This window comes from Nitrincola alkalisediminis (assembly GCF_009821115.1).
Lineage (GTDB): Bacteria > Pseudomonadota > Gammaproteobacteria > Pseudomonadales > Balneatricaceae > Nitrincola > Nitrincola alkalisediminis.
In genome coordinates this window covers 1-57,671 of record NZ_VYTY01000002.1, presented here as the reverse complement: position 1 = coordinate 57,671, position 57,671 = coordinate 1, and the positions used below count along the sequence as shown (strand labels likewise).

Sequence of the window (57,671 nt, the reverse complement as noted above, 5' to 3'; positions counted from 1 at the left end):
GTCGCAATCATTCTTGGTAACCATGCCTATTGGGCGCATGTTGGTGATAGCCGTTTGTACTATTTCAAACAAAGTGTTTTTTCACAACGAACACGCGACCATTCTGTTGTGCAAATGCTGTTGGATACAGACCAAATCACCGAAGAAGAAATGGGCACTCACCCGGATCAAAACCGCCTGCTACAAAGTGTCGGTGGAGAAAACCCACCTAAGGTCTCTTTAGGTGAGACGGCACTCGAAGCCGGAGATGCACTTTTGCTGTGTTCTGACGGACTTTGGGAGAGATTTGACATACCTGAAATAACAAAAGCGATCAACTTGGAAGGAAAAGTGGGTATTGAAACATGGCCACAAAAAATGGTTGATGAAGCGGCTAAGCGTGGGGGGCCAAAAGGCGATAATATCTCACTCGCGGTCTACAAACACTATGGCAATAACAGTTCAAAGGTGCAAAATACACGAGTGTTAATCTCCGGACTCGTGTTTTTAACGCTTATGTTAGCAGTGGCAGCCTTCGCATTCTTTAAGCCTGCTGAGAAACCGATCCCAAACACAGAACCTACCCAAATAGAGGAGTTGACACGAACAGAGGAATCTATTTCTGACGATCTTAATTCCGTAGCACCTTATTCTGAAGCAGTGCCAGCTTCAAAGGTAGAGCCACCGTACACCGAAGCAAGCAATGATGATAATCAACGCGTTATTCAGGTGGAGTAGGAAGATGAATAAACCGACCTTCAACCACCGCACCTTACCGCAAGGTTATCAACTGGGTGATTATGTTATTCAAGACCTATTGGGCCAAGGTGGTTTCGGAATTGCCTACCTTGCTCAAGACATTCATTTACAGAACCAGGTGGTGATTAAAGAATACTTTCCTAGTGATTTAGCCAGTCGTGATGGACAAACAGTCAGTGCTTTGGGTACTAATGGACAAGTGGACTATGAAAAAGGCATGGCACGCTTTTTAGAAGAAGGACGCTCCCTTGCCCGCTTTAACCATCCTGCGGTGGTACGTATTCTCAAATACTTCCAACAAAACAACACGGCTTATCTAGTGATGGAGTTTATTGATGGTGAACCACTGGATAATTACCTCGAACGCAAACACACCCTGCCCCCTGAGGTAGTCGAGCACTTAGCTAAAGAGCTTCTTGATGGTCTCGAGGTGGTTCACCAACATGGGCTGATTCATCGTGATATCAAGCCCGCCAACATTATGCTACGACCCGGTGGCAAACCGGTACTGATAGACTTTGGTGCGGCAAAAGAAGAGCTGGCTGAAAAAAGCCACTCGGTGGTGGTGACAGCGGGGTATGGCTCCCCAGAGCAATACAGCTCGAAATCCAAATTGTCACCCTCCACCGACCTATACGCCGTGGGCGCGACGCTTTACAAATGCCTGACGGGACAAACCCCTGAAGAAGCAAGCGCTCGACTCTATGAAGACGAACACATCCTGCTCAACCAACTACCGATAGCCAAACAATGTCCACCAGGCCTGGTCAGCCTAATCGACCAATGCATGCAACTTAAAGACAAGGAAAGACCTCAAGGCGTCCAGCAAGCCAAGGCAATGCTTGCGCAAACAACAGAAACACCGCACCCACCAGAAGAGCCAGAGACTCAGTCCCAATCAAAAACGGAAAGCACGGAAACCCAGCCTAAAAAAACCAGTAAAGCCCCAATTCTCATCGGCATAGCTGCACTGCTGCTTCTGCTTGGCGGTGGAAGCTATGTTTACCAGCAAAATGAAGCGGAAAAACAACAGTTATTGACACAATTGGAAGGGCAACGTAAAGCTGAAGCACAGCGCATAGCCCAAGCCGAAGAGCAACGCATAGCTGAAGCACAGCGCATAGCCCAAGCCGAAGAGCAACCTCAAGTCGAAGAACATCGCCAACACGCCATCGCCCGAAGTTTGCAGGCTGCTGAAACAGCCTTGCAAGCTAATCGGCTTGCCATCCCAGAAGATGACAGTGCCTTACATCACTACCGCAGAGTATTAGAGCTTGACCCGGATAATAAACAAGCAAAACAAGGGCATGAAAAAATAGTAGAACGCTACATCGCTTTAGCACAAGAAGCGCTTCGTAACGGTGACCTTGATCGTGCAAATCTTATGTTAAGTCGCGCTGAAGACGTCATACCACAATCAGATGCTGTAAACCGCGTAAAAGCGCAAGTCGCAGAACAGCGCGCAGCTGACGCACAACGCCAAACAGCTGCATTGATTGGTGGACGTTATTTAGACAATGAAGACGGCACCATTACCGATACTAAAACCAACCTCACTTGGATGCGCTGTAGACTAGGGCAAACATGGACGGGGAGCGCCTGCTCTGGTGAAGCGAGCCGTTACAACTGGCAAACAGCGCAAGACATCGCCAAACAAACCACCTATGCCGGTAAATCTGACTGGCGCGTGCCAACCCTTGACCAACTCCACTCACTGGTATACTGCAGTTCAGGACAACATCGCGAAAGAAGATTGGATAGTAGCGGACGACCGGTTCAGCAAGGCGTTACTTTTCTAGACGGAGGTTGTGTAGGAGACTATCAGTACCCCACCTTTTTTACTGACGCGTTTCACTATACAAGGAAGGTGTCATGGAGTCCGTCTGTGTGGTCGGATTCGCGCTATGCCAACCATTCTCATAGCGCGTGGAAGGTGGACTTCTCCAATGGTAGAGCCGTCATCTACGATCGGTATATGAGCTTGCCGGTTCGTCTTGTGCGCGGCGGACAGTGACTTTGGCCGCGCAACGGATTTTGTTGAACAGCTATTGTTGGATATAAACTTAAACAGGTAACACATCAAAGGACATACTATGCCAGAAACCACACGGATTAGAATCGGGCGGCATCACGGTGATCAAGTCGATTTAATAATAGATAATGATGCAGTGAGTCGCATGCACGCCGAGGCCTGGTTTGAGCCAGCGCTAGACATGGTGGTTGTTAAGGACGCCGGCAGCGTCAATGGCACCATCCCCACAGGTGATACCCAAATAGCCGGCGACACCCTTCGCGTCGGCCAACAAGGAGGTGTAAAAGTGGGCGAAGTCGAACTTAGCTATGCTCAGCTCAAAGCCTGCATCGACGCCAAACACGCCCAACAACTCCGTATCCAACAAAAACATCTACAGCTTGAAAACAAGAAACGCAATAAAACCCGTGGCTTGGTCGCGGTGGTAATGCTGGCGATAATTGGGGTGGGTGGGTATTTTTACAGTACCATGACCTCAAATAATGAAGCCACCGTCGAAGAACTCACCCGTGCGCTAGAACAAGCCCAAGAAATAATGCGCAATCCGCCCCAGATAGATATACCAGTGAACCAAATCATGAACGGCTCATTTGTGGTGTATGCCAATGGCATCGCCACCGATACCCGCAGTGGTTTACTCTGGAGCCGCTGCTTACTTGGGCAACGTTGGGACGAACCGAACCAGACCTGTAGCGAGCAACCAGCCACCTACCAGGGTGATCGCACTCAGGCTGCGGCCACTATTGCAAATCAAGCGAATTATCTCGATCAAAACGATTGGCGTGTGCCAACACGCACCGAGCTATTAACCTTGGTACAGGGGGTTGAACCAAGCGTTTATCAATCCGTTTTTTCAAATGACCCGATGGGGTTCGTATGGTCAAGCACGGTCCATCGTGAAAACGAATCACATTGGAATGTGAATTTTGCTGATGCAAAAGTTTATTGGAACACTAATGACTACCAGCACTTTGTGAGATTGGTTAAAAGTGTTAATTAAATTGGAGAACTGAAATGACTGAAAAATATGATATAACACGCCGTATTGTCGAAAGATCCGCTCACCCAATGGATGATGTGGAAACCCATAAAATGGGAAAGAATCAAAGCACGGGTGGCAATGATAGCTATGGTTATGGCAACAAAACCGACTTTATCGATGATATTGGAGGCTATAGCCGCCCACAAGCTACTGATGCCATCACGGGTGCGGAAGCAAAACCCTATCAAGAGGATGAAAAGACCCGCGTTTTCAGACCCAACAAGACGCAAGAAACAGATACGCTTAGTAGCTCTGCCAAAACAGTCGAAGCGGCGCAATTCGATTACATGAAGGATCCGGTTGTTGGCTGGGTTGTCATCGTTGACGGACCAGGCAAAGGTGCTGCTCTCCCTTTAGGCTATGGGATGAATACCATAGGTCGTGCTAACTGCCGAATAACACTCAACTTTGGTGACATGGAAGTCTCGCGTGAACCCCACGCCAACATCACCTACGATCCAAGAGGGCGCTGCTATTATGTCAACCATGGTGGGGGTAAAAACCTGACCTATCTTAATAATGCCCCCGTGCTGCAGCCGGTGCTTCTAAATGGTGGCGAACAAATGCAGCTGGGTGCGACCACCTTGAAGTTTGTCCCATTTTGCGGGATGGATTTTGACTGGCAAGATAGTCAATAAAGATTTTTAAATTAAACGGGTCATTGTAATGTCAGTGGTTGTCCGGAATCGAAGGCGGGTACTCATAAATGAAACTTAAAAGCCAAACATCTTCAGCCCATGATGTTGTTCTGTTACCTGGCGAAAACTTGCTTGGCCGAGGCTCAGGCTGCACTCATGTGTTGTCTGATACACACGTTTCTGGTCAGCATATCCGTATTTTCCAAACGAGTGCAGGCTGGATGCTTGAGGACCTTTGCTCGACTAACGGAACATATTTAAACGGTGCCAGACTAGTGCCAGGTCAACATTACATGCTTGTGCATGGACAACAAGTAATGCTAGGAGATGCTGCAATATGTTTTGAGGTCATCGCCCACATTGACAGTGCAGCAGTTGTTGAGAATACACCGGGTACGCACAGCAGACCCGTCTTTACAGTGGGTAGGGCAGCCGATAACCATGTTGTGATTGATGCGGCGGTGGTATCGTCGCATCACTTGCAGGTGCAGCAGCTTGCAAATGGCCGTTGGCAGGCACGCGATCTGAATAGCACCAATGGCACCTATCTTATCCTTTCTGATGGGTTTAAGCCTGTTAAAGAATGGCTGTTGGATCCGGAGCAGGTGTTACTACTGGGGAATTATCGACTACCGGTAGAGCGACTTTTTGCATACATGAGTAGTCAAAGTCAGCAGCAGGCGGCACGTATTAAAGTGAGTGCTGATTCGTTAGTCGTTGGTCGTGATCCTAAGGCCGATATATCAGTTCCTCATAGCAGCGTATCATGGCACCATGCGCGCTTGCAGCGACGAGGTAATGCCTATGAGATAGAAGATTTGGGCTCAACCAATGGCACTGTTGTCAACGGCGTGCTGATTAGCAAGCCGACGTTATTAAAAGCCCAAGATGAGCTCATGTTGGGCTTGTATAGTTTTCATTTGGAAATTGATGAAAATCAGCAAAGTCAGTTAGTCAAAAATTCCACCCTAGATGGCTTAACACTTGAGGCGCGTGGAATAAGCAAAACGGTGGGCTTAGATACTCACTTGTTGGATAATATTAGCTTAACCATACACCCTGGAGAGTTGGTGGGACTAATGGGTTTATCGGGGGCGGGCAAAACGACGCTGCTGAAGGCCTTGAATGGCTATGACAAACCTACACAAGGGTCTTCTTATATCAATGGTATTGATATCTATAATAACTTTCACTTGTTTAAAACATGGATTGGCTATGTTCCGCAGGACGATATTGTACATCCAGAGCTTACTGTTTACGAAGCATTGCACTTTTATGCACGTTTAAGGTTGCCGCCAGACATGCAAGCAAGCGAGGTAGATGCTCGTATTCAAGAAACATTAAGCAAACTTGGTTTAGCCGGAGTTGAACATACGCTGATTGGTTCGCCAGATACAGAGAAGGGGATCAGTGGTGGGCAGCGCAAGCGGGTGAATTTAGCAATGGAACTCCTGGCGGATCCGAAAATTATTTTCCTAGATGAGCCAACGTCGGGTTTGTCGGCGGTGGATACGCGCATGGTCATGGAGTTATTACGTGCACTGGCCAATGAAGGCAAGACGATCATTATCACGATTCATCAGCCTAGTTTCGATAACTACAAAATCATGGATAGCCAGATTATTTTATCTTACGGTAAGCTGGCTTACTACGGGCCGACTTATCCCAATTCTATTACTTTTTTTAATGCCAACCGGCAGGATGAGGCGTTGTTGAATAATCCGGATAATGCACTGATCGGTTTGCATCAAGGGGAGGAGGATGCGGGTGAGATCAAGTTAAATCCGAGTTCTGAGCGAAATAAAAAGGGCCGACTTTGGCAAGGCGTATACCTTAAATCCAAGGAGTACCAAGAATATGTTTCAAAACGCAGTGGTAAAGTAAAGGAGTTAAAAGGTGAATCAAAACAAGGGATCTCTGCATTAAGGCAATGGTGGACGCTGAGTCAGCGCTTTTTAAGAATCAAGCTAAAAGATAAGGTCAATACTTCTATACTTTTGGCGCAGGCACCTTTGATCGGCATGATGATTGCCGTGTTGTTTTCTGAACAAGCCTATCTAGGTGATGCGGTATTGCCAGGTATGGCAACAACGCTATTGTTTGTTTTGGCGATTTCCGCGGTATGGTTTGGTAATATTAATGCTTCACGGGAAATTGTGGCAGAGCGTGCCATCTTTGAACGCGAGCGCAAGGTAGGCCTAGGTATTTTACCTTATGTTATGTCTAAATTTGGGGTGTTGGCGTTATTGTGCGCCCTGCAAAGCCTGCTCTTAGTTGGTGTTACCTGGTTATTCACACCCTTTTCGTTAAGGTTAGGCGATGGTATTTATACGATTACATTGCTGGTTTTTTTAACCTCACTGTCTGGCCTAAGTATTGGATTACTGGTTTCAACTTTGTCACGTTCACAGGCACAGGCGCTTGCTTTGGTACCTATTGTATTATTACCCATGATTATTTTTGGTGGTGGCATGATGACGGTTAAGCAAATGAGTGATAATAGCAATCCGATTGCATATACGTTGGCTCAAGTAATGCCTACTCGCTGGGCCGTCGAGGATATGACTCGGATTTACGAGACTAATAATCCAGCAGAGCAAATATGCCGTGATCTTGTGGCGCCAGATCTTTATGACACAGTAGCCTTCGATACTTGCGTGTCTTCTCGTCAATTAACTGAGCGCAATTACGGTGCAGCACAAGTTAACTCTTCGATGGTTTTATTAATGTTGTGGTTATTCACTCTGCTTCCCTTGGTGGCAGTGTGTTGGTTATTAAAGCAACGTGATAATGCTTGATCGTATGTTGCTAGTAAAAAAGTCTGTTATTTATGCTTTTATTTTTTAAAAGGTAGTAAGATTATGGAAAGCCTGTTGCAACGTTTAATTGTGTTGGTATTGCTTATCAGCTTGTCTGGGTGCACTAAGGTCGCCCAATTTGTGGCCGACGATGTAGATTACGAGTTAACCAGTGTTCAGGTCAGTGTATCAATGGATAAGCAAGGTGCGGTTAATTTATTCGACCCTAATAGTTACCCGCGTTTGAAAACAACGCTGGGTTTTGGAGTGAAATTAATTAATAACAGTGCGTTTAATTTAAAAGTAAAAGAAGTGTATTTTGACGCATATTTAGGTGATGAACATATTGGTAGTGGTAGCAGTCAAACGCCATTTGAAGTGGCTTCTTCTGGTGGTACTAATACTGTTTTTTTTGATACGCTTTTCAACCCAACACAATTTATCCGCGAGCCCTACCGTGCTTTGAACTTGCTGGAGCAACCACCTTTGCGCATCGAAGGCTATAGCTTAGTGAGTACCAAAATAGGCGAATTTAAAGTTGGCTTTTCCCTAACGTATAACGACTTGATGAGTCTGCTAAGTCAGCCGAGTGAGTTGATGATTCGAAGAGTAAACTAGTGGTTTTAGAGATATCCGTTAATAAAGAGCCGTTGTCGTGATTGCAAATATAACATTTTTGGAAAAAAACGATGGTTAAACTTGAATTCAATTACCTTACCTTGCCGCAAGGCTATCAACTGTGTAATTATGTTATTCGGGATATATTGGGGCAGGGTGGGTCTAGTATAGCTTATTTAGCACAAGATATTCAGCTGCAAAACCTAGTCGTTATTAAAGAGTATTTCCCGATTGGTATTGCAAGTCGTGATGGTCAAACCATCAATGAGACATATAACGACGTTGATGCGAAAACTGCCTATGAAAAGGGCTTGAAAGTTTTTTTAGAAGAAGGTCAAAAACTTGAAGGTCTTTACCATCCAGCGCTAGAAAGAGTTCTTAAATGCTTCCAACTCAACAATACCGCCTACCAAGTGGTAAGCTATATCGAAGGTGAGACGCTTGATAAATACCTAAAACGTGAATTCACCCTTAGCCCACAAGTTACATTGCACTTTGCCGCCGAACTGCTTGATGGTCTTGAGGTCTTGCATCAATACGGTCTGATTCATCGCGGCATCAGACCGGCCAACATCATTATCAGCCACAAAGGCAAACCAGTACTTTTGGACATTGGAGTTGCTAAAACAGCCCTTCAGAATTTAGATCAAGATCCAGAAAGAGCATTGAATAACGATGGCTACACGCCTCCAGAAGAGTTATTCTGTAAGCCTAGCTTCTCGCCAGCTACTGATTTTTATGCGCTTGGTTCAACCCTTTACAAATGCGTGACAGCAGTAACTCCTGAGCATGCTCACTTTAGGTTTCATGATGATGAACACATTCCTATAAATCAGTTATCGATTGCCAAACAATGTCCACGGGGCCTGGTTAGGCTAATTGATCAGTGCATGCAACTCAATCAAAAAAAACGCCCCCAAAGTGCTAATGAAGCAAAATTTTTGCTTAAGGAAGGCGGTACTTTTAAGTATGTAAAGAAATGCATTAGTGTATTAAAGAAGGCATTAAGCAGAAACGAGATGATGAAATCATGACAACTAAACATAGTACCAATTTTTCGGTAGATCCTGTTGTGGGATGGGTCGTTATTGTGAAGGGTCTAGTCTATGGTACTGCATTTTCTTTGGTTAATGGGGCGAATACGATAGGAAGGTCGGATTGCAGAATAAATTTGAATTTTGGTGCGTGATATATTAAAGGTTAGTTTTTAGGGAATAATAGGAAAAATCATGAGTAAACCCACCTTCAACCACCGCACCTTACCCCAAGGTTATCAACTGGGTGATTATGTTATTCAAGACTTGTTGGGGCAGGGTGGTTTTGGGATTGCTTACCTTGCACAAGACAGTCAGCTGCAAAATCTAGTCGTCATTAAAGAATACTTCCCCAATGAACTCGCCAGTCGAGATGGACAAACCGTTAGTGCCTTGGGTACCAATGGCCAAATCGACTACGAAAAAGGCATGGCACGCTTTTTAGAAGAAGGCCGTGCTTTGGCTCGATTCAATCATCCTGCGGTGGTGCGTATTCTCAAATACTTCCAACAAAACAACACGGCCTATCTAGTGATGGAATTTATTGACGGCGAACCGCTGGATAGCTATCTCAAACGCAAACACACCCTGACCCCTGAGGTAGTCGAGCACCTCGCCAAAGAACTGCTAGACGGCCTTGCCGTAGTTCACCAGCACGGCCTGATCCACCGCGACATCAAACCCGCCAACATCATGCTACGACCCGGTGGCAAACCGGTACTGATAGACTTTGGTGCGGCAAAAGAAGAGCTGGCTGAAAAAAGCCACTCGGTGGTGGTGACACCGGGTTACGGTGCATTAGAGCAATACAGCTCCAAAGCAAAACTTGCACCGGCCACTGACCTTTATGCTGTGGGTGCAACGCTTTACAAATGCCTGACTGCGCAGACGCCTGAAGAGGCTACTGCTAGGGTGATAGACGACACCCACATTCCCGTCAACCAACTACCTATAGCTCAGCAATGCCCACCCGGGTTGGTGGCACTTATCGACCAGTGCATGCAACTCAAAGAAAAAGAGCGACCTCAAAGTGCGGAGCAAGCCAAAGGATTGCTCAGTGATGTGATCGTAAAAGATCCTTTACCATTAATAACCACCGATACCATAGAGGCTTCAGATACAACAAAAAGAAAAAGCACGAAAAAAGCTTCTTTGCTAGTCAGTGTTCTGTTGGGTGGGGTTGTGATGGCATTTGGTGGATATTTCTTTATTCAATCTACATCAATGTCTGTGCCAGTTGAAGTGTCACAACCAGTTGATTCAAAGCAAACATTAGCTGAGGAAGTTGTTCTGATCGGCGGGCGCTACAAAGACAACAAAGACGGCACAGTCACAGATATAGAGACAAATCTTACTTGGATGCGATGTAGTCTTGGACAAACTTGGACAGGTAGTTTCTGTAGTGGAGCACCAACATACTATAATTGGCGGCATGCTCTTGATGACAGTAAGCAAACTCATTTCGCATCCAAAAATGATTGGCGGCTACCTACTGTTTATGAACTTCATGCTATTGTGAACTGTACCTCAGAACAACAGAAAGATTTATTAATAGACGAGTCTGGTTATACAGCTAAGCTCGGAGATGTATTTTTAGATGGAGGTTGTGAAGGAGAATTCAATAGTCCCACAATCGTGATTCAAGCTTTTCCAAACACCTTCACCTCTTCTGCATGGACTAGCTCTGAAACAAAAGGTCAATTGGGTTTTGGATCCTGGGGTATAAATTTCGAGGATGGTGGGGCTGAACCGTTTGACCGTCGGTATAGTCATTCTGTTCGTCTTGTTCGAGATGAGTTGTAATTATTTCTGTAAAGATGAGCTTTTATTAAATTTTCAAAAAAGGATGGTCCATTGAATAAACCCACCTTCAACCACCTTACTTTACCTCAAGGTTATCAACTGGGTGACTATATTATTCTAGACCTGTTGGGCCAAGGCGGTTTCGGAATTGCCTATCTTGCTCAAGATATTCATTTACAGAACCAAGTGGTGATTAAAGAATACTTTCCTAGTGATTTAGCCAGTCGTGATGGACAAACCGTTAGTGCTTTAGGCACCAATGGCCAAATCGACTACGAAAAAGGCATGGCACGCTTTTTAGAAGAAGGCCGTGCTTTGGCTCGATTCAATCATCCTGCGGTGGTGCGTATTCTCAAATACTTCCAACAAAACAACACCGCCTATCTGGTGATGGAATTTATTGACGGCGAACCGCTGGATAGCTATCTCAAACGCAAACACACCCTGACCCCTGAGGTAGTCGAGCACTTAGCTAAAGAGCTTCTCGATGGTCTCGAGGTGGTTCACCAGCACGGCCTGATCCACCGCGACATCAAACCCGCCAACATTATGCTACGACCCGGTGGCAAACCGGTACTGATAGACTTTGGTGCCGCGAAAGAAGAGCTGGCTGAAAAAAGCCATTCTGTTGTTGTTACTCCAGGTTATGGTGCGTTAGAGCAATACAGCTCCAAAGCTAAACTTGCACCGGCCACTGACCTTTATGCTTTCGGTGCAACGCTTTACAAATGCCTAACAGCGCAAACGCCTGAAGAGTCCAGTGCCCGAGTGTTAGACGACACCCACATCCCTGTCAATCAACTACCTATAGCTCAGCAATGCTCACCTGGCTTGGTTGCACTCATCGACCAGTGTATGCATCTGAAAGGAATAGACCGTCCCCAAAATGCGCAGCTAGCCAAAGTCTTGCTAACTGAAACTGGATCTGAAAATCGAACACCACCACAACCACTCAAGAATGACTCAGCGGTCCTAGACGCCATGATCGAAATGGCTGGTAGTGACGGAATTATCACACAACAAGAAATCAACTTAATCATTACTAAAGCACAAACACTTGGTGTGGATGTTGTTGTGATTAGAAATATTATTGATAGATTAGCAGGTGCAAAAGGATGGAGGATAGAACCAGAAAATAGTAATCCAAAACAAACTAAAACTGATGCAGAGAAAAACGAATCATCAAAAAATGCCCAATCAAAGCCTAAAGCAAAAGCAGCAAGACCAGTAGAAAATATCAGCGCTCCTCTGATTAGCAATCGCTACCATGACCATAATGATGGCACGGTGACCGACACCCATACGGGTCTAATGTGGATGCGTTACAGCATTGGTCAGGAATGGTATGGGCAAATCTGCACTGGTGAAGCCATTGAGCACAACTGGACAGCCGCTACTCTTATTCCCAAAGGCGGTTTCTTTAGACGATTTAGCTTTGCCGATTACAGCGATTGGCGTCTGCCCAGCATTCAGGAGTTGCATACACTGGTTTATTGTTCCTCGGGCCAACAGCGGGGATTTCACTTGGATTCTAACGGGCGGCTGTTAGAAGTCCACGACATAATTCAAAATGGCCGTTGCGAAGGTGACTATCAAACACCTACAATTAACCCATTGGCCTTCCCTGCTACTCCTGCGAGTTGGTTTTGGTCCTCGTCGCCTATCTCCGACAGCAATTATCGTGCTTGGGGTGTAAGGTCAAGTGCGTGGGGTGTCAGTTTCTGCAGTGGCCATGTCAGCAACCTTAACAAGAGCGATAAATGTTTTGTCCGTTTGGTACGAACCGCGCATAGAAATTAACTTTTTGTTTATCTGTTAACGTTTTCTTCATACAAAAGTTAATGCATTAAATAGGATAGAAGATGGGTAAATTTTCCTTCAACCACCGCACCTTACCGCAAGGTTATCAACTGGGTGATTATGTTATTCAAGACCTATTGGGCCAGGGTGGTTTCGGAATTGCCTACCTTGCTCAAGACATTCATTTACAGAACCAGGTGGTGATTAAAGAATACTTTCCTAGTGATTTAGCCAGTCGTGATGGACAAACCGTTAGTGCTTTAGGCACCAATGGCCAAATCGACTACGAAAGAGGCATGGCACGCTTTTTAGAAGAAGGCCGTGCTTTGGCTCGATTCAATCACCCTGCGGTAGTGCGTATTCTCAAATACTTCCAACAAAACAACACGGCTTATCTAGTGATGGAGTTTATTGATGGTGAACCGCTGGATAGCTACCTCAAACGCAAACACACCCTGACCCCTGAGGTAGTCGAACACTTAGCTAAAGAGCTTCTCGATGGTCTCGAGGTGGTTCACCAGCACGGCCTGATCCACCGCGACATCAAACCCGCCAACATCATGCTACGACCCGGTGGCAAACCGGTACTGATTGACTTTGGTGCGGCAAAAGAAGAGCTGGCTGAAAAAAGCCACTCGGTGGTGGTGACACCGGGTTACGGTGCATTAGAGCAATACAGCTCCAAAGCTAAACTTGCACCAGCCACCGACCTTTATGCTGTGGGTGCAACGCTTTACAAATGCCTGACTGCGCAAACGCCTGAAGAGGCGACTGCTAGGGTGATAGACGACACCCACATCCCCGTCAATCAACTACCTATAGCTCAGCAATGCCCACCCGGGTTGGTGGCACTTATCGACCAGTGCATGCAACTCAAAGAAAAAGAGCGTCCTCAAAGTGCTCAAGAAGCCAAGTCTATGCTTGTCGAAATACCAGAACACCCATTACGACAGCCTCCAGAACCCAAGCTAGAATCAAATGAAAAGGCCCTCAAAAGTAACAAAACCAGCAAAGCCCCAATAATCGGTATAGTCGTAATCGCACTGATACTTGGTGGTGGGTATGTTTACCAACAACATCATGCCGAAAAGCAATCGTTATTAACTCAGCCTAAAGCGCCAGAAGACATTATTGAGCCACAAAACCAAGCACAACCAGATACTTTGCTTGGTGGACGTTATTTAGATAATCAAGATGGCACCATTACTGACACTATAACCAACCTCACTTGGATGCGCTGTAGTCTTGGACAAACTTGGACAGGTGAGACGTGTCTAGGAGACGCGTTAGAGCTTAATTGGTCGCAAGCTAGTAGTCTTGGCGAACAAACCACGCTTGCTGGTTATGATGATTGGCGTTTACCAAACCTAGATGAGCTTTATACGCTCGTTTATTGTTCCTCTAATTCGCGGCGTGAGAACCAATTAGACTTATTAGGGCGAGCTGTTCGAGAAGGAAACTATCAAAACTGGTTAGATGGGCGTTGCGATGGTGTTTTTCAAAGCCCAACTATTTATCTTCAAGCATTTCTAGAGGCATTACCTTCGGAGTATTGGACGGGTTCAGCATATCCGGATAGTGCAGATAGTCTATGGATTGTAGACTTTAGTGATGGTAGCACTAGTACAGACTATTGGAGAAATAATTTAAGGGTCCGCTTGGTGCGAAGTTTATAAATTAGTAACTGGAAGGTTTGCAGTAGAGGACAGTTTTAAAATTACAATGACTATAAATTTATTAGGGAACAGCAATATGCAATTGCACCCTAAAGAACTCCCGCCCTGCCAGCCGCAACTGCGGCATGCTCGGCGACTGGCATAGCAACAACAGCTTCTGTCTCGCTTACAGCCTCTGCTCTTTGAGGAACCCAAATGTTTTTGCTTCTTTAAAGGTAAGCGCTCATTTTAAGACGTCATTGACATAACAATAATAGTCACGAGCAATGCCTAACATCACCAGCCAGCTCAACATTTAGGACTTTTTCCTATATACACTCAAGTCACTAGGCGATAAAGTTATTACATAATGGTCATACAATTAACCTTCGACTGGATATGATGCAGTGATTGCAATTGATAGTATTGCCCAATTATTGCGCCTACTGCTCAGCCATTTGCTCATCCTTCTCTGGCACCTGCAATTGTCTCTGGCCTTTGCTGGTGCTTTAGGTTGGTCAATTTGGCTTAGCACGCTTTTACCCTTGGCAGTTTTTATCACCCTAGCGAGTTGGGTGAGCTTTCATTTTTATTACCCACCACGAAAGCTTCTAGCCGTACATCTAGTGAGTTTTGTCGGCGGCTTGCTGGCTTTACTCCTACACCCTGTGTTGACTTCTGTCGCTTTCTTGTTGACTCTTGTAACCGTGGTTTATCCCTGTAAGCAGTGTATTCGCTTGAAGCTGCCCGCATTTTTTGATGAGTTCAGGTTGTGAGATCGCGTCTTGAACTATTGCTAGAACTGGATCGTCCGCAGGACTTGATTCAGGAAGCGCGTCATGAAATTGCACGTGGTGGTGCTGTGACCCCAAATCTGTATTGGTTGGTTGGGTTGATGGAGGCGGGCCAGTGGCAAGAGGCTCAGGAAAAAGCTAAGGCATTTCAAGCCGACCTAACTGGATACGCGGACTTCTGGCTGTTGAAAGGCCAGATCTCTTTGATGCTGGATCAACCTCAGGAAGCCTTGCAGGCGTTTAGTGAAGGATTGAAGCAAGAGCCTGCCAACTCTAGCCTGCTGGCTTGGAAAGGCTTGATTCAGGGCTTTCAGGGCGATTTACGCTCCAGTCAGGCTTGTTTTGAAACCCTGCTTACCCAAGAGCCTTTGCATACTCAGGGTATGACCTTTATGGCGCTGGTGTATGGGAATGTCTGTTGTCGATCTGATCTTGCGCGCAAATTGTTGATGCGTTGTTTGCAGATTAACCCGCAGGATCAACGGGCTTTGGCGCTCTTGGCTGAGTTTGAACCTCTACCCTGGATCAAGCGCAAGCGGTTACGACAAGCACTGGGGCTCAATCCTTTTGACCATGATGCGCGTCAATCACTCAGTCTATTAGAGCGCAGCTTGCCCATTCATGTGACTCTGGCAGTGGGGCACATCTTGCTGGCTCAACTGCTGCACGCTTTGGCGCTGCATTCAGACATCTGGGTGTTTTTATTGTTAATCACCGCCTGCCTGCAAGCCAGCGCTCTTTTTTATCTGAATAAACACATGCCGGGTGTCTTGCTGCTGTTTTTGTTGCCGTTGATTTTCTTTCCATGGCAGGTGCTTAATCTGATCAATTTTCTGGTGGCTGCAGGTGTGGGCTTGTTTTTGATTGCGCCTTGCTATGGTGTGTATCGCCTCTTCCTCTTGTTCTTCACAGATAAGGACTAAAACCATGAGTTATGATAATCCGGATGCTGTGCCTAACCAAGTGACTGAATATCAACTGACACGGTTTGAACCGGCAAATTTAAAATACCGCATCACCTTTGAGCAGGTCGGTGGGCTGGATGAACTCAAACGCCAAGCGCGCTTGAAGATTATTGAGCCGTTTCGTAACCCAGAGCTGTTTAAGAAGTTCAAGAAACAAGCAGGTGGAGGACTGCTGCTCTACGGACCACCCGGTTGCGGCAAGACTTGGTTTGCCCGTGCCTTGGCAGGGGAATGTCAAGCAGCTTTTTTTAATGTAGCTATCAGCGATATTCTTGATATGTGGATGGGCAACAGTGAAAAAAACCTGCAAGCCCTGTTCGCTACTGCCCGCGCCCATAAACCGGCGGTGATTTTTATTGATGAGATGGATGCTCTTGGACGTAAACGCGAGTTGTTGCGCCACTCCAGCGGCATGAGCAATATGATCAACCAGTTTCTGGCTGAAATGGACGGCATCGACACGAATAACGAAAACCTGCTGGTGATAGGGGCCACCAATGCCCCCTGGGATGTCGACAGTGCTTTTCGTCGCCCCGGTCGTTTTGATCGTACCTTGCTCGTGCCCCCGCCCGATTTATCTGCCCGCAGCAGCATTCTGCAACAGCGGCTGGAAGAGTTGCCCATTGCATCACTGAATTATGCCGAACTGGCCGAGGCTACAACGGGTTTTTCTGGTGCCGATCTGAAAGGGTTGGTTGACCAAGCATCAGAAACGGTGCTAGAAGCCATTTTAGAAAGCGGCAAGGATGAAAAAATCACCCAGGCTCTGCTATTAGAGTTGGCAAAAAGTATCCAGCCCAGCACCCTGGAATGGCTGGACCTAGCACGCAATGTCGTGGAATACGCCAATCAGGGTGGGCAGTATCAGGAATTAGCCGACTTTCTTGAAACCCAGTCCGGAGGCAAAAAACGCCGTATGGGTTTCTTTTAGGTCGAGCCTATATCTCTGGTTAACCACAATACGCTTTCTGCCACGCCGCTCAGTGGGATCGGTTAATCCGGTATCTGGATGATGGTGCTTATCCGATTGATAACAACCGAGCAGAAAATGCCATCCGTCCCTTCACTGTAACCAATGGGATGGACTCCTCCTCACCTAATCGGCATCGATGTGCCAAAATGGTGAGTAGACAACAAACCATCTAACGATGAGGAGAAGCCCATATGACTATTATCCGTGTTGGTGTTGATATTGCAAAGTCTGTTTTCCATGTTCATGGTGCTGACCGTCAAGGTAAAACCTGCTGGCAAGGAAAATATTCACGCAGTAAATGGCTTGATGCGATCAGCAAGAAAGTGCCCGCTAATGCTGAAATCGGTATGGAGGCCTGTGCTTCCTCTCATCACTGGGCGCGAGAACTCCAAAAGCGTGGTTACCGAGTTCGTTTGATTGCCGCGCAGTTCGTTAAACCCTATGTCAAAAGCAACAAGAATGACCGTGTTGACGCTGAAGCTATCTGCGAAGCCATGAGTCGACCTAACATGCGTTTTGTCACACCAAAATCGGTTGAACAACAGGATATCCAAGCGATGCATCGAGTTCGTGAAGAACTGATTGCTCAACGTACAGCCAAGGCTAACCAGATTCGAGGTTTAGTCGGTGAATACGGCATCATCGCGCCCGTTGGCATTCACCAGTTAAGGCATAATTTGCCCTGCTGGTTAGAAGATACTGAGAATGGTCTCACTTATCCTTTCCGGCTTTTGTTAAGTGACCTTGCAGAAGACCTTCGTTATCTTGATGACCGTATTCAAAAGCTGGATGAGCAGATCCTTGAAAGCGTCCAACATGACCCTGTTGCCAAGCATTTAATGACGTTACGTGGTGTAGGCCCCTTAATTGCCAGTGCTTTGATCGCAGCACTAGGTGATGGAAAAGCATTTAAAAAAGGACGCGATTTCGCGGCTTCTCTAGGGCTTACGCCCAAACAACACAGTACAGGTGGCAAGGATCGACTGCTAGGCATAAGTAAACGCGGGGATAGTTATTTACGCAAACTGCTAGTTCACGGTGCCAGAGCTGTAATGCGTCACATGACCAACAAGGATGATGGGCTGAGTCGCTGGTTAAAAGGACTAGTATCTAGGAAGCATCACAATGTAGCCGTGGTTGCATTAGCCAACAAAACAGCCCGTATGGCTTGGGCCTTGGTTTACAACAATGTAGATTACAACGAAAGCTTGGCAGCTGCATGAGCATTCAATTGAGTAGATAGATACGTCGAACGATAAGTTAATTAGAAGTTAAATCTCACCACGATTGCGTGGCACTTTGATTGATGGCGAACAGGTCGAACCGGCATTGAAAAAACCCTAGAATGAACCGGTGGTTTGAGCCCGAGTAACCGATTGGGAGTCAGTGCGCGGATAGCCCATTAGGGTCTGATGCCTCATAGCGGCATCATTCATGAGACCGGATACACGTAGGCAGTCGTACCTTAGCTTCGATCAAACAAAGTGCTTGCAAAAGAGGAGGAGTCCATACACGTTCATTTTAATACGTTCTGCCCCTCACACTCATCGCGCGATAATCTAGTCTCCTATTTATTCAGGAGAGCATCATATGAAACGCTATACCCGTCATACCCCAGAGCAATGGCAGATCTTTATCGATCAGTGGCGTAACAGCGGTCTCTCCGCTGCACGTTTTTGCGAAGAGCAAGGCTTAGGCTATGCCAGCTTTTGCGATTGGCGCAAGCGACTTATCAATGAACGTCCAGTCCGCTCCCAATCCCAGCGCTCAGAAGAGGCTGCATTTATTGACCTTGGCACCTTGTCAGGCGGTCATGCAAGTAGCGGCTGGTCAATAGTGCTCAGTCTAGGCGAGGGTGTCGAGCTTCGCCTGAGTCGTCCCTGATGTTTGCGCCCGGCAACCTTGCTCGGATCTGGCTTTGCACTCAACCGACTGACATGCGCAAGTCATTTCAAGGATTGAGTGCATTGGTGAAGAATCAGCTTCACCACAACCCGCTGAGTGGCCAGTACTTTGTCTTCGTCAATCGACGCAAAACCCAGATGAAGGTGCTTTATTTTGAACCGTCGGGCTACTGCTTATGGAGTAAACGGCTTGAACAGGGACAATTCCGCGTGAACGCTTCAGCCACTGGACAGCGCCCTCTGAGCTGGACCGATCTGCAATTGATTTTAGATGGCATTGAAGTGCAAAAAATCCGTCAATACAAGCGCTATCAACATCCGATTTAAGGTGGGGTCTGGTATAATCCACACCCATGAATCTTCCACCAAAACAAACAGAAATAGCCTGTTCCAAGAGCGACTTAACCGTCGCAGAACTCGCGCGCCTGAACGCTGAGAACAGTGTTCTACGTGATGAAAACGAGGCACTGAAACGACGAGTGGCCTGGTTTGAAAAGCAGTTATTTGGTGAGAAATCGGAGAAGCGTCCGGTTGATAATCCACATCAACCTAGCCTGCTGGGCGAAGTGCAACCCATTACAGAGCCCGAGGGGGAACAGGTCTCTATTACCTATCAACGAGGTAAAGCCCCTAAACAACGTCCAGACGATTGCATCAATGATAGTGGCCTGCGCTTTAATGATCAGGTACCGATTAAAGTGATCTCACTGTCAACGCCAGAACTTGAAGGACCTGATGCAGATCAGTTCGAGGTGATTGGCACCAAAAGTACCTTCCGTTTGGCGCAGCGTCCGTCCAGTTATGTAGTGTTGCAATATGATCGCCCAATTATTAAACGCAAGGGGGCCAAACAACCCTTGCCAAGTCAAGTTCCGTTCAATGTATTGGATCGGAGTTTTGCCGATGTCAGTTTGCTAGTCGGTCTGCTGGTCGATAAATTCCTATACCACTTACCGTTGTATCGCCAACATCAACGCATGGGCCACTCCGGCATCACGATGAGCCGCACCACCTTGACCACGCTAACTCAGCGTCCTATCGAACTATTACGCCCCATCGTTGAGGCTCAGTTGGCAAATATACTGCGCAGCAAAGTGTTAGCCATGGACGAAACGCCGATCAAGGCAGGCAAGGCGACAAAAGGTAAACTCAAGCAAAGCTGGTTCTGGCCACTCTATGGTGATCAAGATGAGGTCGTGTTTACCTTCTCGTCCAGTCGAGGACGACAACATATCGAAAACATACTGAAACATCAGTTCAATGGCACGCTCATTAGTGATGGCTATTCTGCTTATGCTTCATATGCAGCAAAGAATGAGGGAGTCATCCAGGCTCAGTGTTGGGTACACAGTCGGCGACAGTTTATTGAAGCAGAACAAGAAGAGCCTGCGGCTGTAAGTCAGGCGCTGGATTATATTGCACTGCTGTACCAAGTCGAAGAAGAGATCCGAGCACAGAAATTGAGTGGTGAGAAAAAACAGTTATACCGACTTGAGCACAGCAAGCCGCAGGTGGATGCATTCTATGAGTGGTGCGAGCAACAGTTGCTTCGCAACGATTTAACGCCGAAGAGTCCATTGTTGCGAGCAGTTCATTATGTGCTAAAACGAAAGACAGCATTACGGGTGTTTTTAGAAGATCCAGACGTACCCTTGGATACCAATCACCTGGAGCGAACTCTGCGTCCAATCCCGATGGGTCGAAAGGCGTGGCTATTCTGCTGGACTGAACTGGGTGCTGAACATGTGGGTATTATCCAGAGCCTGATCAGTACCTGTAAACTGCATGATATCGATCCTTATACCTATCTGACAGACGTGCTGTTGCGGGTTAATGAGCATCCGGCGAGCCGAGTGTTGGAGTTAACGCCAAGAGTTTGGAAAGAGCAGTTTGCAGATCAGCCGTTGCGGTCGGATCTTTCTCGAGAGATGAAGCCCCAGTAAGGTTGATGGTTCCGCTGCATCCCTGCAGCACTCGTCCTATCCTGAAGGAAGACAGAGGCTCTCGCCTTGAGAGTTGCGGCTATCCATTGCCCCTCTGTCTGATATAACTTTATCGCCTAGTGACTTGAGTGTATATAGGAAAAAGTCCTAAATATTGAGCTGGCTGGTGATGTTAGGCATTGCTCGGGACTATTATTGTTATGTCAATGACGTCTTAGAATGATCGCTTACCCTTCACTGTGGGCCGCAAAAAGAACTGGCTATTTGCCAACAGCCAGGCGGGCGCCAAAGCCAGTGCTAACCTGTACAGTTTAATCGAGACAGCCAAGGCCAATGGTCTGAACCCGTATGAGTATTTAAAAGTGGTCTTCAAAGAACTGCCCAACGCGCAGAGTGTGGATGCTATCGAGAAACTGTTGCCTTGGAACGCTAGCTTAAATCCTGAGTTGATGTAACTGGGTGGTTGGATTGGCGCTTACTATTAAGTGATGGGTATTTATCACCTTGCCAACACTCGTAAAGAGTCTGTCGACTGATGCCTGCAAGCCAGCAAATCTCTGCTAACGATTGATTTAATTGCTTGCTGCGTTCACGAATGTATGTTTCAAGTTTTAAATTCATATGAATGGCGCAAATATTTTAGGGTTGTCTTGAAATTCTGACAGATATCATAGTCGTATGTAATAAGATTAAAGTAGATATCTAATTTGTTTATCCAAAGCGCAGCGCATAAGTATGAGTTAAAGGTATGAAAAAGAAACGACTACTGACTATAGTTCTTATGGCTTTTCTTAGCGCAACAGCGGTTAACGCTGATAGTTTTTTTGATAAGCCACTCCCCATTTGCTCGAACATCCAAAGTTATTTAGCGTATGAGATTTCCTTAGCTGTTAAGTCACGCTGCGATAATGTAGGCGTTTCAATGACGATAAAAGATCTTCATCAGACATTCAATTCTATGTTGACTAGTGATGATGTATCACCGGAAGAATGCAATCAGGGGTGTCTTCTGCTTGGAGCCACGAAGGGTATGAGCATGAGTGATTGTGTCAAGAATGTTCACGTTGCACCTTTTGTGCAAGGCATGATGGATAGTGGTGTATATAGCCAGGATAACTGTAATCATATGCGATCACGTCTTAACTAACTCATGCGATAACAGTGTTGTCTTTTAAATGGCTTTTGGTAGTGATTATTTTGTTATCGGCGTGTGCTAGCTACCCGCTTGATGAGTGAAATTGAGTGGTAGAGCTTATAGTCTGAACAGCAGTTGCAAGCGCGGCAGCAACAGGCTTAGCGGGATAAAGCTGCTGATGTGCGCTGGTCAGCAAGAGGCCCCTGAACGGCTGGCAGAATCGGCCAGGCAAACGGCTGAAATGGTAGTAAAGCGTAGTAATGCAGCTTATTGTGAGCGTTTGCAGTGTGTTCTTCAGCCTGCTGAGGCTTGGTTGAATCACAAGTGGCGGGCAATTGAGCCTCAGGCACTCGATCTGGTTTCAGGTATAGAACTGCTTTTAGTGCTCAGGCTGTCGAGCCAAGGCGGGGTTCGTTATAGCAGCAAAGCCTATGTTCGCTTCAATGGTTAGGAGCTGACTCTGTCTAATATTCCGAGTCACAATATGCCACAGGGCGTTGTGCTCACATACTCGGCAATTTTGTAGATTACCGCCGTGGTATTCAGCAGAACTTTCAGGTTGATCAGGTCTTGAGGGGGCATTTGCGATGCGAGCTTGTTTTATCTAGAAGAAACGAGAGTCACGTGCGACTGGCCTGAATTAACATTCTTTGAAACAAGTAAAAGTTCTTACTCTTTTCAATGAAAACGTATTTGTGCTGATTCCACCTTGTATATAGAGCGCCTAATGTAAAAGGATACACCATGAAAAAATCACAACATGAGTTGGGTTTGTTCTAATGGACAATCTCGGATAAGGTGCCATTTGTGTACCCATGTTCAAAAGGGAGTCAAAAATGAAAGTATGGGTTTCTTCGGAAAAAGCCAATGCAAAATATAGGTGGCGGAACGTCAGTTCGATCGCATTTGGAACGTTCTTGCTAGCTTCGATTCAATCCGCTTTGGCCGCTGAAACGACGGCTACGGCACAACGCTTGCTGTCTGAGGGCGATCACCAGGCAGCCATCGAAGCTTTGATGTCGGCCTATCAGTCGGGTCAGATCGACAATCAGTCGCTGTTCCTGTTGGGCATGGCGCACAAGTCGGCACAACGCTACCAAGAGTCGGCCAGGTATTTCTCCGAACTGCTTGAAAAAGACCCCGGCGCAACGCGGGTGAAGCTGGAACTGGCCGAGGTTCATTACCGCATGGGCCAGTTGTCGCGGGCAAAGCAGTTGCTGAATGAAGCGAAGGCGAGCAATCCGCCTGCGAGAGTGGGTGAAAACATTGATGTCTTTCTGGCCTTTATCGAAAGTGGAACCCCCAGGTTATGGTCAGGCTATGCCATGGTCGGATTGCTGCACGATACCAACGTCAATCAAGGCCCTCGTATTGATAACGTGTTGATGTATGATTTACCGTTTACGCTAGACAAGGATGCAAGGGAAAATACAGACTGGGCGAGCGTCTTGAAAGCTGGCGTGAATTTCAATCGTGCCATCAACGACAGTCTGGCGCTCCAAGCGGGCCTGAACCTGCATTACACCGACTACCAGAAACTCAACCGCTTCGATGCGCTCAGTCTGTCGTTCAGCGCCGGCCCAAGCTGGAAGGTAAGTGGCTGGTCGTTTTCGCTGCCCTATGTTTTCAACGTGGTCAAAATCGGCCATGACGACGATTGGTACTCGATCAGCAACGGTCTTGCTCCCCAGTTCGGCTACCAGGTCAGCCCCCAGCTATTCGTTCAAGGCAGCCTCGCCTGGCAAGATAAACGCTACAAGGGCAATAGCCCGCGTAATGGCGATACGCTCACCTTCAGCCCGAGCCTGCGCTATTCAATTGACAACAGCAGTTACGTCAATTTCGGCGGATATGTCGGGAAAGAAGACTCAGGCATCGTAACGAGCCGCAATGATTCACATGGATTGAATATCGGTTATTACAAGGCATTCAATAAGCAATGGAGCCTTTATGCCTCACCCGCCTGGAGTCGTACTGATTACAAAGGGATTGAAGCCGCATACGGTAAAAGCAGAAAAGACGAACGTCTCGATTTCACTACAAACCTGAACTATCTGATTGAGCCGTGGAAAGCGAATTTGACGCTGTCGCACACCTATACCGACAATCGGTCGAGTATTGAGATGTATCGGAATAAGCGGCATCAAGTAATGCTTTCTGTTTCCAAGAATTTCTAACAATCAAAGGGAATTAGACTATGAAATCCGTTCGCAATTTCAAGAAAAAAACAATTGTATTGTCTATTATGCTCGGTATTGCGTTTTGTGGTAACGCATATGGTGGTAGTGGTGTTGAGGCTGGGATCAATGTTGCATTAAACGGCATTAAAGGCTATCAACAGTATGGCGATGAAGAAAAATTAAAATCAGCCATTTCGGGAGTCGCTTCTATCGCAAGTTCGATTGAACTTAGCGCCAACTTTGTCACTGTTTCAGCCGAGAAAATTAAGACATTGACTGAGAGTTTGGCGGGTGGTACCCAGCTTAATCTTTTTGAACATACTCGCCATGGAGCTACGTTAGAGTTGGCTGATAAAGTGGGGCGTTATGCGAATGCCTTGTCTGTTGCGACTAGTGCTGCTAGCGCTAGTGTTGATATTCACGACTTTGCAAAGTCAGAAAAGACTCTTGTTGATTCAATGACTCTATTCAAAAATCTATCTGTCACAGCTACTTCACATGTGCCGCTGTTAGGTACTGGGGTTGTGATTGTGGATATGTCAACGGATGCTTTGGTTGCTCAAATTAATTCTTTATTCGATGCCGGAAGAGAGGCGAGCGTATCGGAAGCGAATTACTATCGAACCTTGCATGAACTTGCTTATGCAAAAATTGATGCCGCAATCATCCAAAGTATTAGCAATGGAATAGATGTTGATAATGATAAGATAGTCGAAATTCAAAAAATGGTTGGCAATGAAATAGCAAATATTCTAGATGGCATTAAACCTAAAAATAGATTTTTCGATGGTGATGTTGCTGTTAATAACTATAATAGGTTGAGGGAGTTGAGTGATAGATTAATAAGAGCTGAGTTCTCCGATGGTTTTTTAAATGGAAGGGTTAAGCGATTCACGGCAACGATCAATGAAATAAGAATCGCCGAGAAAGAATTTGTTGCTGCCATGAACAGTTTGATGTCAGATATTGACTTAATTGCCGAGTTGGATCAACCATTGCAGTCCTTAAGAAATTCCCTGCATGAAAGAGAAAAACTGCACTCAATTGATCATAGTAAATTCAGTGAAAAAGCCATCAGTGACGCCATCAGCAACAAGACGGTTGATGTAACAAGAACCATCGAAACCACCCGAAAACTCGAACTGGATCGCCAGCTGGCCCGTTTCGATGTGGACATCTTCTTCCTTGCTGACAACACAGGCAGCATGGGGGGGTTGGTTGGTAGCGCCAAAACAAATGCACAGGCTATTCTGGATGCCTTGCGCACCGATGCGCGGTTTTCCAAGGTCAACGCGCAGTTTGGGGTCGGCATGTTCTTGGGCGATCCAAGTGAATGGGGCGAAACTGCAACGTCCGCCTACCAGCTGCTACAGCCGATTACCAACAACGATGCCCAGATTACGACGGCAATCAATCAGTGGTATGCATCTGGTGGTGGAGATTGGGAAGAGGCCAATTTCTACGCGATTCATCAGGTCATCACCCAGGGCGCGGCTGTGCCACGCGACGCTACGTTGAAAAGTAATCAAGTAACTGGCTGGCGCCCTGGGGCCGCCAAAGTGATCGTTGTGTTTGGTGATGCCCCCTCGTGGCAGAATAGCGTCAACGAGAAAGAGCTGAAAGACTTGGTCCGTACAACTGGCGCGCGCATTGTGTTTATCGATACCAGCCAGATCAATGTCGGTCAGCAGTCGAACGTATTCGCAGCATCCAGCGGTAGGCAAATGCAGGATGCCGCTCTGGAAATTGCTGATGCATCTGGTGGCTCATACATGCATCTTTCAGATGTCTCCAAGATCAAGGAGGCTGTGCTTGACTCGGTATATGACGCGATTGCAGATAATAATTGGGGCGGTGGCATGCTGGCACGAATTGATGCCGGAACAACCTGGCGCTCTCGTACGCCAAGCAGCGTAACGGCGGAAAGCACCGATGGTGGAAAGACCTTGGTCTTTACCTTGCGTTACCCAAATCAGCCGAATGCAACCTTCTCGGTAGACACTTCGGTTGCTGGCAAGGTTTATGGACATGAGTACTATCAGGGCGCGATCACCGGTGCCACCAACATTTTCAGCAAGAACATGAATACCGATTCGGTGTTTCATATCAATGCGGCACAAGACTTTTTCCGTTTTGTTTTGCGAGGTGAATCTGGGGTTGTCGAAGGCTATTTCGGCGAACGCCTCAGTGCGACAACCAAACTGCCGACCTCTGGCGTTTCTACTTACGATCTGCGGCATCGTGTCATTTCTCCCTATGACAATAATGCTTACGCTGCCGGAGGTATGAAACTTTTCGTAAACTGGACGTCTGGAAAGGTGTATGGCTTTGAAAGTAACGCCTCCCTGGCTGGCGGCACAGGCACCGCGCTGTTTATTGGTGATATTGACAGAAGTGGTCTTGAGATCGATGGGCAGTACGTATTCAAGACCCGTCGCCTGACGACAGCCGAAAACAGCAGCATTCCCCGCTACATCCGCGATGCCATGCGCGAAACCACTTCGCTTCAGTTCTACGGCAGCGCCTATCCCAACGGGCTTGGCGGGACTTTTGGTTCGACGTTTTATAACGAGGCCGGCTCCCCCACGCTGAGTTCGATGTTGATGAGCGGCTACGTCAACGAGAAAACCGTGACAAAACCCTATTCCCCGGCAAACAACGAGGTATGGAGTGGCTATGCCGTTGGTTTGGTGGCCAATCGCAGCACGGGTGCGGTTGCTGTCGCTTACAACACGAATCCCAATGATGTGCAGATGACCTTGCGACCTGTCTCAGCAACTGCCAAGGCAGACATCACGGTGCGCGATGGTGGGACGGCGTACAACTTCGGTAGCGATTGGTCGGATACCAGCGTTTATATCAACAAGGATGCGTTTGCTGCGATCAAGGAAATTAATGGCGTTCCCTCCTACGCCGCCACGACCATGACCGAGGACGATGGCTACAACTACCTGTCTTGGGGCGTGTGGAGCACCGAGCTGGTTGCCACACCCAATACGTCGGTCATGGATGGCTCGCACTGGATTGCAGGCACCTTGACGCCAACAACTTCCATGCCGGTAACAGGCTCCGCGACCTATACGGGTCAGATTCGTGGTACCGCACATGAGGGCGGTGCATTGCATGCGCTCAATGGAAGCACCAACCTGACCGCGAACTTCGGTACCGGCAATATTTCTGGACAACTGAATGTTCAATATGCCAATACGGGAGCCGCATATGCCACCTCCAATCTGAGCGGCGTGACGATCAGCGGAAACCAGTTCGGCGGAAGCTTGAGCGGATCGAATAACGCTGGGGCAATTCAGGGTGGATTCTTTGGGCCTGCTGCTCAGGAGGTTGGGGGTAACTGGGCGATAGAGAAGACTTCAGGTTCGAAAGCTGCGGGGGTGTTTTCTGGCAAGAGATAAGCTAAACCCAATGCTAAAAAAGTAATTCTACGGGCACTTGTTCGGCTGGCTACCCATTTTTAACACTTTTATGCAATATGCAGGAAAGGTGATTTGTTCACTTTCTGGGTATGCCGAAATCTCCGACTTAGAGACCCTTAAGAGTAAGACGCCGCTGATCGACTCAGCGGCGTCAGGTTAGTCAGCCGAACACATCGTGATGTTCAGGTTCTTTTTTGCTCTACTCGCAAACCTTTGCCATCAAGCTGGCTGAAGGCAACTACCATATTCAAGTTATCAAACCGATCGATGACAATTATGAATTTCGTGGCGAACAGGCTGGGGTGTCTGTGTATGATTTTACTGAACCTGTGCTCGCGTAGAGCAGTCATTACAGGGGTGAACAAGTGCGCCACACAGATAGCAGATGTTTATATAGCGGCTTGATCCATCAGAGGACGCTCACGCATTTGATATGTATAAAGCTCTAAGCCAATTTGCGCCCGATTCACCCCCCTATTTTTTGTCTAGATCACCAAAATACGGTATTGTTAGCAAACTTATATCAACGGACTCAAGATAGTAACTATTGTTATGATTATCACTCCAAAAATTCGCGGATTCATCTGTACAACAACGCATCCAGTTGGTTGTGAAGCCAACGTAAAAGAGCAAATTGCCTACACTCTAGCGAAGGGAAAAATCGATGGCCCCAAGCGTGTTTTAGTGCTTGGCGCCTCTAGCGGCTATGGCCTTTCCTCACGTATCGCCGCAGCCTTTGGTAGTGATGCGGCGACGATCGGTGTCTTCTTCGAAAAGCCTGCAACTGAAAAAAAACCGGGCACAGCCGGTTGGCACAATGCTGCCGCATTCGAGCGTTTGGCACATGAAGCTGGTCTGTATGCCAAGAGTATCAATGGCGACGCCTTCTCCAATGAAGCAAGAGCAAAAGTCATTGAACTGATCAAAGCGGATTTAGGGCAAATCGATCTAGTAGTGTACTCCCTGGCATCGCCTGTGCGTAAACTACCGGATACTGGTGAAGTGATACGCTCAGTATTAAAGCCTATCGGTGAGCCGTATCGTTCGACAGCCATTGATACCAACAAAGACATCATCACTGAAGCCGAGATAGGGCCAGCGACTCAGGAAGAAGTCGATGCGACGGTTAAAGTGATGGGGGGAGAAGATTGGGCACTTTGGATCGATGCTCTGTCTGCAGCGGGTGTTCTTGCACCTGAATGCAAAACCGTCGCCTACAGCTACATAGGCACAGACATCACTTGGCCAATCTACTGGCACGGTGCGTTAGGGAAGGCCAAACAACATTTAGACGACACAGCAAAACGTCTGAACGCGCAGTTATCCGCGACAGGTGGTCAGGCCAATGTAGCGGTTTTGAAATCGGTCGTGACCCAAGCAAGCTCCGCTATCCCCGTCATGCCATTGTATTTATCCATGGTATTTAAAGTGATGAAAGAGCAAGGTTTACACGAAGGTTGCATGGAGCAGGTGTATCGTTTGTTCAGTACCGGACTTTATAGTGACCAAGCAGAGATCGACTCCGAGGGTCGTTACCGTATGGATGATTGGGAATTGCGCGACGACGTGCAAGAGGCCTGCCGCAAACTCTGGCCACAAGTGACGAGCGAAAACCTGTTCGAACTGACCGACTATGCTTACTACAAAACAGAGTTCCTGAAGCTGTTTGGTTTCGGCATTGATGGAGTGGACTACGAGCAGGATGTGAATCCTTTGGAAGAGTTTGATGTGATTTCATTAGACGCATAAGGATTAACTTCGATGACCTATCAGGGTGTAAAAAATTTCAGTCACGCACAAGCGGATAAAATCGGTGTGCTGATCACCAATCTTGGCACACCGGATGAACCGACCACACCGGCGTTACGTCGCTATTTGAAAGAGTTTCTCTCTGATCCACGGGTTGTTGAAGTCCCTCGCCCCATTTGGTGGTTTATTCTGAATGGGGTTATCCTTAATATTCGTCCAAAGCGCTCGGCTGCCGCCTATCGTGAGGTTTGGACGGATGAAGGTTCACCTTTGCTAACCCATACGCAAGCTCAAACACAGGCTCTGCGTGCGGCTATCCAGAAAGAGTATGGTGATCGTGTCGTGGTTGAGTTTGCGATGCGCTACGGGAATCCCTCCATTGCGTCTGTTTTAGAAAAACTCCAAGCCGCTGGGGTTAGGCAACTCATTGTTTTGCCGCTGTATCCTCAATATTCAGGGGCGACCAGCGCTTCTACCTTTGATGCGATTTCGGCTGATTTCCGAAAGCGTCGCTGGTTGCCTGATCTGCATTTTATCAGTCACTACCCTGACTTTGGGCCTTATATTCATGCCGTTGCTGAGAAGATACGGGCTTTCCAATCGGAAAAGGGTATTCCTGATAAACTTATTTTCTCGTACCACGGTATTCCAAAGCGTTATTTGCTACAGGGCGATCCATACCACTGCGAGTGCTATAAAACATCACGTTTAATCGCAGAGTATCTAGGATTAACTAAGGATCAGTATTTGACAACCTTCCAGTCGCGATTTGGACGTGAAGAGTGGTTAAAACCCTATACAGATGAAACGCTTAAGGCCTTGCCTTCACAAGGTGTCAAGTCAATACAAGTGGTGTGTCCGGGGTTTTCTGCGGACTGCCTAGAGACCATCGAAGAAATAGGTCAAGAAAACCGTGAGTATTTTATGGAAAGTGGCGGTGAAAAATACGATTATATTCCAGCATTGAATGCAGACTCAGATCACATCTCAATGATGCATGCTTTAATTGAGCCTCAGCTTTCTCATTGGTTGAGTCAGCCTGAGCGTAATGCGTCGGCAACTCAAGCCTATGCAAACGCTTTAGGTGCGGATCAATAATTGAATTTGTGGGTCTTAATGAGAGTAGGGCATAATTGCCATACACGCCTACGGGCATAGATTATTTTACCCAAGGCGATGCCGGGGAGGTCATGATGAGCAAAACAAAACCCCATCCAAAATTTATGGAAGCCATGCGTAAGTTGAAAACCATGTCTGAGGAGGAGCGTTTGTCTGAAGAGAATAAGGAGCTGTTCGAACAGGCAATGAAGTACGCCCCTCTGGATATTCAGCCTGCCCTCATTGCTATCCAGAAAAAATATGAGCAAACCTATCACTAAACTGACTGAAATTACGATTCTGCGCCATGCAACGGCTCAGGATCGTAATTTGCCAATTGACGATAGGCGTCGCGAATTAGTTGATAAAGGCTTTAATCAATTAGAGCGTGTCGTGGCATTTTGTCGACGTAATGACTTAACACCCGCGCGCTTGTTGAGCAGCCCTTATCCTCGCGCTTTTCAAACGGCTTCCTATCTATATCAACATTTACTGCACTGCCCGAAACCACAAATACTCGAATCCCTATCGCTTATGACACCGACTGCAAGTTTACTTGATGATTTGATGGGGATGGATGACAAGGCTGTTTGGCTTGTGGGTCATGAGCCTGACATAGGATTGCTCATTGCTTCGTTAACCCATATCCCCGTCGATCACTTGGACATTAAAAAAGCATCCTTAACACGGTTGTTATGGGACAAACAGCAGGGCACTGCGCAATTGCTCTGGTCCTTGCCCTGTGCTCTGATGAAATAAAAAATGCCCCCAAACGTCGCTGAACGGTTGGGGGCATTTCCTTTGGTGTTCTAACCCATCTTACATGTTGGGATACGAAGGTCCACCACCACCCTCAGGGGTGACCCAAGTAATGTTTTGTGCTGGGTCTTTAATGTCGCACGTCTTGCAATGCACGCAGTTTGAAAAGTTAATTTGAAAGCGAGGTCCATTGCTCTCTTCAATCACTTCATACACACCCGCTGGGCAATAGCGTTGAGCGGGCTCAGCGTATTTGGGCAGGTTTTCCCGAATTGGTAGATCGGGATCAGTCAAGCGCAGATGGCAAGGCTGGTCTTCCTCGTGAATAGCGTTGGATAAAAACACGGATGACAGCTTGTCAAAGGAAAGCTTTCCGTCCGGCTTAGGGTATTCAATTTTTTTGCATTCACTGGCCAGTCGTAACATTTCATGGTCTTTATGCAGATCATGCAGAGTGACGGGGATTTTTCCACCAAAAATGTTCTGATCAATGAAGTTAAACGTGCCACCAAGGAAGGTGCCAAATTTATGCATGGCTGGGCCAAAATTACGTCCGCGATAGAGCTCATCGTATAGCCATGAATCTTTATAGGCTTGCTCAAATGCAGTCAGGTCTTGTCCGCCTTCATCTCCAGCAAACAAGGCTTTGGCGATGGTTTCGGCTGCCAACATGCCGGATTTCATGCCTGTATGTATGCCTTTGATTTTAGAGAAGTTTAAGGTGCCAGCATTGCATCCAAGTACAAATGCACCCGGCAGTGTCATTTTAGGCAAGCAGTTAAAGCCGCCCTTGGTAATTGCACGAGCACCGTACGAAACGCGTTTGCCACCTTCCAAATATTGTTTTAGAACGGGGTGGTGCTTCATCCGTTGAAACTCATCGAAGGGGCTGAGCCAAGGGTTGGAATAGTTGAGGTCGACAATCAAGCCAACTTCGACTTGGTTGTTTTCATCGTGATATAGGAAGAAACCACCGCTGGCACCATCGCTAAGCGGCCAACCAGAGCCATGCACGACCAATCCGGGCTTGCTTTTCGCAGGATCAATGTCCCAAAGTTCTTTGATGCCAATGGCATAATGTTGGGGGTCTTTACCTTCGTCAAGCTTGAATTTTGCTAGAAGTTGCTTGCCAAGATGTCCGCGAACGCCTTCGGTAAATAGGGTGTATTTTGCATGCAGTTCCATACCGGGCGTGTAGCTGTCTTTGGGTTCACCATTGGAGCCTACACCCATATCTCCTGTTGCTATCCCTTTAACACTGCCATTTTCATGGTACAGAATTTCGGATGCAGGGAAGCCAGGGAAAACCTCAACACCGAGAGCTTCAGCTTGTTCTGCGAGCCAGCGTGTGACATTGGCCAAACTGACAATATAATTGCCTTCATTGTGCATGGGTTTTGGAACCGCAAAGCCAGGTAATTTTACACCTTGAGTTTCACTGGTGAGTAAATACACTTGGTCTTCTGTTGCTGCGGTAACCAGTGGGGCACCACGCTCTTTCCAATCCGGAAAAAGTTCGTTCAGGGCACGGGGCTCCATCACGGCCCCAGAAAGGATATGAGCACCCACTTCAGAGCCTTTCTCTACGACGCAAACGGTCAGCTCTTGCTCCTTTGCTTGAGCCTCTTGCATTAAGCGACAGGCGGCGGAAAGTCCGGTGACGCCTGCTCCGACGATGACGACGTCAAACTCCATCGATTCACGTTCCACAGTTCAGCTCCTCAGTAATAAATTCATCGACTTGTTATTGTAAACACACAGAGTGTTAAAAAAAGAGAACACTTTCAACAAATCTTATCGATTCTGTGCGTTTTTTTGTCACCCATAGTATAAGTGAAAACCCTAATTTGGTAAATTATAGTATACACAGATCTCAGGCTGGTCATAAAACACCATTCTGTTATGATTCGATAAGATTCCGACCTACGTAACTGAAGGAAGACATACATGAAAGTACTGGTAACGGTCAAGCGAGTGATCGATTACAACGTTAAAGTCAGAGTGAATGCTGATCAGACTGACGTTGATTTGAAGAATGTAAAAATGGCAGTCAATCCTTTCTGTGAGATTGCGGTTGAGCAGGCGGTTCGCTTGAAAGAAGCAGGCAAAGCATCGGAAATCATCGTGGTATCAATGGGGCCAAAGGCCGCTCAAGAACAGCTGCGTACAGCACTGGCGATGGGCGCTGATCGTGCCATTCATATCGAATCAGATGATGCCCTAGAGTCACTGACTGTCGCAAAAATTCTTGCAAAAATAGTCGCTGACGAAGCACCGGGCTTGGTATTGATGGGCAAACAATCAATCGATACTGACAACAATCAAACTGGCCAAATGTTGGCTGCGTTAACCGGATTGGCACAGGGTACGTTCGTATCGGGTGTCGAAGTGGGCGAAAACGAAGTTCAAGTGGTGCGCGAAATCGACGGTGGTCTTCAGACCTTGGCCTTGAAACTACCAGCTGTGTTGACGGTCGATCTGCGTTTGAACGAGCCACGCTATGCCTCTTTGCCAAACATCATGAAAGCTAAGAAAAAACCTTTGGATGTGAAAACACCGGCTGATTACGGTGTTGAAGTCAAGGCAAATACTCGCCTATTAAAAGTGACGCCTCCACCTGAGCGCCAAGCCGGTATTAAAGTCGCAAGTGTGGCAGAGTTAGTTGATAAATTGAAAAATGAAGCGAAGGTGATCTAATGGCGATTTTATTGATAGCAGAGCATGATAATTCAGTCTTAAAGCCTGCCACGTTGCATGCCTTAACGGCCGCTCAAGAAATCGGCGGTGAAATCGATCTATTAGTTGTAGGTGCAGGCTGTGCAGCGGCTGCGGATCACGCATCAAAGGTTGCGGGTATCCGTAAAGTTCTACTGGCGGATCACTCAGTATACGATCATGAAATTGCTGAGAATGTCGCCTCATTGGTGGTTGATGTGGCGCATGAATACGATTATCTGATTGCTCCTGCCGTCAGCAATGCGAAGAACTTTATGCCACGTGTGGCGGCGTTGTTAGATGTAGGGCAAATTTCGGATGTCATTAAGGTGGAGTCCGCCGATACATTCCAGCGTCCAATATACGCAGGCAATGCAATCGCCACTGTTCAATCGTTAGATCCGGTCAAGGTATTGACGATTCGTGCAACAGGTTTTGATGCAGCACCGGCAGACGGTGGCAGTGCGAGCATTCAAATTCTGAGTCAGCTTATGGATTCAGGTGTTAGCCGCTTGGTGTCTGAGGAAATGGCCGTTTCTGATCGTCCCGAATTGACCTCTGCTCGAGTGATCATCTCTGGTGGTCGTGGAATGGGCGATAAAGCACATTTCGATATGCTCGATAAAGTTGCAGATAAGTTGGGCGCAGCCGTGGGCGCAACGCGTGCGGCGGTTGATGCTGGCTTTGTCCCGAACGATATGCAAATCGGACAAACGGGTAAAATCGTAGCACCTGAGTTGTACATTGGTGTGGGCTTGTCTGGGGCAATTCAGCATTTGGCCGGTATGAAGGACTCTAAGGTCATTGTTGCAATCAACAAAGACGAAGACGCTCCAATTTTCCAAGTGGCTGATTATGGATTGGTGGCTGATTTGTTTGAAGCCGTTCCTGAGTTAGAAAAAGCGCTCTAATCTTTATTTAGCGCTAATGCAGATCATGCCTCAAATTAAAGAGGCATGATCCAGTACTCCTACCTGTTATTTAACGCACTCACTAGATGTTTTCAGTGTTCTTTTGCGCCAAAACGCCTTTTCGACCTCTACTAAACACAGTACACATGCGCCATAGGCTAGCATGAGTAGCCACTGGTTGAGGCTTAATGGAGCACTTTGGAATAGGGTGTTCATGAGTGGAGTGTAGATGAACAGCAATTGCGAGATGAGCATGGCGCTGATCCCGCCCCAAATCCAGAGATTTGACGACATGGGGGTTGTGAAAATACTCTGTGTCATAGAGCGACAATTCAGAAGGAAGAAGCTCTGCACGATGACAAAGAGCGTCACGGCCAAGGTTCTAGACTCCTCGATTGATGCTCCCATGGACTGTGACCATTTGAATAAACCAAACGCACCAATTAACAACAGGGTGCTGACCGAGAATATTCGATAGATAATTTCGATGGACAAAAGAGGCGCATCTGGAGAGCGTGGTATGCGCTGCATAATGCCCGGTTCTTTCGGTTCAAAGGCCAGCATTAAGCCTAAAAAAACGGCGGTTGTCATGTTCAGCCAAAGGGCTTGAACGGGAAGAACCGGAAGGGTCACACCAAATAGAATGGCGACCATGATCACCAAGCCTTGGCCAAGATTGGTGGGTAAAATCCAGGTAATAAATTTCAATAGGTTGTCAAAGACGTTGCGACCTTCTTCGACGGCAGCTTCAATTGATGAAAAGTTATCATCCGTCAGCACCATATCGGACGCTTCTTTTGACACCTCAGTGCCACTGATTCCCATGGCTATCCCAATGTCGGCCTGCTTAAGCGCAGGGGCGTCATTCACACCATCGCCGGTCATGGCGACAACATGCCCCTTCGCTTGCAAAGCGGTGACCAGTTTGAGTTTTTGCTCAGGTGCAACACGTGCAAAAACAGAAACCGTTTCAGCGCATTCGAGCAATTTGTGATCGCTCATTTCGGATAATTCTTTTCCTGTCAGTACCACCTGTCCATTGGAATTTGAATCACGAATGATCCCAATTTTGGTCGCAATGGCTTTGGCCGTCAGGGCATGATCGCCTGTGATCATTTTGACGTTAATGCCAGCTTTGTGACACGTGGCGACGGCATGAATGGCCTCTTGTCGTGGAGGATCGATCATGGCTTGGAGACCCAGAAATATCAACGCTTGATTGGGCTCACGTTGATTGAACGCATCTAAAGAGGTTTCATCCTTAGGCAGCTCTTCCATGGCAAATGCCAGGACTCTCAACCCTGCTGCAGCAAAGGAGTTGATATGGTCAGTGATGATTTCCGTATTTAAGGGCTGTAATTGCCCATCGGCATCCATCATGGTCTTACAGCGAGCCATCACCTGTTCAACCGAACCTTTTAAGTAGAGGCGATTGCATTCTTGATCTTCATGCAGGGTGGCCATGTATTGCCGATCGGACTCAAAGGGAATGGTGTCAATTCTAGGAAAGGCGTTTTCACAGGTCTTTAGATCCAAGCCTGCTTTGAATGCACAGGCAATCAGAGATCCTTCAGTAGGGTCGCCTTGAACGGTCCAGCGTTTCTCCTTTTCAATCAATTTCGAGTCGTTACTGACTAAGCCTGCTCTGAGGCAGTGGGTGAGAGCAAGGTTATCACTGAGCTGAAAAGCGGTCCCGTCCAGAGTGGATAGCTCGCCTTGAGGTTGGTAGCCCGTTCCGCTAACAGTGTAATCACCACCGCCACTGAAGATCTTTTGAACGGTCATTTGGTTTTCGGTCAAGGTGCCCGTTTTATCGGAGCAAATGACTGTTGTCGAGCCCAGCGTTTCAACGGCAGAAAGAGTACGAATAATGGCATTACGTTTTGCCATGCGTTGCACACCAATCGCCAGTGTGATCGTCACGACTGCGGGTAAGCCTTCAGGGATGGCGGCGACGGCCAAGGCAACAGCCGCCATAAAGGTTTCACTGGCTTCTAGACCATAGAGAAGGCCAACACCAAAGGTTACACCTGCCAGCGCTAGGATGACCCAGAGCAAGAGTTTACTGAACTGATGTATTTTTCGCGTCAAGGGCGTATCGATGCTAGTCGCTTGCGCAATCATATCGGCAATTTTGCCGGTTTCCGTATGGTCTCCCGTTGCTGTGATAACACCTTTACCTCCGCCGTAGGTAACCAGTGTACCTGCGAAAGCCATATTTTCACGGTCAGCTAAAACGGTCTCTTTGCCTAGGGTTGTTCTGGATTTAGTCGCAGAGACGGATTCACCGGTTAACGTGGATTCATCAATTTGCAAATCTCGACAATCAAAAATCCGCATGTCGGCTGGAACCTTGTCTCCCGAAGCTAAAAACACGATATCACCCGGAACAACATCCGAAGCGGGTATCGTCTGTTTTTCTCCGTCGCGTAAAACCGTTGCTGTTGACGATAACATGCCTTTTAAGGAGTTGATCGCTTCTTCTGCTTTTGACTCTTGGACAAAGCCGATGGCCGCATTGATCAAGACCACCCCAAAAATGACACCGGAGTCGACATACTCCCCCAAAAACAAGGTGACGGCTGTCGCAAACAGAAGGATATAGATTAACGGATTGTGGAACTGCAGCAGTAAGCGTTTTAGAGGTGAAATAGACGCTTGCCCTGAAATAGTGTTGGGTCCGAAGAGTCTTAACCTTTCTTGTACTTCGTTGTGTGATAGGCCGCTTAACCTGTCACTATTGATGGTATTAAACACATCCTCTTCGGTTAGGTGATGCCATAGATCGCTTTGTAGGTGTTTCATGTGGTGACTCCCAGAACGCCAGAATTACCCCCAGTCTATCATGGAAAACACCTATAAAAACGTTCAAAAATATCAAAAAAAAGCCACTGCTAAGAAAGCAGTAGCCCTGGCAACGATGAGTTTTGATGATTAAAATAGAAGAGCAAAAAACGTTTATTGTGAAGACCTGCATGCCTCCGGGTGGGTTTGGATGAACTGAACCAGCGTATGTTGTCGAACAACCATTTTTCCAAGATCGCCACATTGCTTGGCAATTTCAATGTCATCCATAATAAAACGTCTGATTTCGGTCTCCTCATGACGCTCAACTAAGTACTGACCTAATGCGACTGCAATCATAGGCTCAATATGCTCATGTTCCGCAATTGCATCGATTTCGTCATCCGTCAAGTCGCTCATGGCTAGACATTCACTGTACGTTAACATGGCTGTGTACCTCCAACATTTTATTTTAATAACGGAAAGCCAATAACCTTCCTTAAGCATAGAAAAAAAATCCTAAAGTGCGAGTGAATTTTCTGGATGTTATTTCAACAAAATTCAGAGAATCTTCCATTTATCTCATGCTGCAGGTGCACATCATTCCTTTGCTCACCAGATAAATCTGCCAAGTCGTAAATAGGTATTCCTTGACGTTTTTAGACTGATGTCCGTCGCTTCCATAGGGTCATCGTAAAGTCCGTAGGGCTATTCTGCATATCAATAAAAGCCTAATAAGCCTGTTAATTCGGAGTAAGCTCATGACAGCGGCAGAACTGCACCAAGATGCTATCGTTATCGATGGATTAATTATCGCCAAGTGGAACCGAGAACTGTTTGAAGACATGCGCAAAGGTGGATTGACTGCTGCAAGTTGTACAGTATCCGTCTGGGAAGGGTTTCAGGCAACAGTCAATAACATTGCTGAAACCAATAAGCTCCTGCGTGAAAATAATGATTTGGTGATTCCCGTCAGAACCACCGCCGATATTCATGCGGCTAAAGCGGCGGGTAAAACGGGAATTATCATGAGTTTTCAAAATGCGCATGCCTTTGAAGACCAATTAGGTTATGTCGAGATCTTCAAAAACCTCGGCGTCGGCATTGTACAAATGTGCTACAACACGCAGAACCTGGTTGGAACAGGGTGTTATGAGCGAGATGGCGGCTTATCGGGTTTTGGTCATGAGGTGGTCGCCGAGATGAATCGCGTGGGCATTATGTGTGATCTGTCTCATGTCGGCTCTAAAACCTCGGAGGAAGTCATTCTTGCTTCTAAAAAGCCTGTTTGCTACTCCCATTGCCTCCCTTCAGGACTCAAAGAGCATCCTCGAAATAAATCAGATGAAGAGCTTAAGTTCATCGCGGATCACGGTGGTTTTGTTGGCGTCACCATGTTCGCACCCTTCCTTAAAAAAGGCATCGATTCAACCATTGATGACTACGCAGAAGCCATTGAGTATGTGATGAACATCGTCGGTGAAGATGCAATTGGAATTGGAACAGATTTCACACAAGGCCATGACCAAACATTTTTTGAATGGCTGACTCACGATAAAGGCTACGCACGTCGCCTCACTCGCTTTGGAAAAATTGTAAATCCTTTGGGTATTCGCACCATTGGTGAGTTTCCTAACCTGACTGAAACCTTGCTTAAGCGCGGAATGACTGAAGCTCAGGTGCGTAAGATCATGGGAGAAAACTGGGTACGAGTCTTAAAGGATGTCTGGGGCGCTTAAGACCCGATCATTAACTCTTTTATAACTATTTTGAATGACAGGTGAAACCGTGGCAAAAGTAGCTCCCGCACTTCCAATTGAAGTTGACTCAGAAACAGGCGTTTGGACAAGTGATGCCTTGCCCATGCTGTACGTTCCTAGACATTTTTTTATTAATAATCATCAGGCCATTGAAGAAGAGCTAGGCCCAGAGCGCTATGCTGAAATTTTGTACAAGGCTGGCTATAAAAGTGCATGGCACTGGTGTGAAAAAGAAGCACAGTTGCATGGCTTACAGGGCGTAGATGTGTTCGAGCATTATATGAAGCGTTTGTCGCAACGAGGCTGGGGCTTGTTTATTACAGAGGAAATGGATCTCGAAGGCGGACGTTGTAAGGTTCGGCTTGAGCATTCTGCTTTTGTTTATCACTACGGGAAAGTGAATCGCAAAATTGAGTATATGTTCACAGGTTGGTTTGCGGGTGCGATGGATCAGATTCTAGCCTCAACGGGCTCCGCTTTGCGGACAGAGGCAGAGCAGACTCAAAGTGCTGCAGAAGACGGCCATGACGTTGGCTATTTTATTACACGTCCGCTTGCACAGTCGGTTTGAAGAGTAGGAGTTAGTGATGTCTCAATTCGATGCAATGTTTCAACCGATTCAGATAGGTAAGCTGACAATACGCAACCGTGTGGTCAGTACAGCGCATGCGGAAGTCTATGCAACCGATGGCGGTATGACAACGGATCGGTATGTTAAGTACTATGAAGAAAAAGCGAAAGGTGGGTGTGGACTTTGTATTTGTGGTGGCTCCTCCGTGGTTTCCATAGATAGCCCTCAAGCTTGGTGGAGTTCGGTAAATCTATCAACCGACCGTATTATTCCGCATTTTCAAAACCTAGCGGATGCCGTGCATAAACACGGTGGCAAAATTATGATCCAAATTACCCATATGGGACGTCGTTCCCGTTGGGATGGTTATCATTGGTCGACCCTTTTATCGCCATCCGGTATTCGAGAGCCTGTGCATCGCTCCACCTGTAAAACAATCGAAGATGAAGAGATTACCCGAATTATTGGCGATTATGCTCAAGCGGCTCGACGTGCTAAAGACGGCGGGTTAGACGGTGTTGAACTCTCCGCCGTTCACCAGCACTTAATCGATCAGTTTTGGAGTCCGCGCGTGAATAAGCGGACGGACCAGTGGGGAGGAAGCTTTGAAAACCGCATGCGTTTTGGTTTAGAAGTTTTAAAAGCGGTGCGTGCCGAAGTGGGTGATGATTTCGTTGTGGGGATGCGAATTTGCGGTGATGAATTTCATCCAGATGGCTTAACGCATGATGACATGAAACAGATCGCCGCCTACTACGATGCAACGGGCATGGTCGATTTTTTTGGTGTGATCGGCTCAGGGTGCGATACACATAACACCCTTGCCAATGTGATTCCTAATATGTCGTACCCTCCTGAGCCATTTTTGCATTTGGCTGCAGGCATTAAAGAGGTTGTGAAGGCGCCAGTTATCCATGCGCAGAACATCAAAGATCCTAACCAAGCGCAACGGATACTTGAGGGCGGTTATGTCGATATGGTGGGCATGACACGCGCGCACATTGCAGACCCTCATATCATTGCAAAAATCAAAATGGGACAAGTCGATCAAATTCGTCAATGTGTTGGTGCTAACTATTGTATTGACCGTCAGTACCAAGGACTTGATGTGCTGTGTATTCAAAATGCGGCGACGTCGCGTGAGTACATGGGCTTGCCACATATTATTGAAAAAACGCAAGGCGCTTTACGTAAAGTCGTGATCGTCGGCGGTGGTCCTGCAGGTATGGAAGCAGCGAGAGTTGCAGCTGAACGCGGTCATCAGGTCATCTTGTTTGAAGCGAAAGATCAGCTGGGTGGTCAAATCAGCACCGCAGCTAAAGCGCCACAGCGTGATCAAATGGCGGGTATCACGCGTTGGTATCAATTGGAATTGGCTCGATTAAACGTCGATGTGCGTTTAGAGACCTACGCCAATGAAGACGCCATCAAAGATCTAAACCCTGATATCGTCGTGTTAGCGGTCGGTGGTCGTCCATTCTTAGAGCAAGTGCCTGAGTGGGGCGCAGACGAAGGATTAGTGGTCAGTAGTTGGGATGTTCTTGATGGCAAGGTAGCACCTGGTAAGAACGTGCTGGTCTACGACACCATTTGTGAGTTCAGTGGAATGTCCGTTGCAGACTATTTGTCTGAAAAAGGCGCCAAGGTTGAGCTTGTTACCGATGATGTTAAGCCAGGAGCCGCCGTGGGAGGCACGACGTTCCCAACCTATTACCGCAGTCTTTATGCAAAAGAAGTGATCATGACATCGGATTTGGCACTGCATAAGGTGTATCGCGAAGGTGATCAGTTGGTGGCCGTTTTAGAAAATGAATACACAGGCCAAATGGAAGAACGTGTAGTCGATCAGGTTGTCGTCGAAAACGGTGTTCGACCCGATGAAGCGCTTTACTATGCACTTAAGCATCAGTCCCTTAACAAAGGTCAGATAGATGTCGATGCGCTGTACGCGATCAAACCTCAGCCTTGCTTAAGCGAGTCAACTCAAGGAGCGGCGTTCATCCTGTTCCGAATTGGTGACTGCACAGCGCCTCGTAATACGCATGCAGCAATATACGATGCGTTGCGTTTATGTAAAGACTTTTAAGTTAGGGGAAGGTCTATGTTGACGAGTCTGATGCCTTGGCTGTTGGCCGTGGCTATTCTTCTGGCTGTAGTAGGTGCTTTGCGGCGTGCACGCCTGTGGTTGAGAGGGCGCGCTTCAAACGTGAACGTTTGGGCTGGCATACGTGCGATGCCCAAACGCTACCTGGTCGATTTGCATCATGTGGTTGAACGTGACCGTTATATTTCCAATACACACGTAGCCACGGCAGGTGGCTTTGTTTTGGCATCGGTATTGGCCATCTTTCTTTATGGTTTTGCCTGGGAAAGTAAACTCTTGGCGTGGCTGCTATTGGCCGCGTCAGGCGCTATGTTGATTGGGGCCGTGCGCGTTGCTAAACGTCGTCAATCACCACCGGAGCGCTTATCAAAAGGTGCATGGATGCGCTTACCGAAAAGCTTAATGGTGTTTGCCGTCAGCTTTTTGATCTTGAGCTTACCCGCGGCAGGCCTTTTACCCGAAGGGTTTGGCGGTGTGGTTTTAGCGGCGCTTTTAACGGCGGGTATTGTCTGGGGGCTTGCTGAAATGTTTATTGGCATGACCTGGGGTGGGCCAATGAAGCATGCTTTTGCTGGCGCATTGCACCTTGCCTTTCATCGTCGCCCTGAACGTTTTGGCGGTGGTCGCTCCACGGGACTGAAAGCGCTAAATTTTGACGATACTCAAGCGCCTTTGGGGGTTGAGAAACCGACTGATTTTACTTGGAATCAGTTGCTTGGATTTGATGCCTGCGTGCAATGTGGTCGTTGCGAAGCCGTGTGCCCAGCTTTTGCAGCTGGACAGCCATTAAACCCTAAAAAACTGATTCAAGATATGGTCGTAGGTCTGGCCGGTGGCAGTGATGCCAGTTACAGCGGTTCTCCTTATCCCGGCAAACCGCTGGGCGAACATAAAGGTGGCCCTTTTCAAGCCATCGTTGCACGAGAAGGAAAAGGATTGCTGGATCCGGAGACGCTCTGGGCCTGTACGACCTGTCGTGCCTGTGTTGAAGAGTGCCCTATGATGATTGAGCATGTGGATGCCATTGTCGATATGCGTCGTCACTTAACACTGGAGCGTGGGCAAACCCCTAACAAGGGGGCTGAAGTTCTGGAGAACTTAATTGCGACAGACAACCCAGGTGGATTTAATCCAGGTAGCCGCATGAATTGGGCCGCCGATCTTAATCTACCGACATTAGCAAATGTTAAGCGGACAGATGTGTTGCTTTGGTTAGGCGACGGTGCATTTGATATGCGCAATCAACGGACGCTTCGAGCCTTTGTTAAGGTTCTTCGGTCGGCAGGTGTGCAGTTTGCGGTGCTGGGCAATGAAGAGCGTGACTCGGGAGATGTTGCTAGACGTTTAGGCGATGAGGCTACCTTTCAACATTTAGCCAAGCAAAACATTCATACATTGCAGAAATACTCATTTCGAAGCATTGTCACCTGTGATCCTCATAGCTTTCATGTATTGAAAAATGAGTACCCCGAACTGGGTGGCGAGTATGTGGTTTATCACCATACAACCTTTATGGAGCGTTTGTATCGAGATAAACAATTGTCTTTAAAAGATTGGGTGGGTGGACGTGTGACCTATCATGACCCCTGTTATCTGGGACGTTACAACGGAGTGTATGATGCGCCTCGTCAGCTATTGGATGCATTAGGCATTGATCGGGTTGAAATGACGCGTTCAGGATTTAGATCACGCTGCTGTGGTGGCGGTGGCGGTGCACCGATTACCGATATTCCAGGTAAACAACGAATTCCTGATATGCGTATGGACGATATTAAAGCATCAGGCGCAAGTGTTGTTGCAGTAGGGTGTCCACAATGTACAGCCATGCTGGAAGGTGTTGTTGAGCCACGACCACAAGTATTGGATATTGCAGAATTAGTCGCCCAATCCTTAATCGAAGAGGAGACGCGTGCATGAACGATATTAAGCGGCGAGATCCTCGAGCTGAGTGGATTCTGAGAAATCGTTTGCATCCTGAACATTCAACCTATGCGCTAACACAGGCTACGGGTAGGCTGAGTGAGTGGATAGGCCCGACGGGTGTCAAACGTAAAAATCCTCACCTGGTTGGTTTCATTGGGCCTGCTGGCGTGCGCCGAATTGATCGAAGTGGAGCACAGTCAAACCAGCAGAACACTGTAAAGGCGAAGGTTGACATCGATGCAAGACGTCTCATCCAGATTGATGGACCTAGCGCGTACATCGTCGTTGTTCCGGAGCTACCGGGAGGACGTTTTTCTGCTCAAGACAAAGACTTGTTTGGCTTGGCGCAACAACTGGCCGCTAAACAGTCTGAAGCCACAGCTGTACTGGGTGTCATTTTGAGCCCGCTCAAAGATACAGAGTTGGGTGACGTGGGTATGGATCGTGTGTATTTTGCAGATGAGTCTCAGTGCAGCGAGTATGATCCAGAAACACACCTGCAGCAATTAACCGCCATTGAACGTGAATTTAATCCACTCTATTGGTTATTCCCGGAACATACCTCAATGAGTGCGGACTTAGGTCGACGTTTGTCTGTCAAATTGAAGGTCAGAGCAACAAGCCATTTATGGCAGTTGGATCTTGATACGTTAATGGCGACTTGTCGAGCATCGGGAGGGGCAAGTGATCTGTATCGCCCCGTGAGTCGAGTGATCATGGCATTGGCCGAGTGTGCTGAACCTGTGTCGGATACTCGTCACGAAGCCAGGGTTATTGACTCATCCATCAATGCAGCTGATGTTATTAAGCGTATTCGTAACCTCGGCGCTGTTTCGGTCGATCCTGCTAAGGTCGCTTTGTCAGAGGCAGAGTTTATTCTGTCTGGAGGCAAGGGGATTACTAATTGGGATGCTTTCCATCAGTTGGCCAGATCTTTAGGTGCAACAGAGGGGGCATCGCGTGTTGCCGTTGATGATGGCCACATGCCGCGTGATCGTCAGGTAGGCGCGACTGGAACTTGGGTGACGGCGAGGGTTTATCTCGCAATAGGAATCTCTGGAGCTATTCAGCATTTACAGGGTATCCAAGCCTGCGACAAAGTGATTGCAATTAACACAGACCCAGGTTGTGACATGATTAAGCGCGCTGATCTTGCGGTGATCCTGGACTCGTCCGAACTTATACAATCCATGCTGGATCAGCTACAGCAGTCTCAAGTGGAGGTGCAACATGTCGCGTAATCTGGCTAAGTTGCCATCAAATGATGAGGTCTCTGTAACCGTATTGGTTTCGGTCGGGCAACACCCCGTGACAGGACGACTTCGACGAGCGGATCAAGACGCACGTGCGTTGGAAATGGCAATGGGGTTGTCGGACGCCGAGCCTAGAGTCATCTATGCCGGTCCCCTTAATGATTCAATAGAACCGGCCTTGCGTGGCTATTTAGGGATGGGCGTCTCGGAGCTGAAAGTGTTACGGCAATCGGAACAAAATGACATCGTTCCGGCTCTGTCAGCATTTTTGAATGCCACTCCCTCTTCAGTTATCTTATGTGGTAGTCGTGCTGAGTTGGGCGAAAGCTCTGGGTTGGTGCCGTATCAGTTAGCAGATGCCTTGGGTTATACGCTCGTTGCCAATGTTGCCGTCATTGAAAAGGTGGCGGCATCTCAAGCCGTTGTACTGCAGGCGTTGCCGAGAGGACAGCGTCGACGGATTGAGGTGGCATTGCCGGCGATTTTAGCCGTGGATTCTGCTTCACCTGTGGCGCGTCAATCGGCGTATGCCAAAGCTACGCGTGGCTTTATTAACTGCGTTGTGAGCGATACGGAGGAGAAGGATGCAACGAATGAATGGCATTATGCACCTGCTCGTAAACGTCCTAAGCGTTTGAAAATCATCAAAGCCACATCAGCACGTGACCGTTTCAAAGCAGCTGCGGCAAAAGCTGAAGGGGCAGGAGGTCAAGTACTCACATCTGTCACTGCCGAGGAGGGCGCTGCAGCCATATTAAAAGTACTAAAAGAAGAGGGGGTATTAAAGACTTGAGTTGACAGGAGGTGGGTTGTTTCTTAAGCCTTGACGCTGAATGGAAAGAATCCACTGTCCCTGTGACTTTACGTTTTGGTGTTATGTTGGAATACACGTAGAATTTGCAAAAAAAACCGGAGAATTTGACAAGACCTGGGGAGTGTTAGCAGTCTAAAGTGAAAAGACATAAAAAGAGGCCTGCTTTTAAAACAAGTAAGGCTGGTCTAAACTCAAAATGCTTTTGTTAGTCACAATAACAAAATCAGTGTTATTTCGAATAACGCAGTGCCCCATAACAACAATCACAAGGTAGCAAATATGAGCAAACCCAATATGAATAGACGTAATCTTCTGAAAGCCGCCGCCGCAGGTGCAGTTGCTGCTCCGTTGGCCATGACCTCTACTTCTGCATTAGCGACAACCAACCTGCGCATGCAAACCTACTGGGGTCGTGAGGCATCTGATGTTTTTAGCTCCTTTGGTGAAGATGTTCGCACTGCATCGAAAGGCTCCTTGCGTGTTCGCCATTTTACAGGCAGTTCTTTAGTGCCTGATGCTGAGATGTTTCAAGCGGTAAGCCGTGGCACCATCGACATGTGCCAAGGTTATGCGGGCTACTGGCCAGGCCAGTTGGATATTGCCGGTATTGAATCTGGTTTACCGGGTGCTTGGACGAACCACGATGAGGCCCAGTACGTTTACCGTACCAAAGGTCTGATCGATTTAGTACGTGAAGCCTACGCTGAACACAACGTTCACTACTTAGGGCCTATCATGGGCGGCCCATTCGATCTGTTAACTAAACAACCTGTTAACAGCCTTGATGATCTCAAAAATATGCGTATTCGCGCAACACCTGCAATTGCACGTATCCTTCAGCAGTTTGATATTCCGACCGTTTTCTTGCCAGGTTCAGAGCTTTACGTTGGTTTGAGCACCGGTACTATTGATGGTGTGATCTACGCTGGTACCAATGAATACGTCGGTATGAAGCTGTTTGAAGTTGCCAATCACTACACCTCTATTGGCATGGTGTACCCAGGCTACTGTGATCAGATTCTGGTCAATATGGATGTGTGGAAGAAAATGACCGATGAAGAGCGCAAAGTGATTGAACTGGCGTACGAAAAACATTCGGCTCATATGCACACTTGGATGGTCAGTGGTTCAATTGATGCAGGGGCCACTGGTCACTTTGTTATGAACAGTCTTCCTCCTGAGGACTCAGCACGTCTGCGTAAAGCCGCTGAAGTGATCTGGGAAGATGAAGCCGCTAAATCTGATCGCAATAAGAAGGCGATCGATATTCTTAAAGAAGCTGCGAAAGCAACAGGACGTGCCTGATGCTTTCAGTCTGTCACTTAGTTAGCTGGGTTGATAGACTCTCTGAAATCGTGGGCAAGGCCGTCTCTTGGATGTGCCTTGCTTTGATTTTGGTGCTGCTCTATGAAATTATTGCCCGTTATTTCTTCGTTAGTCCCACTTCATGGGCACATGAACTGAGTACAATGTTGTACGGTACGTTTTGTGTTCTGGCTGGCACCTATACCCATCGTTATCAGGGCCACGTTCGAAGTGAGGCGTTGTACAACCTATTTTCGCGTCGAGGTCGTGCGATTCTGGATGTTATTACAGGTTTGGTGGTTTTATTCGTTTTAGTTGTTTTCTTTTTCGCATCTGTTGATTTTGCCTACGAATCTTGGCAAAACAAAGAATTGTCCTCCAAAAGTACATGGGCTCCACCCATTTATCCATTTAAAACAGTGCTTCCAGTTGCCGTAGGTCTTATTGCTCTGCAGAGCTTGGCACATTTGATTCGTGACATTTGTGTGGCCTTAAATTTACCTTGTAACGCCTGTGTCGAGTCATGAAGTTGAGTGTATTAGCAGAGAAGGGTGTATTACGAACACCCTCTGACAATTTAGAAGGGTACTCTCCGTGTCAGATATAGATCCTTTAATAATAACCCTTGGCATGTTTGGCGCAATGTTCGTCATGCTCATGTTGGGGACGCCCTTGTCTTGGGCATTGCTAACCGTTGGTATGGGGTTTGCGTATTTTCTTTGGGGTGCTGGTGCATTGGATCTGCTCACGATCAGTGCTTTTTCCTCAATGGATAATTTTATTCTCGTCGCTTTACCCATGTTTATTTTCATGGGGCTAATGCTAGAGCGTTCAGGTATTACCGATGACTTATTCGAAATGATGAATAAACTCATGGGGGCTCAGCCAGGTGGGTTGGGTGTCGGGACGATTATACTCTGTGCGCTGATTGCGGCCATGGCGGGTGTTTCCGGCGCTGCGACCGTGAGTCTAGGCGTGATTGCACTACCCGCCATGCTTAAACGCGGCTACAGTAAAAAATTAGCGACGGGCACTATCATGGCCGGGGGCGCACTCGGCTTTTTGATCCCCCCGAGTGTCTTGATGATTCTCTATGCCTTTTTGGCAAAAGAATCGATCGGTAAGCTTTTTGCGGCGGGCTTAATGCCGGGTCTGATGCTGGCGGGTCTTTATATCCTCTATATTTTGATCATTAGTCGGGTCAATCCAAAAATTGCACCGCCGCTTGCTGTTAAAGAACAGGTGGATTGGAAGGGTAAGCTGGTTTCATTAAAAGCGCTGATTCTTCCGGGGTCACTCATTGTCGCTGTTTTACTCTGTATCATCTTGGGGTTAACCTCGCCGACTGAGGCGTCTGCGATCGGTGCTGCCGGCGCCATTATTTGTGCGGCAGTTTACCGTACGCTAACGTGGAAAATGTTAAAAGATGTCTTAATGGATACGACCAAATTAATGGGGATGTTAATTTGGATCACCTTGACAGCGCTCTTCTTCAGTAAGGTTTACATTGGATTAGGTGCTGGTTTCTTGCTGCAAGACTTGATCGACGATTACGAATTAGCACCGATGATGGTTATTTTGGCAATGCTGGCCTGCTATTTTGTGCTGGGCATGTTCTTAGATGACTTTGCCATCGTATTTATCACGGTTCCTTTGTTTGTGCCGATTGTTGAGTTCTTAGGTTTCGATCCTGTGTGGTTTGCAATCCTGTTCATCGTGAGCATGCAAACGGCCTATTTAACGCCTCCCTTTGGGTATAATCTATTTTATATGCGATCGGTGGCACCACCATCTGTGACGATTTACGATCTTTACCTTGCGGTTATTCCGTTCATTTTGTTGCAAATGTTAGGCTTGGCATTGATCCTGTACTTCCCACAAATTGCGCTTTGGCTGCCGAATTTAATTTACAGTTAGCTCAATTGACATAGTGTTAACTCAAACGCCCCTTATTGGGGCGTTTTTGTTTTTTACAGAAGTGGCGTATTCTTAGGTTCTAGATTAGATGAGGCTTACAGTGGCAATCTTGGTGGTGAGATGTCGGCTTTACCCTATTTTTCGGCGGTGAGGGGGCATATTGTTAGGTAAGATGGAAAATGTTGGGTCCGTTAGAGATAAAGAACGTAAAGATGCGTCTACAAAATAAAGTTGCCCTAATCACGGGTGCTGCACGTGGCATTGGCGAGTCCATTGCCAAAGCCTATGCGGCAGAAGGGGCGTTTGTGTACGTCACAGATATCGACCTGATCAATGGCCCAATCGTTGCTCAAGCGATTGGTTCATCGGCTTCGTTCGTCTTCTTGGATGTTCGAAATGAAAAAGCCTGGAGTGACATCACAGACTCCATTATTGAGACGAACGGCAGGTTGGATATCGTCGTCAATAATGCGGGCATTACTGGGTTTGAGGAAAGCTTTGAAGCTCATGATCCCGAGCATGCGACGTTGGAAGCCTGGCGTTCTGTTCACGAAACAAATCTCGACGGCGTGTTTTTGGGGTGTAAGTATGCTATTCAGGCGATGCGTGTCACTGGGAGCGGCTCGATAATTAATATATCCTCCCGCTCAGGTCTCGTTGGCATCCCTGCTGCAGCCGCGTATGCGTCTAGTAAGGCCGCTGTGCGCAACCACACCAAAAGCGTTGCCCTTTATTGTGCTGAACAAGGCATGAAAGTTCGCTGCAACTCTATTCATCCAGCCGCCATACTCACACCTATGTGGGAGCCAATGCTTGGCTCTGGGCCTGATCGAGAGGCAAACATGGCGATGTTTGTACAGGATACGCCGCTCAGACGATTCGGAACACCCGAAGAGGTTGCAGCCGTTGCTGTTATGCTTGCTTCGGATGAGTCAAGCTATATTACCGGAACAGAGATTAACATTGATGGTGGGATTCTTGCCGGCTCCGCGGGCGTGCCCTCAGAAAAAAAATAAGCTTTCTAAGTGGTTAGCTAAAAAGTCACCTACATTTAGCGGTGCTCCACCATCACCACCTGATTCCGACCTTGATGCTTCGCTTGGTAAAGGGCTTTATCGAGCGTTGCATAGACATCCGTAAAGTTGCTCACCTCTGCAGCAGGCCATACACCCGCTCCGATTGAGAGCGTTAAAAAGCCATGCTCGGTGCCTTGATTCTCTATTTTCAGTGCGAGCAAACCTACACAGAAATCCTGTAGGTGGGCTTCAAAATTCTCAGTAGTTGTGTCATTAGTGATAATCAAAAACTCTTCTCCACCTAAGCGAAACACGAAATCGTCACCACGATTAAAATACTGAGTGGCTAAATCGGCCACTCGTCTTAGTATGTCATCACCAAATTCATGGCCATAGTTATCATTGATGAGCTTGAAGTGATCAAGGTCGAATAAGGCCAGAGCGATATGGTGGTTTTTGCGCTGAATTCGTCTAATTTCGGCTGGAAATATTTGTGTCAGATAACGACGATTATGAAGTTTGGTTAGTTCATCTTTGATGGAGAGCTCTTCAATCCGTTTTTTATCGGTAATATTTACGCGGGTGACTAAAATTTGATGAATATCGCCAAACAGGTTTTTTTGAGGAGAAAGAGTTAATTCAACCCAATAGACAAAACCGTGCTTCGTTTTGCCTTCCACTTCGCCCGTCCAAGATAGCCCAGATACAACTTGAGTTAGGATTGACTGAATATCCCGTGGCATTTTTTCGGGGTTGGCGGCATCAGTGAAGCTCATTCTTTTTAGCTCTTTTTCAGAGTAGCCGGTTAATTCTCGATAGCGTTTGCTCACCCACAGAGTGTTATAGGTTTTTGGGTCAATGGCACTGGCATAAGAGAGATCATTCACTTGATAAATGTACTTTTGTAAGCGTTTTTTCTGGAAGCGGTAGATCAGCACCCAAACCAACATCAAAAACAGAAGGACAGATACAATTAAAGTGATATAAAAAATCTGACGTCTATCTAAGCGGGTGAGCATCTCTAAGCTGATCCAGTTAGTGTAGATTTGCCCTTTTTCTTCAGGTGTTAGGTTGTTCAAGGTTTTTTGCATAATACTGAGCAGAAGAGGGTTGTCTTTATGAACCGCAACTGCCAGTTCAAAACGCTGATTAGACTGCCCCACCACTTGTAACCCAGTAATGCCAAGGTTTTGCTGAGTGTAGTTGATAACGGCTAAATTTCCGGAGTAGACAACGGCCTGGCCATTAATGACTGCTTTCAAGCCTTCCGTTACATCATCAACAAGAACAAGCTCAACCTCGGGATGGTTGTTGCGCAAATATTCGTGTGACCAGTAGTCGCGAACCACAGCGACGCGTTTTCCGGCCAATTCACTATAATCGTTAATGAAAAGGGTGGATTGATTGCCCACCAATACCATAGGGAAGCTTAGATAAGAGGTGGTGAAGTTCAGGTAGGTTTTTCGTTCAGGGGTGGGTGTTACCGCGGTCAACATGTCTAACTCTCTCGACTGCATCATGCTGACGACGTCTGACCATTTTGTATCCACCACTGGCTGAAATGTCACGCCGAGACGTTCCTCAAATAATTTGAAATAGTCCGCGACGATGCCCTTAAATTCGCCTTGCTGATCGACAAACTCAAAAGGAGCCCAGTTAATGTCGTTGCCAATTTTTATGATTGGGTTTTGAATAAGATAAAGCTTTTCTGCCTGGGTAAGGGCGTTGGCATCTGGCCTGCTTGCGATTAGATCTTCAGGATTAAAGCGTTGTAGCTCTTTTGCGGTGATCAATCCGACATCGCGGGATTCAGCGGCAGTGGCCATTAATCTTGCTGGATCTAAGCTGCCAATCGGAATCTCACCTGTTCTGACATACTTAGTGGTGGCACGTGCTTCAAACAGTAATGCCTGTCGACTCTTGATGACAGGATAGTTTGCTAAAATATAGTCGACAATTTCCGCTTGATGAGTGACTGCGTACTGCCAACCCGCGATAGTAGCTTGGCGAAACTGGTCGACAATTTCTGGGTTTTCGGTAGCAAACTCTTGTGAAACAATTACTAAATCTTCGGCACTGTTGATGCCAAAGTCCCCGGGTTTTACTAAGAAATAACGCTCCTCCAGTTCATTGAGTTGAAAGGGTTCATTGGTTTCGTAGGCGCCATAGAGGTCAACTCGGCCCTGTATAAAGTCCTCTAGGTTACCTGTTGGTGGGTAGGTTTGTGTCGGTTCTTCTATTTCGGGCTCGGCGCGGTTTAATAATGCAAGAATTTGTAAGTTGTTGTAATGAGATACACTTTTTCCGCTGAGCTGACTTAGTTCTGTGATGGGCTCTTGAGATAGTAGTACCATGGGAGAGTACTGAAAGGATGTCATGACCGCTTTAATCGGATGCCCTTTGATAAAATCAGCAATTACACTAGAGTATGAGGTTCCAAAGGTTGCGCGTCCGCTCACAACTTCTTCACGAATATTAATGCCCGGCTGCCAAGGCTTAATGGTCACATCCAGTCCAGCATCTCGGTAATAGCCTTTAGCGATGGCTGCGTAAAATCCGGCAAATTGAAACTGATGATGCCAATTGATTTGCACCGTAACAGGCGTTAGTGATTCCGATGTGTTGGCAAACGCTGCTTTGCCTAGCAACAGAGGGCTAAAAAAGACAATTAAATAAATGCAAATAGATGTAAGTTTCATGTTGTGTCACTGGTTGGTCTTTTTATGCATCAATGAATGCCTAAGAGGAAGCCTAGAGATATCAGTATATCTGATTCTTTTTGTCAGGTCTTTGTTGGGCGTTTAAGTGTTGTTTTGGGTGATAGCCCTAGCGTTCAGTATAGAGTGTAGGTTTATAAATAGGTTTAATGAAGTGATTAATAAACATACTATACGGTATGGTGTGTTTTAAATTAGTGGGGTGCTTCTGGTGGTTGCAGGGCGTTCAGTGAGCCTCGTGTGGAAAAGTTATTATACGCGCAAACACTAGGTTGCCAGCAGCTAGGTAAACGGCTTAGCATTGAAGAGTGGAAAGCAATTGATAGTTGGTTCATGCGTTGGTTAAGCCATGAATAAAACACAAATTTGCCTAGAGGGAGCTAATTTATTGAGACTAGAGTATGAATGAGCAAGTGTATTATCAACGATCCTTAGTGGTAGATGTATATCCTCATCTCAAGATGGCACTTGAATTGATTGATGTCTCTATGCCAAAAGTGGCGGTGGATGTTGGCTGCGGCGCTGGGCGAGATGCTTTATTCCTGGCTGAGAGTGGCTTTAGGGTACATGCGTTTGACAAAAGTGATGCGGCTATTTCTCGCGTGGAAGAAGTCTGTTCCAGGCACCTCAATCAAACGCTATTTGCTCAGGTCAGCTGCTTTGATCGATTTGAGTATCCAAAATCGTCTTTGGTAAGTGCGTGTTCCAGCCTGTTCTTTTGTCCGCCGGACCAGTTTGAGCGTGCTTGGCAGAACATTACGGAATCACTTTTATCTGGTGGTGTTTTTTGCGGTCATTTTATGGGGCCGAATGATTCTTGGGCAAAAATGGAACGCGGTGATCTGACCGTTCACACCCGTACTGAGGTGGAAGCGCTTTTTTATCCAAACTTCAAAATCATCGATGTCTATGAGCATGACTCAGAGGGGATGACATTGATTGGCAAGAAAAAACACTGGCACACCTACTCTGTCGTTGCTCAAAAAATAAGATAAGGGTATGGGGTGACTCATCTTAGTGTCATCTGTATGAATCCAGACGCAAAGTGTTTCGGTGTCAGGTTGTCTTTTGATGATGGTGTTAGTTTATGATCGGCTGTGAATGCGTTAATAACGAAATAGTACAAGGATCTCAATGTCGAATACTCGCTTAGTTGTGCTTACTTTACTGGCAATGATTGCGTTCGCAGGAAATTCTCTACTGAATCGTCTTGCTCTAAACGATACCAATATTGATGCCGCTAGCTTTACCACCCTGCGGTTGGTTTCCGGTGCGATGATGCTGTGGCTTGTTGTGCAAATTGTACATCGCAAGCATTCGAACCGTATTGGCAAAGGCAATTGGTTGTCGGCAACCGCCTTGGTGGTTTACGCGGCTGGGTTTTCGTTTGCTTATATCAGTCTTTCGGCCGCGATGGGGGCTCTGATTCTTTTTGGTGCGGTGCAGGCAACGATGATCACTCATGGTCTTTGGCTGGGTGAACGGCTAAGAGGATTACAAGTTATCGGGCTTTTACTTGCGTTGGGTGGCTTAGTGGGTTTGTTTTTACCGGGTATTTCTAAACCGCCTCTATTGGGCTCACTGTTGATGTTACTCGCTGGAGTCGCTTGGGGCGTGTATTCCTTGCGCGGTAAGGGGGAGGGCGATGCGACTCGAGTCACGGCAGGGAATTTTCTGCGTGCGGTTCCTATTGCTTTGGTATTAAATTTGCTGATGTTCCAGCATTTTTCGTTCGATAGTGCTGGGTTTTGGTATGCAGTCGCGTCGGGCGCTTTGGCGTCTGGACTCGGCTACGCCATTTGGTACACAGCCTTGCCTGCCTTGAAATCAACGACGGCAGCCACTGTTCAATTGAGTGTTCCAGTAATTGCAGCCGTAGGGGGGATTCTTCTACTGAATGAGGACTTAAGCCTGCGCTTAGTTGTCGCCTCAGTGGCGATACTTGGTGGTATTGCGCTGGTGATTTTAGAGAAAAAAGCAGCTTCAAGTAAATAAAGAGAAGAGTGTAAGTAAAGGGTAAAATACAAATACCAGTGCAGGCCTATACTGTTGACGCTCAGGGAACTGTGCGAGGGGTCGGGTAACCAGCACTCCTCTCGCGACCGTTGCAATCGACGTTGGCAAAAATTTAGCCCATGATTTAGACGCTAATCACTTATCTTCTTATAAAAATACTTACGACAAGTGCTTTCATCCAAGCGTTTAAGGACAAAGACTAAAACGCCAATCACAGCCACTGTAAATACAATGCGTCCCCAAAAATAGTCATAAAGTCCGCACCAATCAACAGAATCAGTAGCGCGTTTTCAATCAAGCTATGAAGTAGGTTGAGCAACATCATGGCGACGAAAATATCCCGTGGGGAGATGTGTCCTCGTTTTGCTTCATTAATAAGTAAACCACCAATGCGAATTATCAGTGTCATCACAATCCCAACATCTGCTTGTTTAGCAACGGCTACTTCGATGGAAAGTGAATGAGCAAGCAACATCAAAGTGCCAAGAATCGAGACTTGAGCAACGGTTAAATTCGTGTCAATACTCATAAATATCACGAGTCCAGCGTACATATTGGTGACAAGCGTGGTTGCCCACACCAAGCCCATTTCACTAGGCAAGCCGACCAGTGACATGACAGGACTTAGCCATTGGCTCAGTAGCTCGATGCCACCAAGATTTTCAAGAACCTTGATCACGATGATCATCGGAATCCTGTATTCAGCATTGAAGGTCAGACGTTAGTAATGGTCATTCAGTTTATGATTGCCGCGTCGGTGCCATGGATGACTCATTCACTATAATTTTACTGCATGCTTTTCCGTATCCCAAGGTGTACTTCAGCGCGGGATAAACCCGCGAGGAGCTGATGGCAAAGCTAAGGGTGATAAGTCCTTTTTGGCCCCATAAGGCCAGTATCTCTTCGCGCAGATCATCGGCTTCAGGGTTGTGGGCCAGCACCCGCTCTGTAAACTGCACGACCATCGCGATATGCTCTGGCAGCTTGGCTAGGTCTCTATCAATAATGGCGCGCACAATATCTGGGTTTAGGTTGGCTTCCAAAGCCATATTGACCACTAACTGGGTGCAAGGGCCGCAATCATCCCAGATAATTGCACGTATTCGAGCGGCGAACAGTGGCCCTAGTGGCACATGTCCTGAATGAGATGACAGGATTTGAAACCCCATGAACTTTAAAAATGCCCTTAAATCTGCTTGAAGAATATCCTGCATATAACAAACGTCATAGTCGTAGCGTTTCTTCATGGACAGCAGGATTTTGTTGAATAGATATCGAATCATGTGAACTCCTCATTTTTTGCATCAGTTTTGTTTAGTAACAGCTCTTTGATCTAACAATTCAATCTTAATAGGGGGCAGGATCAAGGCTGTGATGACAAGGCAATGTCTTGTGCCTTTGCCTGCTCCTGTGCCTGTGCCTGTGCCTGCGCCTTGACTGGTTTGAACAGGAGCAAGAAGCTCAGCAGAAAGATCATGGAACAGCTGTAAAGCATCCCTGTAAAGCTGCCATCATCCAGAAGACTTGACGCCAGCAGTGGACCTGTCGCCAGGCCGACAAAGGAGACGACGGCTGCAATCGTTGAAAGCCTTCCACTGCTATCCATTTCAGCGGTGACGGCAAACAGGTATGATTGGACGGCTGGCCATGAAAAAAACAATAAGGACATGGCCGCAATATAGGCAGAGGTAATATGTGAAAAGTTGAACAGGATCGCAGCCAGGGTCGACATAACGATACCTGTAATAATCATATAGATGCGACTGACACGTTTACCGCTGATCACCGGGATCATCGCTCCCAGTAACCCTAACATGCCGGTGATAGCGATGTAGGTACTCACATTTTCAGACGTAAGATTGGCGCCCAAACCGATGAGCCCTACGTAAGCATAAATGGCACTGGCAGCGGTTAGATAGGACAGGATCGCCAACAGCAACAGCAGTGGTTTGCCAAATAGCTTAGCCAAGGGCATGGATTGGCTGATTGATTTGCTGTCCAGCGGAAGAGCGGGAAGAAAGGGCATCAGAGCTAGGCTAATCAAGATTAAACCTGCCATGACGTAAAACACCGCATATGCGTTCAGCATCTCTTCGAGCGTGGGTAGCCCATACATGACGATAGAGCCAATACTGAACTGTATAAACAGCAAGGTTCCAAATGCACGGTCCGGATTGTTTAATCTGGCCAGTACTGAGAAGCCAGTCCCGACACATAACCCGCCCAGTATTCCAGCCAGAAAGCGCCAGCCAAGCATGATACTGTAGTTCTCAACCCATAAGGTGCTGATATCCGTCAGCGCTAGCAGGGTAAACGAGATAAACATGACGGTTTGCCACTGAATCCGTCGCACCAGAAAAATGGCAACAGTACTGCCCAAGAGGGCACCATACCCATTCAGCGCCACAATTTGCCCAGCTTCGGCTTCATTGAAACCGATACCGCCAGCCAGTGCATTCACAACCCCGGGTAAGAAATTGATATAGGAAAGACCCGCCATTGCAATAAATGCCAGGAAAAGATAGGAGAGGGGATTGCTTACAGGTAGTTTTCTTGAAATAGAGCGATTCAACATACTTCCTCACTTGGATATCTGTGTTCTAAGCTTGGAATCGTATTGCTCTGAAAAATCAAAAAAAATAGGCTGATTGAACTGGTCTAATAGAACTGGACACTTTAATTAGCGACAATATCAGTCAGCTATTGAGGTGTCATTATGAGTCAGAAACGAACCTACAAACAGTACTCAACTGAGTTTAAAGAAGAAGCTGTATCT

Annotated in this window: 47 protein-coding genes and 2 pseudogenes (1 of these 49 running past the window's edge); 42 read left to right on the top strand and 7 right to left on the bottom strand. The window is 47.1% G+C overall.

Features of this window, described 5'->3' with window-relative positions:
* The 28 genes and pseudogenes from F5971_RS03505 to F5971_RS03370 all read left to right on the top strand — a co-directional run.
* Positions 1-717, top strand: partial view of a PP2C family protein-serine/threonine phosphatase gene (locus F5971_RS03505; RefSeq protein ID WP_223116250.1) — the 3' portion only. 354 nt of this gene lie to the left of the window's left edge; only the last 717 of its 1,071 coding nucleotides appear in the window; its start codon lies off the left edge, out of view; the stop codon is at positions 715-717.
* 4 nt (positions 718-721) lie between these two features.
* Entirely contained in the window at positions 722-2,752 is a 2,031-nt protein-coding gene (locus tag F5971_RS03500; RefSeq protein WP_193494083.1) for a protein kinase domain-containing protein, read from the top strand.
* Between the two features lie 79 nt (positions 2,753-2,831).
* Complete coding sequence (locus tag F5971_RS03495) at positions 2,832-3,770, top strand: Lcl domain-containing protein (RefSeq protein WP_051514673.1); 939 nt, start codon at positions 2,832-2,834, stop codon at positions 3,768-3,770.
* A 14-nt stretch (positions 3,771-3,784) separates the two neighbouring features.
* Entirely contained in the window at positions 3,785-4,450 is a 666-nt protein-coding gene (locus tag F5971_RS18370; RefSeq protein ID WP_223116249.1) for an FHA domain-containing protein, read from the top strand.
* Positions 4,451-4,518: 68 nt separating this feature from the next.
* On the top strand, positions 4,519-7,248 hold the full coding sequence (locus F5971_RS03485) for an FHA domain-containing protein (RefSeq protein ID WP_193494081.1): 2,730 nt from the start codon (positions 4,519-4,521) through the stop codon (positions 7,246-7,248).
* A gap of 63 nt (positions 7,249-7,311) precedes the next feature.
* Positions 7,312-7,866 (top strand): hypothetical protein, encoded by a 555-nt coding sequence (locus F5971_RS03480; protein WP_036514690.1) that lies wholly within the window; start codon positions 7,312-7,314, stop codon positions 7,864-7,866.
* 71 nt (positions 7,867-7,937) lie between these two features.
* Positions 7,938-8,900 carry a serine/threonine protein kinase gene (locus tag F5971_RS03475; protein ID WP_036514693.1) on the top strand — a complete coding sequence of 321 codons (963 nt, stop codon included), beginning with the start codon at positions 7,938-7,940 and terminating at the stop codon, positions 8,898-8,900.
* Between the two features lie 195 nt (positions 8,901-9,095).
* A complete protein-coding gene (locus tag F5971_RS03470; RefSeq protein WP_051514674.1) occupies positions 9,096-10,703 on the top strand; it encodes a protein kinase domain-containing protein in 1,608 nt (535 codons plus the stop codon).
* A 51-nt stretch (positions 10,704-10,754) separates the two neighbouring features.
* Positions 10,755-12,503 carry a protein kinase domain-containing protein gene (locus F5971_RS03465; RefSeq protein WP_051514675.1) on the top strand — a complete coding sequence of 583 codons (1,749 nt, stop codon included), beginning with the start codon at positions 10,755-10,757 and terminating at the stop codon, positions 12,501-12,503.
* 62 nt (positions 12,504-12,565) lie between these two features.
* Positions 12,566-14,179 carry a protein kinase domain-containing protein gene (locus F5971_RS03460; RefSeq protein ID WP_051514676.1) on the top strand — a complete coding sequence of 538 codons (1,614 nt, stop codon included), beginning with the start codon at positions 12,566-12,568 and terminating at the stop codon, positions 14,177-14,179.
* A 386-nt stretch (positions 14,180-14,565) separates the two neighbouring features.
* Entirely contained in the window at positions 14,566-14,934 is a 369-nt protein-coding gene (locus F5971_RS03455) for a hypothetical protein (protein WP_036514696.1), read from the top strand.
* Positions 14,931-15,875, top strand: coding sequence for a tetratricopeptide repeat protein (locus tag F5971_RS03450; RefSeq protein WP_036514699.1), 945 nt, complete (start codon positions 14,931-14,933; stop codon positions 15,873-15,875). Before F5971_RS03455 ends, F5971_RS03450 begins: the two co-directional genes overlap by 4 nt.
* 4 nt (positions 15,876-15,879) lie before the next feature.
* Positions 15,880-16,848 carry an ATP-binding protein gene (locus tag F5971_RS03445; protein ID WP_051514677.1) on the top strand — a complete coding sequence of 323 codons (969 nt, stop codon included), beginning with the start codon at positions 15,880-15,882 and terminating at the stop codon, positions 16,846-16,848.
* A gap of 50 nt (positions 16,849-16,898) precedes the next feature.
* A pseudogene (locus tag F5971_RS03440) lies at positions 16,899-16,988 on the top strand (IS66 family transposase); the annotation flags it as partial.
* Positions 16,989-17,081: 93 nt separating this feature from the next.
* On the top strand, positions 17,082-18,113 hold the full coding sequence (locus tag F5971_RS03435; protein ID WP_193494079.1) for an IS110 family RNA-guided transposase: 1,032 nt from the start codon (positions 17,082-17,084) through the stop codon (positions 18,111-18,113).
* Between the two features lie 367 nt (positions 18,114-18,480).
* A complete protein-coding gene (tnpA, locus tag F5971_RS03430) occupies positions 18,481-18,774 on the top strand; it encodes an IS66 family insertion sequence element accessory protein TnpA (RefSeq protein WP_036514959.1) in 294 nt (97 codons plus the stop codon).
* A complete protein-coding gene (tnpB, locus tag F5971_RS03425) occupies positions 18,774-19,121 on the top strand; it encodes an IS66 family insertion sequence element accessory protein TnpB (protein ID WP_036514962.1) in 348 nt (115 codons plus the stop codon). The genes tnpA and tnpB overlap by 1 nt, the downstream gene beginning before the upstream one ends.
* 26 nt (positions 19,122-19,147) lie before the next feature.
* Complete coding sequence (gene tnpC, locus F5971_RS03420; protein ID WP_223116248.1) at positions 19,148-20,737, top strand: IS66 family transposase; 1,590 nt, start codon at positions 19,148-19,150, stop codon at positions 20,735-20,737.
* Between the two features lie 230 nt (positions 20,738-20,967).
* Positions 20,968-21,192, top strand: a pseudogene (locus tag F5971_RS03415) (transposase domain-containing protein); the annotation flags it as partial.
* 293 nt (positions 21,193-21,485) lie between these two features.
* Complete coding sequence (locus F5971_RS03410) at positions 21,486-21,884, top strand: hypothetical protein (protein WP_036509663.1); 399 nt, start codon at positions 21,486-21,488, stop codon at positions 21,882-21,884.
* 166 nt (positions 21,885-22,050) lie between these two features.
* The gene (locus tag F5971_RS03405) at positions 22,051-22,323 is read left to right on the top strand and encodes a hypothetical protein (protein WP_036509665.1); all 273 of its coding nucleotides are present in this window, start codon (positions 22,051-22,053) and stop codon (positions 22,321-22,323) included.
* Between the two features lie 385 nt (positions 22,324-22,708).
* Positions 22,709-24,049, top strand: coding sequence for a porin family protein (locus tag F5971_RS03400; protein WP_036509667.1), 1,341 nt, complete (start codon positions 22,709-22,711; stop codon positions 24,047-24,049).
* 20 nt (positions 24,050-24,069) lie between these two features.
* Positions 24,070-27,462: a transferrin-binding protein-like solute binding protein gene (locus tag F5971_RS03395; RefSeq protein ID WP_036509669.1), complete on the top strand. Its 3,393-nt coding sequence runs from the start codon at positions 24,070-24,072 to the stop codon at positions 27,460-27,462.
* Between the two features lie 215 nt (positions 27,463-27,677).
* Positions 27,678-27,824 (top strand): hypothetical protein, encoded by a 147-nt coding sequence (locus F5971_RS03390; protein WP_157682262.1) that lies wholly within the window; start codon positions 27,678-27,680, stop codon positions 27,822-27,824.
* A 211-nt stretch (positions 27,825-28,035) separates the two neighbouring features.
* The gene (gene fabV, locus F5971_RS03385; RefSeq protein ID WP_036509671.1) at positions 28,036-29,232 is read left to right on the top strand and encodes an enoyl-ACP reductase FabV; all 1,197 of its coding nucleotides are present in this window, start codon (positions 28,036-28,038) and stop codon (positions 29,230-29,232) included.
* A gap of 12 nt (positions 29,233-29,244) precedes the next feature.
* On the top strand, positions 29,245-30,330 hold the full coding sequence (gene hemH, locus F5971_RS03380) for a ferrochelatase (protein WP_036509673.1): 1,086 nt from the start codon (positions 29,245-29,247) through the stop codon (positions 30,328-30,330).
* Between the two features lie 95 nt (positions 30,331-30,425).
* Positions 30,426-30,611: a hypothetical protein gene (locus F5971_RS03375; protein ID WP_036509864.1), complete on the top strand. Its 186-nt coding sequence runs from the start codon at positions 30,426-30,428 to the stop codon at positions 30,609-30,611.
* Positions 30,592-31,089 carry a SixA phosphatase family protein gene (locus tag F5971_RS03370; protein WP_051514320.1) on the top strand — a complete coding sequence of 166 codons (498 nt, stop codon included), beginning with the start codon at positions 30,592-30,594 and terminating at the stop codon, positions 31,087-31,089. The genes F5971_RS03375 and F5971_RS03370 overlap by 20 nt, the downstream gene beginning before the upstream one ends.
* 60 nt (positions 31,090-31,149) lie before the next feature.
* Here the strand turns inward: F5971_RS03370 and F5971_RS03365 are convergent, their stop codons facing one another.
* Positions 31,150-32,784, bottom strand: coding sequence for an electron transfer flavoprotein-ubiquinone oxidoreductase (locus F5971_RS03365; RefSeq protein WP_081763777.1), 1,635 nt, complete (start codon positions 32,782-32,784; stop codon positions 31,150-31,152).
* Positions 32,785-33,036: 252 nt separating this feature from the next.
* Here F5971_RS03365 and F5971_RS03360 point away from each other — a divergent pair, with 252 nt between their 5' ends.
* Positions 33,037-33,786 carry an electron transfer flavoprotein subunit beta/FixA family protein gene (locus tag F5971_RS03360; RefSeq protein WP_036509677.1) on the top strand — a complete coding sequence of 250 codons (750 nt, stop codon included), beginning with the start codon at positions 33,037-33,039 and terminating at the stop codon, positions 33,784-33,786.
* Positions 33,786-34,715, top strand: a complete 930-nt coding sequence (locus tag F5971_RS03355) for an electron transfer flavoprotein subunit alpha/FixB family protein (RefSeq protein ID WP_193494077.1) — start codon at positions 33,786-33,788, stop codon at positions 34,713-34,715. The genes F5971_RS03360 and F5971_RS03355 overlap by 1 nt, the downstream gene beginning before the upstream one ends.
* Positions 34,716-34,781: 66 nt before the next feature.
* Here the strand turns inward: F5971_RS03355 and F5971_RS03350 are convergent, their stop codons facing one another.
* Both F5971_RS03350 and F5971_RS03345 read right to left on the bottom strand, forming a co-directional pair.
* Positions 34,782-37,520 carry a cation-transporting P-type ATPase gene (locus F5971_RS03350; RefSeq protein ID WP_036509679.1) on the bottom strand — a complete coding sequence of 913 codons (2,739 nt, stop codon included), beginning with the start codon at positions 37,518-37,520 and terminating at the stop codon, positions 34,782-34,784.
* 153 nt (positions 37,521-37,673) lie between these two features.
* Complete coding sequence (locus F5971_RS03345) at positions 37,674-37,946, bottom strand: hypothetical protein (protein ID WP_036509681.1); 273 nt, start codon at positions 37,944-37,946, stop codon at positions 37,674-37,676.
* A 314-nt stretch (positions 37,947-38,260) separates the two neighbouring features.
* Between F5971_RS03345 and F5971_RS03340 the strand changes: the two genes are divergently transcribed.
* From F5971_RS03340 to F5971_RS03295, 10 genes are all read left to right on the top strand, one after another.
* On the top strand, positions 38,261-39,238 hold the full coding sequence (locus F5971_RS03340; protein WP_036509683.1) for a dipeptidase: 978 nt from the start codon (positions 38,261-38,263) through the stop codon (positions 39,236-39,238).
* A gap of 34 nt (positions 39,239-39,272) precedes the next feature.
* A complete protein-coding gene (locus F5971_RS03335) occupies positions 39,273-39,830 on the top strand; it encodes a DUF5943 domain-containing protein (protein WP_420329338.1) in 558 nt (185 codons plus the stop codon).
* A gap of 16 nt (positions 39,831-39,846) precedes the next feature.
* Positions 39,847-41,916: a dimethylglycine demethylation protein DgcA gene (dgcA, locus tag F5971_RS03330; RefSeq protein ID WP_036509687.1), complete on the top strand. Its 2,070-nt coding sequence runs from the start codon at positions 39,847-39,849 to the stop codon at positions 41,914-41,916.
* 15 nt (positions 41,917-41,931) lie between these two features.
* Positions 41,932-43,851, top strand: a complete 1,920-nt coding sequence (locus F5971_RS03325; protein WP_036509689.1) for a (Fe-S)-binding protein — start codon at positions 41,932-41,934, stop codon at positions 43,849-43,851.
* Positions 43,848-45,098 (top strand): electron transfer flavoprotein subunit alpha/FixB family protein, encoded by a 1,251-nt coding sequence (locus F5971_RS03320; RefSeq protein WP_036509691.1) that lies wholly within the window; start codon positions 43,848-43,850, stop codon positions 45,096-45,098. The genes F5971_RS03325 and F5971_RS03320 overlap by 4 nt, the downstream gene beginning before the upstream one ends.
* Positions 45,088-45,903: an adenine nucleotide alpha hydrolase family protein gene (locus tag F5971_RS03315; RefSeq protein WP_193494075.1), complete on the top strand. Its 816-nt coding sequence runs from the start codon at positions 45,088-45,090 to the stop codon at positions 45,901-45,903. The genes F5971_RS03320 and F5971_RS03315 overlap by 11 nt, the downstream gene beginning before the upstream one ends.
* A 300-nt stretch (positions 45,904-46,203) precedes the next feature.
* Positions 46,204-47,229 carry a TRAP transporter substrate-binding protein DctP gene (gene dctP, locus F5971_RS03310; protein ID WP_237748547.1) on the top strand — a complete coding sequence of 342 codons (1,026 nt, stop codon included), beginning with the start codon at positions 46,204-46,206 and terminating at the stop codon, positions 47,227-47,229.
* Positions 47,229-47,756, top strand: a complete 528-nt coding sequence (locus F5971_RS03305) for a TRAP transporter small permease subunit (RefSeq protein ID WP_036509693.1) — start codon at positions 47,229-47,231, stop codon at positions 47,754-47,756. Before dctP ends, F5971_RS03305 begins: the two co-directional genes overlap by 1 nt.
* 67 nt (positions 47,757-47,823) lie before the next feature.
* The gene (locus tag F5971_RS03300; protein ID WP_246187752.1) at positions 47,824-49,146 is read left to right on the top strand and encodes a TRAP transporter large permease; all 1,323 of its coding nucleotides are present in this window, start codon (positions 47,824-47,826) and stop codon (positions 49,144-49,146) included.
* 212 nt (positions 49,147-49,358) lie between these two features.
* Complete coding sequence (locus F5971_RS03295; protein WP_223116247.1) at positions 49,359-50,162, top strand: glucose 1-dehydrogenase; 804 nt, start codon at positions 49,359-49,361, stop codon at positions 50,160-50,162.
* Between the two features lie 35 nt (positions 50,163-50,197).
* Here the strand turns inward: F5971_RS03295 and F5971_RS03290 are convergent, their stop codons facing one another.
* Positions 50,198-52,861, bottom strand: coding sequence for a diguanylate cyclase (locus tag F5971_RS03290; protein WP_193494071.1), 2,664 nt, complete (start codon positions 52,859-52,861; stop codon positions 50,198-50,200).
* Positions 52,862-53,280: 419 nt separating this feature from the next.
* Between F5971_RS03290 and F5971_RS03285 the strand changes: the two genes are divergently transcribed.
* Both F5971_RS03285 and F5971_RS03280 read left to right on the top strand, forming a co-directional pair.
* Complete coding sequence (locus tag F5971_RS03285; protein ID WP_193494069.1) at positions 53,281-53,874, top strand: class I SAM-dependent methyltransferase; 594 nt, start codon at positions 53,281-53,283, stop codon at positions 53,872-53,874.
* A 139-nt stretch (positions 53,875-54,013) separates the two neighbouring features.
* Positions 54,014-54,874, top strand: coding sequence for a DMT family transporter (locus F5971_RS03280; protein WP_051514322.1), 861 nt, complete (start codon positions 54,014-54,016; stop codon positions 54,872-54,874).
* Positions 54,875-55,106: 232 nt separating this feature from the next.
* Here the strand turns inward: F5971_RS03280 and F5971_RS03275 are convergent, their stop codons facing one another.
* The 3 genes from F5971_RS03275 to F5971_RS03265 form a co-directional block, all read right to left on the bottom strand.
* The gene (locus F5971_RS03275; RefSeq protein WP_246187751.1) at positions 55,107-55,583 is read right to left on the bottom strand and encodes a nucleoside recognition domain-containing protein; all 477 of its coding nucleotides are present in this window, start codon (positions 55,581-55,583) and stop codon (positions 55,107-55,109) included.
* A 52-nt stretch (positions 55,584-55,635) separates the two neighbouring features.
* Positions 55,636-56,178 (bottom strand): hypothetical protein, encoded by a 543-nt coding sequence (locus tag F5971_RS03270; RefSeq protein WP_193494067.1) that lies wholly within the window; start codon positions 56,176-56,178, stop codon positions 55,636-55,638.
* Between the two features lie 80 nt (positions 56,179-56,258).
* Positions 56,259-57,470 (bottom strand): MFS transporter, encoded by a 1,212-nt coding sequence (locus F5971_RS03265; RefSeq protein ID WP_193494065.1) that lies wholly within the window; start codon positions 57,468-57,470, stop codon positions 56,259-56,261.
* Between the last annotated feature and the right edge of the window lie 201 nt (positions 57,471-57,671).

Excerpts from the sequence above, each read along its gene's own strand:
- F5971_RS03410 (WP_036509663.1), top strand. The coding sequence starts at position 21,486 with ATGAAAAAGAAACGACTACTGACTATAGTTCTTATGGCTTTTCTTAGC.
- F5971_RS03320 (WP_036509691.1), top strand. The coding sequence starts at position 43,848 with ATGAACGATATTAAGCGGCGAGATCCTCGAGCTGAGTGGATTCTGAGA.
- tnpC (WP_223116248.1), top strand. The coding sequence starts at position 19,148 with ATGAATCTTCCACCAAAACAAACAGAAATAGCCTGTTCCAAGAGCGAC.
- F5971_RS03470 (WP_051514674.1), top strand. The coding sequence starts at position 9,096 with ATGAGTAAACCCACCTTCAACCACCGCACCTTACCCCAAGGTTATCAA.
- F5971_RS03375 (WP_036509864.1), top strand. The coding sequence starts at position 30,426 with ATGAGCAAAACAAAACCCCATCCAAAATTTATGGAAGCCATGCGTAAG.
- F5971_RS03275 (WP_246187751.1), bottom strand. The coding sequence starts at position 55,583 with ATGATCATCGTGATCAAGGTTCTTGAAAATCTTGGTGGCATCGAGCTA.
- F5971_RS03285 (WP_193494069.1), top strand. The coding sequence starts at position 53,281 with ATGAATGAGCAAGTGTATTATCAACGATCCTTAGTGGTAGATGTATAT.
- dgcA (WP_036509687.1), top strand. The coding sequence starts at position 39,847 with ATGTCTCAATTCGATGCAATGTTTCAACCGATTCAGATAGGTAAGCTG.
- F5971_RS03265 (WP_193494065.1), bottom strand. The coding sequence starts at position 57,470 with ATGTTGAATCGCTCTATTTCAAGAAAACTACCTGTAAGCAATCCCCTC.
- F5971_RS03305 (WP_036509693.1), top strand. The coding sequence starts at position 47,229 with ATGCTTTCAGTCTGTCACTTAGTTAGCTGGGTTGATAGACTCTCTGAA.
- F5971_RS03340 (WP_036509683.1), top strand. The coding sequence starts at position 38,261 with ATGACAGCGGCAGAACTGCACCAAGATGCTATCGTTATCGATGGATTA.
- F5971_RS03290 (WP_193494071.1), bottom strand. The coding sequence starts at position 52,861 with ATGAAACTTACATCTATTTGCATTTATTTAATTGTCTTTTTTAGCCCT.
- F5971_RS03270 (WP_193494067.1), bottom strand. The coding sequence starts at position 56,178 with ATGATTCGATATCTATTCAACAAAATCCTGCTGTCCATGAAGAAACGC.
- F5971_RS18370 (WP_223116249.1), top strand. The coding sequence starts at position 3,785 with ATGACTGAAAAATATGATATAACACGCCGTATTGTCGAAAGATCCGCT.
- dctP (WP_237748547.1), top strand. The coding sequence starts at position 46,204 with ATGAGCAAACCCAATATGAATAGACGTAATCTTCTGAAAGCCGCCGCC.
- fabV (WP_036509671.1), top strand. The coding sequence starts at position 28,036 with ATGATTATCACTCCAAAAATTCGCGGATTCATCTGTACAACAACGCAT.
- F5971_RS03475 (WP_036514693.1), top strand. The coding sequence starts at position 7,938 with ATGGTTAAACTTGAATTCAATTACCTTACCTTGCCGCAAGGCTATCAA.
- tnpA (WP_036514959.1), top strand. The coding sequence starts at position 18,481 with ATGAAACGCTATACCCGTCATACCCCAGAGCAATGGCAGATCTTTATC.
- F5971_RS03400 (WP_036509667.1), top strand. The coding sequence starts at position 22,709 with ATGAAAGTATGGGTTTCTTCGGAAAAAGCCAATGCAAAATATAGGTGG.
- F5971_RS03355 (WP_193494077.1), top strand. The coding sequence starts at position 33,786 with ATGGCGATTTTATTGATAGCAGAGCATGATAATTCAGTCTTAAAGCCT.
- F5971_RS03325 (WP_036509689.1), top strand. The coding sequence starts at position 41,932 with ATGTTGACGAGTCTGATGCCTTGGCTGTTGGCCGTGGCTATTCTTCTG.
- F5971_RS03500 (WP_193494083.1), top strand. The coding sequence starts at position 722 with ATGAATAAACCGACCTTCAACCACCGCACCTTACCGCAAGGTTATCAA.
- F5971_RS03315 (WP_193494075.1), top strand. The coding sequence starts at position 45,088 with ATGTCGCGTAATCTGGCTAAGTTGCCATCAAATGATGAGGTCTCTGTA.
- F5971_RS03360 (WP_036509677.1), top strand. The coding sequence starts at position 33,037 with ATGAAAGTACTGGTAACGGTCAAGCGAGTGATCGATTACAACGTTAAA.
- F5971_RS03435 (WP_193494079.1), top strand. The coding sequence starts at position 17,082 with ATGACTATTATCCGTGTTGGTGTTGATATTGCAAAGTCTGTTTTCCAT.
- F5971_RS03445 (WP_051514677.1), top strand. The coding sequence starts at position 15,880 with ATGAGTTATGATAATCCGGATGCTGTGCCTAACCAAGTGACTGAATAT.
- F5971_RS03495 (WP_051514673.1), top strand. The coding sequence starts at position 2,832 with ATGCCAGAAACCACACGGATTAGAATCGGGCGGCATCACGGTGATCAA.
- F5971_RS03405 (WP_036509665.1), top strand. The coding sequence starts at position 22,051 with ATGTGCGCTGGTCAGCAAGAGGCCCCTGAACGGCTGGCAGAATCGGCC.
- F5971_RS03460 (WP_051514676.1), top strand. The coding sequence starts at position 12,566 with ATGGGTAAATTTTCCTTCAACCACCGCACCTTACCGCAAGGTTATCAA.
- F5971_RS03485 (WP_193494081.1), top strand. The coding sequence starts at position 4,519 with ATGAAACTTAAAAGCCAAACATCTTCAGCCCATGATGTTGTTCTGTTA.
- hemH (WP_036509673.1), top strand. The coding sequence starts at position 29,245 with ATGACCTATCAGGGTGTAAAAAATTTCAGTCACGCACAAGCGGATAAA.
- tnpB (WP_036514962.1), top strand. The coding sequence starts at position 18,774 with ATGTTTGCGCCCGGCAACCTTGCTCGGATCTGGCTTTGCACTCAACCG.
- F5971_RS03350 (WP_036509679.1), bottom strand. The coding sequence starts at position 37,520 with ATGAAACACCTACAAAGCGATCTATGGCATCACCTAACCGAAGAGGAT.
- F5971_RS03370 (WP_051514320.1), top strand. The coding sequence starts at position 30,592 with ATGAGCAAACCTATCACTAAACTGACTGAAATTACGATTCTGCGCCAT.
- F5971_RS03280 (WP_051514322.1), top strand. The coding sequence starts at position 54,014 with ATGTCGAATACTCGCTTAGTTGTGCTTACTTTACTGGCAATGATTGCG.
- F5971_RS03345 (WP_036509681.1), bottom strand. The coding sequence starts at position 37,946 with ATGTTAACGTACAGTGAATGTCTAGCCATGAGCGACTTGACGGATGAC.
- F5971_RS03395 (WP_036509669.1), top strand. The coding sequence starts at position 24,070 with ATGAAATCCGTTCGCAATTTCAAGAAAAAAACAATTGTATTGTCTATT.
- F5971_RS03295 (WP_223116247.1), top strand. The coding sequence starts at position 49,359 with ATGCGTCTACAAAATAAAGTTGCCCTAATCACGGGTGCTGCACGTGGC.
- F5971_RS03365 (WP_081763777.1), bottom strand. The coding sequence starts at position 32,784 with ATGGAGTTTGACGTCGTCATCGTCGGAGCAGGCGTCACCGGACTTTCC.
- F5971_RS03335 (WP_420329338.1), top strand. The coding sequence starts at position 39,273 with ATGACAGGTGAAACCGTGGCAAAAGTAGCTCCCGCACTTCCAATTGAA.
- F5971_RS03480 (WP_036514690.1), top strand. The coding sequence starts at position 7,312 with ATGGAAAGCCTGTTGCAACGTTTAATTGTGTTGGTATTGCTTATCAGC.